At 41.6% G+C, this 57,671-nt stretch carries 43 protein-coding genes and 3 pseudogenes (1 of these 46 only partly in view); 28 read left to right on the top strand and 18 right to left on the bottom strand.

From position 1 onward, the window contains the following. Window positions 1-754 precede the first annotated feature (754 nt). Window positions 755-1,357, top strand: coding sequence for a flavin reductase family protein (locus EO98_RS06460; RefSeq protein WP_048139288.1), 603 nt, complete (start codon window positions 755-757; stop codon window positions 1,355-1,357). Between the two features lie 116 nt (window positions 1,358-1,473). On the opposite strand, the gene uvrB is transcribed toward EO98_RS06460, so the two are convergent. The 3 genes from uvrB to uvrA form a co-directional block, all read right to left on the bottom strand. Next, the gene (uvrB, locus tag EO98_RS06455; RefSeq protein WP_048139290.1) at window positions 1,474-3,486 is read right to left on the bottom strand and encodes an excinuclease ABC subunit UvrB; all 2,013 of its coding nucleotides are present in this window, start codon (window positions 3,484-3,486) and stop codon (window positions 1,474-1,476) included. 46 nt (window positions 3,487-3,532) lie between these two features. After that, window positions 3,533-5,083: an excinuclease ABC subunit UvrC gene (gene uvrC, locus EO98_RS06450; protein WP_048139292.1), complete on the bottom strand. Its 1,551-nt coding sequence runs from the start codon at window positions 5,081-5,083 to the stop codon at window positions 3,533-3,535. Window positions 5,084-5,198: 115 nt separating this feature from the next. After that, window positions 5,199-8,180 carry an excinuclease ABC subunit UvrA gene (uvrA, locus tag EO98_RS06445; protein WP_048139294.1) on the bottom strand — a complete coding sequence of 994 codons (2,982 nt, stop codon included), beginning with the start codon at window positions 8,178-8,180 and terminating at the stop codon, window positions 5,199-5,201. Window positions 8,181-9,217: 1,037 nt separating this feature from the next. Between uvrA and EO98_RS06440 the strand changes: the two genes are divergently transcribed. From EO98_RS06440 to EO98_RS06430, 3 genes are all read left to right on the top strand, one after another. Continuing rightward, window positions 9,218-10,240, top strand: a complete 1,023-nt coding sequence (locus EO98_RS06440; protein WP_156161044.1) for a hypothetical protein — start codon at window positions 9,218-9,220, stop codon at window positions 10,238-10,240. A gap of 778 nt (window positions 10,241-11,018) precedes the next feature. Further along, window positions 11,019-12,254, top strand: a complete 1,236-nt coding sequence (locus tag EO98_RS06435; protein WP_048139297.1) for a ribonuclease III family protein — start codon at window positions 11,019-11,021, stop codon at window positions 12,252-12,254. Window positions 12,255-13,848: 1,594 nt separating this feature from the next. Further along, on the top strand, window positions 13,849-14,259 hold the full coding sequence (locus EO98_RS06430) for a hypothetical protein (protein ID WP_048139299.1): 411 nt from the start codon (window positions 13,849-13,851) through the stop codon (window positions 14,257-14,259). Between the two features lie 664 nt (window positions 14,260-14,923). Here the strand turns inward: EO98_RS06430 and EO98_RS06425 are convergent. Then, window positions 14,924-16,093, bottom strand: a complete 1,170-nt coding sequence (locus EO98_RS06425) for a DEAD/DEAH box helicase (RefSeq protein ID WP_052734482.1) — start codon at window positions 16,091-16,093, stop codon at window positions 14,924-14,926. 172 nt (window positions 16,094-16,265) lie between these two features. On the opposite strand from EO98_RS06425, the gene EO98_RS06420 reads away from it, so the two are divergent. Further along, window positions 16,266-16,541 carry a hypothetical protein gene (locus EO98_RS06420; protein WP_048139302.1) on the top strand — a complete coding sequence of 92 codons (276 nt, stop codon included), beginning with the start codon at window positions 16,266-16,268 and terminating at the stop codon, window positions 16,539-16,541. Between the two features lie 426 nt (window positions 16,542-16,967). Here EO98_RS06420 and EO98_RS17435 read toward each other — a convergent pair. Both EO98_RS17435 and EO98_RS19120 read right to left on the bottom strand, forming a co-directional pair. Further along, a pseudogene (locus tag EO98_RS17435) lies at window positions 16,968-17,941 on the bottom strand (PGF-pre-PGF domain-containing protein); the annotation flags it as partial. A 42-nt stretch (window positions 17,942-17,983) separates the two neighbouring features. Continuing rightward, window positions 17,984-19,021 (bottom strand): annotated as a pseudogene (locus EO98_RS19120) (S-layer protein domain-containing protein); the annotation flags it as partial. 1,212 nt (window positions 19,022-20,233) lie between these two features. Between EO98_RS19120 and EO98_RS06405 the strand changes: the two are divergent. After that, window positions 20,234-21,463, top strand: coding sequence for a YncE family protein (locus EO98_RS06405; protein ID WP_235283539.1), 1,230 nt, complete (start codon window positions 20,234-20,236; stop codon window positions 21,461-21,463). Between the two features lie 102 nt (window positions 21,464-21,565). Here EO98_RS06405 and EO98_RS17425 read toward each other — a convergent pair whose 3' ends face one another. From EO98_RS17425 to EO98_RS17760, 3 genes and pseudogenes are all read right to left on the bottom strand, one after another. Further along, window positions 21,566-22,474 carry a cache domain-containing protein gene (locus tag EO98_RS17425; protein ID WP_052734476.1) on the bottom strand — a complete coding sequence of 303 codons (909 nt, stop codon included), beginning with the start codon at window positions 22,472-22,474 and terminating at the stop codon, window positions 21,566-21,568. A 320-nt stretch (window positions 22,475-22,794) separates the two neighbouring features. Next, on the bottom strand, window positions 22,795-24,060 hold the full coding sequence (locus tag EO98_RS06385; RefSeq protein ID WP_048139309.1) for an ABC transporter substrate-binding protein: 1,266 nt from the start codon (window positions 24,058-24,060) through the stop codon (window positions 22,795-22,797). A gap of 244 nt (window positions 24,061-24,304) precedes the next feature. Beyond that, a pseudogene (locus EO98_RS17760) lies at window positions 24,305-24,459 on the bottom strand (IS21 family transposase); the annotation flags it as partial. Between the two features lie 336 nt (window positions 24,460-24,795). Here EO98_RS17760 and EO98_RS06380 point away from each other — a divergent pair. From EO98_RS06380 to EO98_RS06330, 10 genes are all read left to right on the top strand, one after another. Further along, on the top strand, window positions 24,796-25,227 hold the full coding sequence (locus EO98_RS06380; RefSeq protein WP_048139311.1) for a PKD domain-containing protein: 432 nt from the start codon (window positions 24,796-24,798) through the stop codon (window positions 25,225-25,227). A 515-nt stretch (window positions 25,228-25,742) separates the two neighbouring features. Next, entirely contained in the window at window positions 25,743-27,176 is a 1,434-nt protein-coding gene (locus EO98_RS06375; protein WP_048139313.1) for a carbon starvation protein A, read from the top strand. A gap of 880 nt (window positions 27,177-28,056) precedes the next feature. Continuing rightward, the gene (locus EO98_RS06370; RefSeq protein ID WP_200894970.1) at window positions 28,057-28,278 is read left to right on the top strand and encodes a hypothetical protein; all 222 of its coding nucleotides are present in this window, start codon (window positions 28,057-28,059) and stop codon (window positions 28,276-28,278) included. Between the two features lie 609 nt (window positions 28,279-28,887). Continuing rightward, window positions 28,888-29,673, top strand: a complete 786-nt coding sequence (locus tag EO98_RS06365) for a hypothetical protein (protein WP_048139317.1) — start codon at window positions 28,888-28,890, stop codon at window positions 29,671-29,673. 1 nt (window position 29,674) lies between these two features. Then, window positions 29,675-30,691, top strand: coding sequence for a hypothetical protein (locus EO98_RS06355; RefSeq protein ID WP_156161043.1), 1,017 nt, complete (start codon window positions 29,675-29,677; stop codon window positions 30,689-30,691). Then, window positions 30,672-30,989, top strand: coding sequence for a hypothetical protein (locus EO98_RS06350; protein WP_048139323.1), 318 nt, complete (start codon window positions 30,672-30,674; stop codon window positions 30,987-30,989). The genes EO98_RS06355 and EO98_RS06350 overlap by 20 nt, the downstream gene beginning before the upstream one ends. A 540-nt stretch (window positions 30,990-31,529) precedes the next feature. Next, window positions 31,530-31,736, top strand: coding sequence for a hypothetical protein (locus EO98_RS06345; protein ID WP_048131423.1), 207 nt, complete (start codon window positions 31,530-31,532; stop codon window positions 31,734-31,736). Window positions 31,737-31,934: 198 nt separating this feature from the next. Further along, window positions 31,935-32,810: a DMT family transporter gene (locus tag EO98_RS06340; RefSeq protein WP_048139325.1), complete on the top strand. Its 876-nt coding sequence runs from the start codon at window positions 31,935-31,937 to the stop codon at window positions 32,808-32,810. A 315-nt stretch (window positions 32,811-33,125) separates the two neighbouring features. Then, window positions 33,126-34,646, top strand: coding sequence for an AMP phosphorylase (locus EO98_RS06335; protein WP_048139327.1), 1,521 nt, complete (start codon window positions 33,126-33,128; stop codon window positions 34,644-34,646). A gap of 82 nt (window positions 34,647-34,728) precedes the next feature. Then, window positions 34,729-35,262, top strand: coding sequence for a tRNA (cytidine(56)-2'-O)-methyltransferase (locus EO98_RS06330; protein ID WP_048131426.1), 534 nt, complete (start codon window positions 34,729-34,731; stop codon window positions 35,260-35,262). Window positions 35,263-35,452: 190 nt separating this feature from the next. Here the strand turns inward: EO98_RS06330 and EO98_RS18310 are convergent, their stop codons facing one another. Beyond that, a complete protein-coding gene (locus EO98_RS18310; protein ID WP_156161042.1) occupies window positions 35,453-35,629 on the bottom strand; it encodes a hypothetical protein in 177 nt (58 codons plus the stop codon). A 182-nt stretch (window positions 35,630-35,811) separates the two neighbouring features. Here EO98_RS18310 and EO98_RS06325 point away from each other — a divergent pair, with 182 nt between their 5' ends. The 4 genes from EO98_RS06325 (at window position 35,812) to EO98_RS06310 (ending at window position 39,094) form a co-directional block, all read left to right on the top strand. Continuing rightward, on the top strand, window positions 35,812-36,228 hold the full coding sequence (locus EO98_RS06325) for a hypothetical protein (protein ID WP_235283967.1): 417 nt from the start codon (window positions 35,812-35,814) through the stop codon (window positions 36,226-36,228). 325 nt (window positions 36,229-36,553) lie between these two features. Beyond that, window positions 36,554-37,102 carry a shikimate kinase gene (locus EO98_RS06320; protein ID WP_255350261.1) on the top strand — a complete coding sequence of 183 codons (549 nt, stop codon included), beginning with the start codon at window positions 36,554-36,556 and terminating at the stop codon, window positions 37,100-37,102. 325 nt (window positions 37,103-37,427) lie between these two features. Further along, window positions 37,428-37,706 carry an ACT domain-containing protein gene (locus EO98_RS06315; RefSeq protein WP_048139331.1) on the top strand — a complete coding sequence of 93 codons (279 nt, stop codon included), beginning with the start codon at window positions 37,428-37,430 and terminating at the stop codon, window positions 37,704-37,706. 26 nt (window positions 37,707-37,732) lie between these two features. Beyond that, window positions 37,733-39,094 carry a PFL family protein gene (locus EO98_RS06310; RefSeq protein WP_048139333.1) on the top strand — a complete coding sequence of 454 codons (1,362 nt, stop codon included), beginning with the start codon at window positions 37,733-37,735 and terminating at the stop codon, window positions 39,092-39,094. A 117-nt stretch (window positions 39,095-39,211) separates the two neighbouring features. Here EO98_RS06310 and EO98_RS06305 read toward each other — a convergent pair whose 3' ends face one another. The 3 genes from EO98_RS06305 to EO98_RS06300 form a co-directional block, all read right to left on the bottom strand. Further along, on the bottom strand, window positions 39,212-40,129 hold the full coding sequence (locus EO98_RS06305) for a hypothetical protein (protein WP_235283540.1): 918 nt from the start codon (window positions 40,127-40,129) through the stop codon (window positions 39,212-39,214). A 112-nt stretch (window positions 40,130-40,241) separates the two neighbouring features. Beyond that, window positions 40,242-40,415: a hypothetical protein gene (locus EO98_RS18305; protein WP_156161041.1), complete on the bottom strand. Its 174-nt coding sequence runs from the start codon at window positions 40,413-40,415 to the stop codon at window positions 40,242-40,244. A 494-nt stretch (window positions 40,416-40,909) separates the two neighbouring features. After that, window positions 40,910-41,104, bottom strand: a complete 195-nt coding sequence (locus tag EO98_RS06300) for a hypothetical protein (protein ID WP_048139334.1) — start codon at window positions 41,102-41,104, stop codon at window positions 40,910-40,912. A 460-nt stretch (window positions 41,105-41,564) separates the two neighbouring features. Here EO98_RS06300 and EO98_RS17755 point away from each other — a divergent pair, with 460 nt between their 5' ends. After that, window positions 41,565-42,212, top strand: coding sequence for a phosphoribosyltransferase (locus tag EO98_RS17755; RefSeq protein WP_235284780.1), 648 nt, complete (start codon window positions 41,565-41,567; stop codon window positions 42,210-42,212). Between the two features lie 173 nt (window positions 42,213-42,385). Here EO98_RS17755 and EO98_RS06290 read toward each other — a convergent pair whose 3' ends face one another. Together EO98_RS06290 and EO98_RS06285 are read right to left on the bottom strand one after the other, a co-directional pair. Continuing rightward, window positions 42,386-43,126: a metallophosphoesterase family protein gene (locus EO98_RS06290; RefSeq protein ID WP_082098497.1), complete on the bottom strand. Its 741-nt coding sequence runs from the start codon at window positions 43,124-43,126 to the stop codon at window positions 42,386-42,388. 685 nt (window positions 43,127-43,811) lie between these two features. Beyond that, entirely contained in the window at window positions 43,812-44,222 is a 411-nt protein-coding gene (locus tag EO98_RS06285; RefSeq protein WP_048139339.1) for a cupredoxin family copper-binding protein, read from the bottom strand. A gap of 635 nt (window positions 44,223-44,857) precedes the next feature. Between EO98_RS06285 and EO98_RS06280 the strand changes: the two genes are divergently transcribed. The 5 genes from EO98_RS06280 to EO98_RS06255 all read left to right on the top strand — a co-directional run bounded on the left by EO98_RS06280 (window position 44,858) and on the right by EO98_RS06255 (window position 52,118). Then, window positions 44,858-45,763 carry a hypothetical protein gene (locus EO98_RS06280; protein WP_048139340.1) on the top strand — a complete coding sequence of 302 codons (906 nt, stop codon included), beginning with the start codon at window positions 44,858-44,860 and terminating at the stop codon, window positions 45,761-45,763. 519 nt (window positions 45,764-46,282) lie between these two features. Continuing rightward, a complete protein-coding gene (gene aspS / locus EO98_RS06275; RefSeq protein WP_048131432.1) occupies window positions 46,283-47,617 on the top strand; it encodes an aspartate--tRNA(Asn) ligase in 1,335 nt (444 codons plus the stop codon). Window positions 47,618-47,709: 92 nt separating this feature from the next. Continuing rightward, entirely contained in the window at window positions 47,710-48,414 is a 705-nt protein-coding gene (gene rpiA / locus EO98_RS06270; RefSeq protein ID WP_048139342.1) for a ribose 5-phosphate isomerase A, read from the top strand. 467 nt (window positions 48,415-48,881) lie between these two features. After that, on the top strand, window positions 48,882-50,525 hold the full coding sequence (thsA, locus tag EO98_RS06260; RefSeq protein ID WP_048139346.1) for a thermosome subunit alpha: 1,644 nt from the start codon (window positions 48,882-48,884) through the stop codon (window positions 50,523-50,525). A gap of 858 nt (window positions 50,526-51,383) precedes the next feature. After that, window positions 51,384-52,118: a hypothetical protein gene (locus EO98_RS06255; protein ID WP_156161040.1), complete on the top strand. Its 735-nt coding sequence runs from the start codon at window positions 51,384-51,386 to the stop codon at window positions 52,116-52,118. Window positions 52,119-52,324: 206 nt separating this feature from the next. On the opposite strand, the gene EO98_RS06250 is transcribed toward EO98_RS06255, so the two are convergent. Together EO98_RS06250 and EO98_RS06245 are read right to left on the bottom strand one after the other, a co-directional pair. Beyond that, entirely contained in the window at window positions 52,325-52,978 is a 654-nt protein-coding gene (locus EO98_RS06250; protein WP_048139350.1) for a DUF2119 domain-containing protein, read from the bottom strand. After that, complete coding sequence (locus tag EO98_RS06245; RefSeq protein ID WP_048139352.1) at window positions 52,968-53,669, bottom strand: S4 domain-containing protein; 702 nt, start codon at window positions 53,667-53,669, stop codon at window positions 52,968-52,970. Before EO98_RS06245 ends, EO98_RS06250 begins: the two co-directional genes overlap by 11 nt. A 286-nt stretch (window positions 53,670-53,955) precedes the next feature. Here EO98_RS06245 and EO98_RS06240 point away from each other — a divergent pair, with 286 nt between their 5' ends. Further along, complete coding sequence (locus EO98_RS06240; protein WP_048139354.1) at window positions 53,956-54,912, top strand: bile acid:sodium symporter family protein; 957 nt, start codon at window positions 53,956-53,958, stop codon at window positions 54,910-54,912. A gap of 250 nt (window positions 54,913-55,162) precedes the next feature. Here the strand turns inward: EO98_RS06240 and EO98_RS06235 are convergent, their stop codons facing one another. Beyond that, entirely contained in the window at window positions 55,163-55,624 is a 462-nt protein-coding gene (locus EO98_RS06235; RefSeq protein ID WP_048139357.1) for a hypothetical protein, read from the bottom strand. 266 nt (window positions 55,625-55,890) lie between these two features. Between EO98_RS06235 and EO98_RS06230 the strand changes: the two genes are divergently transcribed. Then, a protein-coding gene (locus EO98_RS06230; protein ID WP_048139359.1) for a CHASE4 domain-containing protein crosses the window boundary here: on the top strand, window positions 55,891-57,671 show its 5' portion. It continues 433 nt past the right edge of the window; the window shows 1,781 of its 2,214 coding nt (coding positions 1-1,781); it begins with the start codon at window positions 55,891-55,893; its stop codon lies off the right edge, out of view.

The raw sequence follows: 57,671 nt of genomic DNA, 5'->3' as shown, positions 1-57,671 counted from the left end.
CTATCGATCAATGATTAGATAAACTTATTTAGTTAAATATACTTAAAACAGTATAGGGCATAAAAACCTAAGCAATCAGTATCAATAGACCTTCTGGTCAAAATTAAATTATAGAAATTTTTGATATTCATTTAATATAAGGAGTTACATATAATTATAAAAAAAGTAAAGATAGAAGCAAACTGTTCATCTTGGTTATAAATTTCCATCAAATTTATGAGAATTTGAGATTCAAGCAGAGCAAACCTCAAAAAAAATAATACTAAGTAAATATAAAAATGAAAAGACTAATATAGAGGGATATTTTAAGGCAAGACAATATAATGAAAAGAACTATTAAAAAATGAAAAACTGAAGAAAAATTTCATTTCCGAAGGCTTTTCTCACCTTCACACCGTTTTTACCTCTTTTTCCAGGCTCTTTCTCAGTTCCCTGAGCTGGATTACACGCTCGAAGTCCAGCCTGCCAGTAGCTTCCCTATTCTCCACATCCATTTCAAAGATATATCTGGGATATGGTTTTCCGAAGAAGACTTTATGTTGTTTTCAGGCCCGCATCTTTTTGTCATGAGATTTAGGAGGATACATGCTCTTGCCACAGGTACTCTGATTCTATAATCCGTCATATCAGGATATGAAGCATTCTTTTCCGATTCACATTTAGATATTCGTAACATGTCAATAAATAATAACATAAAATGTTAAATGGATTCAAAATAATAACATTGTAATTTATGAGGTTTCGAGGTGAACGAATGAAATTAAAACCGAGTAAAAGAGAGCAAATCTTTCCCCTGCCTGTTGCCCTTATTTCCACGGTCTCTAAAGAAAGAACCCGAAATGCTGCCCCCTGGTCTAATATAACTCCAATCCTTCGCCCCCTGGAGGAAGTAGTTCTTGCTTCCTGGCTCAAGCGTGATACACTCACAAATATCCGTGAAACAGGGGAATTTGTCATCAATATTCCTCCCGTCGGGATGGAAGAAGCCGTCATGGTCTGTTCCCGGAATTATCCCCCGGAAGTAGATGAATTCGAAATGGCCGGACTAAGGCCCCACTTCTCTGAGATGGTAAGTGCTCCCGGAATTGAAGGATGCCTTGCCTGGGCCGAATGCACCCTTGTGGAGGAGATCCTGAGAGAAAAGTTTTCCCTGATAATAGGAAAAGTCGTAAACCTGGAAGTTGATGAGAACTTCTTTGATGAGGAAGGCAGAATGGATTTTGAAAAAGCAAAACCCCTGTCCTGTATTCTCGGACCAAAAAGCCTTACTTTCACCTGCCCCAGAGATGCCGGTAGATCGGCAGACTACTCTGAAATGTTTCTTGGAGAAAAAGAGGTTTTAAGCCCGATGCCCTGAGTTCCGGCCTTTCTGGCTTATGAGATGAACGAAAATTATGAGATGAACGAAAATTCATTACCTTGAGAAAAAGGGAAATAGCTGAGTTTAGTTAAAGACTCAGCTATCTCAACTACTTACACCGTTTTTATCTCTTTTTCCAGTCTCTTTATGATTTCTCTGAGCTGGATTGCGCGTTCGAAGTCCAGCCTGTCCGCAGCTTCCCTCATCTCCGTATCCAGTTCAATGATTACGTTGGGGATATCGGTCTTCGGGATGTGTTTGGTGTCGGTAATATCCACTACTTTTTCCCTGATTGGTTTTCGGATGGTTGTCGGGACAATGCCGTGTTCTTCGTTGTAGGCGATCTGCATTGCGCGGCGGCGTTCGGTTTCGTTTACAGCTTTTTTGATGGAATCGGTCATCCTGTCGGCATAGAGGACGACCTTTGAACTGGAGTTCCGGGCTGCGCGGCCTATGATCTGGATTAGGCTCTTTGAGTCCCTGAGGAAGCCTTCCTTATCTGCGTCCAGGATACCGATGAAGCCCACCTCGGGGATGTCAAGCCCCTCCCTGAGCAGGTTGATTCCGACAAGGACATCGAATTTGCCAAGGCGCAGTTCACGGATGATTTCTGTCCTTTCGATGGTCTTGATATCGGAGTGCAGGTAGCGGGCTTTGATCTCGTTTCTGGCAAGGAATTCGGTCAGTTCTTCTGCGAGCTTTTTGGTCAGGGTAGTCACAAGGGCGCGGTCTCCCCTGTCCACTATTTTCCTGACCTCCTGCATAACGTCCCTGACCTGGCCCTCAAGGGGGCGTACCTCAACCTCAGGGTCAACGAGGCCTGTCGGGCGGATAATCTGTTCCACGATCCGGGCGGACTGCTCCCGCTCGTAGTCTGCAGGGGTTGCCGAGACGAAGACCACGTTTTTCATGTATTTTTCAAATTCGTCAAATTTCAGGGGCCTGTTGTCAAATGCACTGGGTAGCCTGAAGCCGTAATCAATAAGGCTCTTTTTCCGCGAGCGGTCTCCGTTATACATTCCGTGCAGCTGGGGGATGGTCTGGTGGCTTTCGTCAATGACCAGGAGGAAATCTTCAGGGAAATAGTCAATCAGGCAGAAAGGCTGTTCTCCGGGCTGCCTGTGGTCAAAGTGCCTTGAGTAGTTCTCAATGCCCTTACAGCTGCCTGTTTCCTCAATCATCTCCATGTCATAGAGCGTGCGCTGCTTCAGCCTGTGGGACTCGAGCAGCCCGAGGTCAGGCAGGCGCTCCTCAAGCTCTTCAAGGATAGCCTGGATTGCGCTTTTCTGCTCCTCTTCAGGGATAACATAATGCCTGGCAGGGTAGACGAAGAAGTAGTCCATCTCTTCTTTTCGCTGCCCTGTCTGCTTGTCCAGTTCGGAAATACGGTCAACCTCGTCCCCGAAGAGCTCAACCCGGATGATGTCATCGAAGTAACCGGGAATGATATCAATAGTGTCTCCTTTTACGCGAAAGCGCCCGGGCATGAGTTCCAGGTCATTTCTTTCAAACTGGATATCGATAAGTTTCTCAAGGATTTCCTTTCTCTGGACCTTATCTCCAACCTTCAGTTCAAACCCCATCTTCTGGAAGTTCTCAGGGTTGCCAAGCCCGTAGATGCAGGACACGGAAGCCACCACAATTACGTCCTGGCGTGACATCAGGGAGGCTGTAGCTGCAAGGCGCATCTGTTCAATCTTCGGGTTTATCTGCGCGTCTTTCTCAATGTACTGGTCTTTGGCAGGAAGATAGGATTCAGGCTGGTAATAGTCATAATATGAGACAAAGTACTCAACGCGGTTTTCAGGGAAGAACTCCCTGAACTCATTATATAGCTGGGCAGCCAGGGTCTTGTTATGGGCAATGACAAGAGTCGGTTTTCTGACCTGGTTTATGACATTCGCGACCGTATAGGTCTTTCCTGACCCTGTGACCCCTAGAAGAGTCTGGCATCTTTCTTTCTTCTCCAGCCCCTCTACAAGCTGCCTGATAGCTTCTGGCTGAGAGCCCCTGGGCTCAAAATCGGAAATCAGTTTAAACTGAGGGCTGTCCCAGTACCGTGCATCGTGTATTGTTTCGAACTTTTTTCCGGATAATGGCTCGGGTGTCTGGCTGGAAACTTTCATGTAATCAAGACCTTCTCTATAGTTATACGAGACCAATGACTTTTATTTACGGGATCAGTGACTTTTGCCTGAGCAGGCGGTTGTAGTTGATTGCAAACCTGTGGGCTTCGTCCCGGATTTCCTGGACAAAGAGAGAGGCTTTTTCATCTTTTTTTATGGGGAGAGGGGACTTAAGCCCTGGTACATAAATTTCCTCTTCCCGCTTGGCAATGGAAATAATCGGGACTCTGAGCTTCAGTTTCCTGAGTTCCTGGAAAGCTGAAGAGAGCTGCCCTTTGCCCCCATCTATGATAATTAAATCAGGCATGTCGTGTTTTTCTTCAAGCAGGCGGGAATAGCGCCTCCGCACAACCTCTGCAATGGAAGCAAAATCATCAATTCCTTCTATACTTTCGATTTTGAAGCGACGGTAATTATGTTTATCAGGCCTGCCTCCCCTGAACTGCACCATCGAACCGACCGTAGCCGTGCCTGAGAGGTGGGAGATATCGAAGCACTCGATAACGTTCGGGAGTTTGGGGAGAGAGAGTTTACTCTGCAGAGCTTCGATTTTTTTTCTGTCCCCGAAAAATCCTATTTCAACATTTTTCAGGACCAGGTCGAGAAGTTCTTTTTTCTCTCCCTGCTTCGGAACTGTTACTTTCACTTTCTTTCCCTTCACATGCGCCAGGAATTCTATAAGGGACTCTTCAAGAGGCTCGGGAACGATCAGTTCCTCAGGCGGGTCATTCTCGGAATAATACTGCACCAGAAATTCTTCCAGAAACTCCTGCCCGAAGGCAAAGACATAGTCCTGCTTGTCTTCCAGAGTCCCTTTGTAAACCTTGAAGAGCATGAGGTAGACGGTATCATTCCTGACAATGTAGTTCAGAATGTCCTCGTCATGCTTCTTCTGCCTCTCCATATTTTGCTTTTCCTGAAGGCTTTCAAGGGCTGCAATCTCATCTCGGAGTTCCAGGGCCTGCTCAAACTGCTGCCTGGAAGCCAGCTCTTTCATCTCTATTCCCATGGACTCGATAAGTTCCCTGATGTTGCCTTTCAGGACAGAAGTGGCCCTTTTTACCTTCTCTCCATACTCCTCCATGGAAATACTGCCTATGCATGGTCCGCTGCATACTCCGATGTGATAGCGGAGGCAGGCACGTACAGGCATTTTTTTACAGGTCCTGAGCTGGAAGGTTTTTCTTACGACCTCGAAGATGTAGTCCCTTTCCTTTGCAGAAACGAAAGGCCCGAAAAACTCTCCTTCTCCGGTATTTTTCCGGGAAATCATGATCCGGGGAAATTTTTCTCCGGTAAGGTGGATGCAGGCATATCGCTTTGAGTCCTTGAGGAGAATATTGTACCTGGGCCAGTGCTTCTTAATCAGGGTATTCTCAAGGAGCAGGGCTTCCACCTCCGTATTTGTGACAATGAAGTCAAGGCCCCTGGCAGCCTGCACAAGGCTCGCTGTTTTAGGGTCGTGGTCCCTTTTCTGGAAATAGCTGTTCACCCTTTTTTTAAGGTCCTTTGCCTTCCCCACGTAGAGCACAACCCCGTCCTCGTCCATGTAAAGGTAGCAGCCGGGCAGGTGCGGAAGAGCATCCAGATCAATCATTTTTGAGCCTCATTGCGTTCAAATTTGGTTTACTCAAATCCGGTTTTCAGGTTTTAATTTTTTTAGAAATCCTTTTTCAGAAATCCTTTTTCAGAAATCTTTTTTCAGAAATCCTTTAAAGCGCCTGTCCTTCAAATACCTCATCCGGTCCTTCATCGAAGTCTTCTGGTTCTCCTTCAAGACTTTCATCCGAGTCCTCTTCGAACTCTTCAAAATCGGCCTCATAATCTTCCCCGTCCTCGAAAACTGCCTCAACGGGCTGCGCTCCCGACTCCAGGTATGAGTTCCTCTCTCCCGAAAGTCTGGGAGCAAGGAAGCGCCCGGTATAGCTTTCCGGGACCAGGGCAATTTCTTCTGGCGTACCTGTGGCAACAATCTCCCCGCCTGCATTCCCGCCTTCGGGACCGAGATCGATTATATGGTCCGCTGACTTGATGACGTCCAGGTTGTGTTCGATAACAACCACAGTGTTTCCTTTTGCAACAAGGCCGTTCAGGACTGAAATCAATTTTTTAACGTCATGGAAATGCAGCCCTGTTGTGGGCTCGTCAAGAAGATAAATGGTCTTTCCTGTGCCCTTTTTAGAAAGTTCGCGGGTCAGCTTTATTCTCTGGGCTTCTCCCCCGGAAAGGGTCGTTGAACTCTGCCCGAGCTTGATGTATCCCAGCCCTACTCGCGTGAGGGTATCGAGCTTGCCTTTGATTGCAGGGATGTTCTCAAACTGCTCGGCAGCCTCTTCCACGGTCATGTCCAGGACTTCGGAAATCGATTTGCCCCTGTATTTTACCTCAAGGGTTTCCCGGTTATAGCGCGTGCCCTTGCATTCTTCACATTCAATGTAAACATCAGGCAGGAAATTCATTTCAATCTTGATCAGCCCGTCTCCCTGGCAGGCTTCACAGCGCCCTCCTTTTACGTTGAAAGAAAAGCGCCCGGTTTTGTACCCACGGATTTTTGCTTCCTTTGTTTCGGCAAAAGCCTGCCTGATCGCATCAAAGACCTTGGTATAGGTCACAGGGTTCGAGCGCGGGGTCCTGCCTATGGGGCTCTGGTCGATAACAATTACCTTATCGAGCTCGGAGTCAAAAACCAGCTCGTCATATTCCCCGGGTGTCACGTTTGATTTGTTAATCTTCTTCATCAGGGCTTTATAAAGAGTATCATAGATAAGGGTAGATTTTCCGGAACCCGAAACCCCGGTAATTACTGTGAAAAGCCCTATGGGGATATTCACATCGATGTCCTTCAGGTTATTTGCCCGGCAGCCTTTCAGTCGGATGAAGGCCTCGCTCTGGCGGCGGAGGGCTGGAGGCTTTATCTGCTTTTCTCCTGAGAGGTACTTGCCTGTCAGAGACTCCGGATTTCTCTCGATTTCTGCGGGTGTCCCTTCGGCTACCACATAACCTCCATGTATCCCTGCACCCGGGCCTATATCGAGCACATAGTCCGCAGCCCTGATAGTATCCTCGTCATGTTCTACCACGATGAGGGTGTTCCCGAGATCCCGCAGGGTCTGCAGGGTCTGGATCAGCCGCTCGTTATCCCTCTGGTGCAGCCCTATGGAAGGTTCGTCAAGCACGTAGAGTACTCCCATGAGGTTTGAACCGATCTGTGTTGCCAGCCTGATCCGCTGGGCTTCTCCCCCGGAAAGAGTGCCTGCACCGCGGGAAAGGGTCAGGTAACCAAGCCCCACGTGCTCAAGGAAACCCAGCCGGGAACGAATTTCTTTCAAGACCTGTTTTGCGATTTCCTGCTCTTTTTCCGAAAGCGTCAGGTTTTCGAAAAACCGGATACACTGGATAATGGAAAGGTCTGTTGTATCCACAATCGACTTTCCGGAGAGCTTGACTGCAAGAACCTTTTCTTTCAGGCGCTTGCCTTCACAATCCGGACAGGGGCGAACCTGCATGAACTTCTCGAGTTCTTTTCTCCGGTACTCGGACTTCGTCTGGTTATAAAGCCTCTCAGACTGCGGAAGAAGCCCTTCCCATGTGCCCTTGTGGGACCACTGGGCGTCCCCGTTCTTCATGCTCATGCTGAACTGGATTCGATCATCTGAGCCGTGCATGAGGGCGTTGTACTGCTCCGCTGAGAGGGCTTCAAGAGGGGTAAATATATCAAAACCGAAATGCTTTGCAACAGCTGTCAGGTGCTGGCTTCGGTAGCCGTCAAGGAAGTTCCTGTAAAGAGCAACGGCTCCGTCGGCAATGCACAGGCTTTTATCAGGAATTATGAGGTCAGGATCGAACTCCATCTTAATCCCGAGCCCGTTACAGGTTTCACATGCCCCGAAGGGACTGTTGAAGGAAAACATCCTGGGCTGGAGTTCCTCAAAAGCCATCCCGCAGACAGGACAGGCCATGTTCGAAGAATAAAGGTGGTCTTTCCCTTCGGAATCGACGGCAATTAAGAGCCCTTCAGCTTTCCGGAGAGCATTTTCGCAGGCTTCGACAAGCCTTGACCGGTCTTCGGCAGGGTCCTGGCGGTCAATTACCACTTCAATATCATGCTTTTTGTAGCGGTCAAGGGAGATCTCGTCGTCGGTCCTGTAGATTTCCCCGTTTACCCTGACCCGGGTAAAGCCTTCGCTGTTCAGGTCCCTGAAAAGCTGCTGATAAGTCCCTTTTTTCTGGCGGACTATGGGAGCGAGGATTGTAACCATTCCCTCGCATTCCCTGCTGAGGCTGTCCGCGATCCTTTCCGGAGACTGGGACTCTATTTTGATATCATGGATAGGACAGTAAGGAGTCCCAACCCTTGCAAAAAGCAGCCTGAGGTAGTCATAGATTTCAGTGACGGTCCCCACCGTACTCCGGGGGTTTTTAGAAGTTGTTTTCTGCTCTATCGAGATTGCCGGAGACAGCCCTTCGATGCTGTCCACATCCGGCTTGTTCATAAGCCCGAGGAACTGCCGCGCATAAGCAGAGAGGGACTCCACATAGCGCCGTTGCCCCTCGGCATAGATAGTGTCAAAGGCCAGGGTGGATTTCCCCGAGCCTGAGACGCCGGTGATAACGATGAATTTGTCCCGCGGAAGTTCTACGGTAATGTCTTTCAGGTTGTGTTCCCGCGCCCCTTTAACGATGATATTTTTCATATTTCTTCTCTCGGGTTTTTCTCATTAATTGGATGGATAAAGTAAGGACTTAAAAACTTTGAGTTAAGATTTTGAGGTTAAGATAAAAATAATCTGAAGCAAGAAGCAAAATCATTTTTGAAGAACTTCTCTTCACATTTTCTCTTCACATTTTCTCTTCACATTTTCTCTTCACATTTTCTCTTCATATTTTCTTTTCACTTTTCGGATAATGTGTTCAGGCAGATAATTCTGCGTATTATTATAAATAGGTAGTTATAAATGACCCGTGCCAGTTGTCCGGAATTCTTCCCTGCGGGACGTGTCCCGATTTTTTCAACACATATAGCAAAACGTCGATTTTTTATTAATAAAGTCATATAGCGGACTGAAAGTATTAATCAATCATTTTTTCAATTCCTTCCTGAGAAGATGAAACGCCCCATTATGAATTAATCGATTTTTTTATTTTTGCCTTTTAAACGGCTCAACCGAATACTTTCACTTTCCTGCTGACCTGCAGGAATTTTTGTGAAGCCAAAATTCTGGTCGTCTCCGGCTACATGGTTGATATTCCGGAATCAGACTTCCGGCACGAATAATGATTTCATTATTATCTACTTACGCGGGCGGGTTCAAGCGGGGCGGGGCGGGTGGAAAGAAAGAATGCGAGATGTGATTTACGGTCATTCAGGAATAATAAAACCTAATTAAACAGGGAGTGCATGGGATAAAACCTAAAGGAAAATTGTCTCCACCGCCGGCTGGAACCTCAAAACCCTATTTTAGAATTCGGCGCGGCTTTGAGTCAATCGAGTTCTAGGGTCCGGTTTTTTGAGATCTTAGGATGACCAGATCAGCCAGCTTAACGAAGTCACACAAAAACAGGCTGTAAATATCCAGAGCTTGATTTAGGAGAATAGTAAATTGAATATGAAGCTCTGCCAGAAGTCATTGATAGGAAAACCTGGTGGAAATTTTGGTAACGTATTTTTATGTATATCTCATCACAAAAATTTCATAAATTATATTTACACCTAATTATCTTATGGCAAAATGTGATAAATATCGAGGAATCTTATGGGGTATTTGGAGTTATTATAACAAGTCTTATAATCCCTCTTTTATGTATTCCAATTCAGGCTTATTTTTCAAGCCACTTTAATAAAAATTATTTACCTGCACTAGGAAAAATCGCATATCAAAATTTTTTAATCATCAATTCCAAACCGATAGGTGATCTATATCATAAAATAGAGAAATATAAACAAGATACGTGGAAGAAAAACGTGTGGTTTGTTGAAGGTGCGCCGATAGGAGCTCTTTTTTCGATGTTTTTATTTATTTCATGTTTTGTGATTTCTCAAATAAGAGGATTTAATAATTTTATTTTACTCTCACCATATTACAGTTATTTGAATTATGGACATAACGATAAAGATCTAATTATGATACTTATAACTCTTAACATTTTTACTTTAGTCGTGAGTATGATTATATCTTTCTATCTAATTGTTTTCTACTCAAAAGGATACCTGGAGCCAAAACTTACAAAGGAATTGTCATTAAAAAGAAGTTCAAAATATTTTTATTACTCAATTTGGTTTTCAATGGGAATAATTATTGGATTTAACGCCATCGTTTTATTTTTTACGATCTATTTTGATGACGTAGTTATAAAATTGATAACGAGCTCATTAACAGGACTTATAAACTATTTTGTATCCCTTTGTTTTATTTGTGTTTATTTAGTCTCTATTGGTTTGAGCTGTGTTTTCATAATTATGTTGTATAATAACGCTAAATTATTCTCAAATCTCTTTAAGCAAAAAATAAATGATTATTATATTGATGATTTTCCTCATTTACGAATAAAAACAAATGCGGTGGAGATATCTGGTAAAATCGACGATATACAAAATGAATCGTTAATAATTTTAAATGATGGCAGCACAGTAAAAGCAATACGTTGGGATCAAATAACAAGTATGGAAATAGAAAAATTTGCGCTAAAAGAAAAAATAACAATGGGACCCTTGCCAGAAAATGCACAAAGTAAAAAATGGTGGCGTTTTTGGTAAATAAGTAAGATTTCATTGGTCATCGGTTAAGGAATTTTCTTACCCTAAAGCTATTGATTTTGCACCAGAAGCCTGCCTTAAGTTTTGGCCTATTAACATGAAATCGATACCCTGTTCCAGCTTACAATATGATCCAATATTTGAGAACTGTTGTGAAGTGGAGGCAATTTATCATGATTCCTTACTTAACCGAAGACGCATGGAAGTGATTTGGCTTATTTTGAAGAAAAAAAGCAAAGGAAAGTAATTTGAATTTTAAGGCCAGGAGTGTGAAGAGATTGATAAGTACTTTAATTTGAAACAAAAGACACATTACTACACATGACTAGTGTCGTGTCAATCCTCAAGTATTGACTGATTCTGAATAGTTGTAATTGATTTTATACGACATTTTACTGCTGATGCGACACTAGATTTATAATTCGATTTTAACAAATAGTTATTTATATTATAAGTTAAATGTTGCTATAGTTAAGCTAATGCGATTAATAGTAGTAAACTAATCTATTAAACTACGCTTTTAGCAAATAAGTTCTCAAGATTTATTTGCTAAAAGGTACTTTAATAGATTATATTTACTATTACTATTATCATTAGTTTAACTTTGAACATAAAGAACATAATCATAACTATAAACAATTAAAATACCCTTCTAACAAATAGAATCTTGAGATCTATTTGCTAAAAGTGTATTTTTATAGCTTATTTTTACAATTATTGTTCCCTATGTTTTTGATTAATTGCTTTATAAACAATAAAATCAAGAATGTGAGGAATTATGAATATTTACTCTGACTTTTCAGATGATTTAGAAGGTTTTCAAAACATAATCGGTATTGAATTTGAAAATATTAGCCTTTTAATAGAGGCGTTAACACATGAATCTCTTTTTTGTGGCCTTCCATCAAATATGAATATTTTCAAGCAAAAATATAGTCTTAGAAATGCTAATTACCAAAAATTAGAATTTCTGGGGGATGCAGTATTAGACCTTATTATTGCGGATCATTTTTATCTTAATGAAGATATCGAGGAATATGCGAAAGCTAATGGCATAAAAAAAATAGAAGGGATCTTAACTAATGTTAAGACAGTACTAGTAAAGAACGAAAGTCTAGTTCCTGTGGCATGTAAACTAAATCTTAAAGAGCATATAATCCATGGAGATTTAAGAAATATTGAAGATGTATATGCAGACGTAATCGAAGCACTTATAGGAGCAATTTACCGAGATCAAGGATTTTCTAAATCAAAAGAATTTGTGAATAAGTTTTTTGATATTAAAAGTGCTTTGGAGAAAATATCAGATTTAGACCCAAAAGGCAAAATTCAAGAACTTTATGGTGAAAATAATATTCATTATTCTTTGCTTGAGGAAACTGGTCCTGATCATTGTAAACAATACACCGTTGGACTCGAAATAAATGGTGAAATTGTGTCTACAGGAGAAGGAACTAGAGTTAAGAAGGCTGAAGCTGAAGCCGCTCAAAAATACCTTTATTTAAGAGATAAAGCGGATAAAGCCATAAATGAAGCCTCATATCCCGCCTTTCTCGCCATTAGTGGTGATAATCCTCAGTATGCAAAGATTAAGCCTGCAAGTAGTATACTACTGTCACAAGAAAAAACGGTATCTCCTACAACATCTATTGATACTGAAGAACTTATTTTCCGTAAACCTAACAGGTCCCAGGTCGAGTCAATGAAAGTGAGTAATAATACAGGTGAATTATTGGTAGCTTGGGTAAAACATAAGGCTCATAAAAATGTTTTTGGCATGCTAATACTGCTCAGTGCCCGGTTAGACACCGTAAGTGGAGCATCCTGGACTTGCGAATTATCGTCGGATATTAAATTGGCTATCATAAATTTGCAACTGGGGGGACAGAACTATTTTGCTGTTGGGTCTGGGCCGTCAAAATCACAAGCCAGAAAAACCGCAGGAAATAACATACTGAGGGAAGTAGACCTTATTAAATGGCTTGATGAACACTATCATAATTATACAATTTGACTATATTAGGACTTACGCACTTGATGTGCAAAATCAAACACATCCAGCATTGTGACCGATTTAGTGTTTTATACAGTTGAAGGTTTAATGCTGTTGATTTCTCAGTTCAACTACGTAAGTCCTACATATTTAAGAGTTATGAAACCAAAGGGGGTGGTATTATCAGGGAATGGCCCTCTGTGAACGTGGTAAATATACAGAAGAAGTGATCTCTTATGCACTTGCATTTTATATTGAACCACCCTTACACTCAATTAGCGGCATTATGAAGACGTTTGACTGAGTATTTTGGTTGGGAGGTGTTGACAACTTACAGACTTCAAGAGTTTTAGTATGGCAGGACGAAAATAACGGACTTACATCTTAATTATGAGACTGTTCTCCATACACGGATGTAAAGGTCACAGGCACTGAAGGCAAATATTTTACAGTTGGTATGAAATTCCCTAATAAATATCAAAAGGACATTATATCCTTGATTTGCTTCTCAGTATTATTAATCTCAGGGTCCAGAATGTTGATATTGTTGATGAGTTGCCAGAGCTAAAATTTAATAAGGTTTTTTGAAGAAATAAACCAAAAAACTAATTTTTCAAATTTTCAGGATCAACATTTTCAAAATATCGACTTTCTGTCGCTGTTAATACGCTTGAACGGTCAGCTTTAATACTTTAAATCAGTTCATTTATACAGTGACAATTATTCATTCTTACTAAAAATATTTATTTATATACAATGGTGTACAGTTATATTATAAATAGAATATTCAGTTGTGCATTGAATCTCCAAAAGCTTACACGTTTTCCCGTTGTATATATCTCCCAGTTTTAGTGCGGTGGGTGGTATTCGAACCTCTATCCTTCACAAGATGCGACACGAGGCACACTCTCTGATAAGTCTCCTGCAACTCACGCAGAGCCTCTACAATGGATTGAAATTAGCTTCCTTATTACTTTTATCCCGAGGCATGAATAATATCACCATATTTTATTCCTGAGAAAAAAGCATTTCTGCGCACCCGGATAATAACTATCAATCTTCACAGACCTTCGGTATCAAAAAGTAAAGTGAATTACATGCGTCATCGGTCAAGTGTTAGATAATCACTCATGGATTCGTTTTTTGTTGACAGTAATTCTTCATAAATGTAGAATCCAGATACCTGGTTGATATTCCGGGATTAGATTTCCCGGCGCGGCTAATTATTTCGTTTTTATCTACTGAACGCAGGCGGGTTCAAGCGGAGCGCGGCGCGTGAAAAGAAAGAACGTGAGATGTAATTAATGGGCATTCAGGAATAATAATAACTAATTAATCGGAGAGCGTCGAACTTTTCCTTAAAATCCGTAGTTCCAGATAAATATAATTTCTTATGTTGAGTGGAAAAAATTGGGGTTTTCTAAGGGGAGTTTGCATTAAGAGCTATCCGAAAAATAGAAAAACTTCGATATAGAGTAATGTGGATTTGTGAGTCTTTCGGGATAGTAGTGGAGTGTCTGAGGTAAATGGAGGGGATAAAAAGAGGGAGGATTTTCAGCGAAATACTATACTTGTTTAGTAGTCTATTTATACATCTTAACTGTACGAGTAGTGTATGAAGCAATACAAAACTTTCAGACTTTCTAACAGTGTATTTTCAGACCTGAAAGCTTTGCAAAAAGATGGTGAATCGATTCCAGATACCATCAGAAGAATGAATAACGATTACTCGGATTGTGTTAAAGAAATTCAATACAGATATTCAAGAGATATATTGAATGATGGGTCATTTACTCAGTATATTTCTATCACTGCAAGTGATAACAGCAGGTACGGTTCACGATATACTGAATATTTCATGAAGATAGGAGAAGACCAGAACGACCTTGTTCGGCTCCCAAAAGACGTTCTCGACGAAATCAGCTGGCTGTCGCAACACCCGGACGAGATATTCAATACTACTATGTTCACGTTGATATCTATTGAGAAGGCTTTAATGGAATGGAATGGAATAGACAAAAAATAAAACTAACATTCTACTTCTCTTTGTTAAAATTCCTCTAACCGTTTTGTTTACTGACTCACAACCCAACCCACTGCATTACTCTGTTTTCTAATTTCAATGTGGTAGCAGGAAATAAAAAATTTCCCTCTGTTTTTATTGCGTTGTGGAACCTTCCGGGATATACCTGGTCCATTTGGCTACGAGCGATAGCACTGGCGCTGAAGTTTGGAACAGGAAGCACTGATTGTGCAGGGATAGAACTTATAAACTGCCCAAAGGCTATAGGTTTATTACATAGGGAGCATGGAGGGTCACGAATACCCCGTCCTTTACAGGTTGTCCGACAATTCTATTTCAGGATAAAAAGATGGTAAAAAAGACATTTAAGGCTTTTAAATTGGAGAAGAAGGAATTCAGTTATTACTGGAGGTAATTGTCGGGCAGCCTGTTCAGGTTGGGGTGCGCCAGCGCAATTTTGATTTTAGCATAAATCTCCCACCCCGCAGTCAACGACCTCTGCCCATAGGTCCGAAGGCATTGGGAGGGTGCATTTCTACATCGTAGTGGCACGAACTGGCCGTCGTTCTTATTCTCGTGCCTGGGTTTTTGCAGGAGCAGTCCATTGCTCCTGCCGATGCCAATCGATCAATGGCTAGTTATAATGCAATGCACAGACGAACGGTGTTTAACAGTTTTTGTGCCTGGGTTTATGACCTTTTCTGGAGGGGTTGTTCATCCTATTTACCGGCTTTGGCAATCTTATTTCCGGTCTTTCAATTACAATCTTCTTCAGAGCAGGTAGTGCCTGTTCCTTAATATCTACATGATTGTCTTTCAGCACACTCATGAAATTAGCATGGTCATTTTTGGAAAGGATATTTATCGCTTTTCCTTCTGTTCCTGCTCGTGCAGTTCTTCCAATCCTGTGAATATACTGTTTACTCTCCCTGGGAATATCATAATTGTAAACATGGGAAACACCCTGTATATCAAGTCCTCTTCCGGCTACATCTGTGCATACAAGGACACCTATGTTCCCGGCATGGAATTTTTCCATTATGCGAGTTCGTTCGTTCTGTGTCAATCCGCCATGAATTGCCACGGCATTGATGCCTGATTTTCTCAGGTTTTTTGCGACTTTTTCAGTGTTTCTTTTTGTGTTGCAGAAAACCATCCCGAGGTTTGACTTTTCATTTTGTAGAAGATACACGAGCAGAGATAATTTCATGTCATCCTGTACTTTATAAACGACCTGATTCAATTTTTGCGGGTCGATATAAGATTCTACTGATACTCGAACCGGGTTTTCCATGTGCTTGCGGGAAAGCTGGACAATATCTTTTGTAATGGTTGCAGAGAACAAAAGGGTCTGCCTGTTTTGAGGACATTCCTTGATAATTTTTTCTACATCCGGTTTGAATCCCATATCAAACATCTGGTCTGCTTCATCAAGGACAAGGGTTTTCACATTATTGAATTTGATAGTATTTCTGCTGATATGATCGAGTAGCCTACCGGGTGTTCCCACAACAACCTCTGCATTCTTTAATTCTTTAATTTGTGGATTGATCCCTACACCACCATAGATATATACGATATTTAATGGGTCGTATTTTGAGAATTTCCTGAACGAATTTGCCACCTGCTCCGCCAGTTCTCTTGTAGGGGTCAGGATCAAAGCCTGAATTCCTTTTCCTTTTTCGGAATTTTGTAATATGCCGGAAGCAAATGCGAGTGTTTTTCCGGAACCTGTTGCGGCTCCGGCTATAACATCTTCCCCAGCAAGTATTAGGGGAATTGATTTTTCCTGTACTGCTGTAGGGTTTTCAAAACCATGTTCATTTATTGATTTCAAAACAGCATTACTGAGACCTAGTTTTTTAAAATTATTCATAGTTAGACTTTCCGTGATTTGTCTGAAAAAGCTACTTAATTGCTTTTTCATATTTATATATTTATGATATATCAAAAACAATTAAGAGCTATAAGCACAACTTCAGAAAAGTTTAGATTAATTTACTGCTTAAATGTTAGTAATCGCTTATAACGGTGAACTCTCCCTTTATACTTTTGCCTATTTTGATGATGTGATTACCCAGCATTCATTGTTCTTCCAAAGGTTCGACCCCAAATGGGTAGACCCGGATGGCATGACTTACGAAGAATATCAGGCTGCAATAGATAAGATGTGGCCCAGAATGGCAGAACCGGACGGGGAAGGCATAGATCTGCATCTATATGACCCCATGCAGCGGTTTATAGCGACCCGCGAAGGTGTAATCTTCAGTCAGGTACCCCCTTAACCGAAGAAGACAGGCTCGAAGCGGACCGGCTTTGGGACAGCATAGCTATGCCAGGAACCACCAGGCAAGAAACAGGAAAATAAAAAGTGATATGCCTTTCACCTGTATGCCTTTCACCCTTAATAGCCATTTTTTGGAGAGGATTAGGGAATGGGAAAACCTGGTTTTTTGGGGATCAGGTTAAGGCTTGAGAGGGTTTGATACTCAGGAAGAATCTAACTTCAGTAGTGTCCGTGAGTTATTGATTAAATCTGGCAAAACGAGCACATATGCCTTCTTTGTCTAAATTTGAAAACCACTCTCAGGTTTGCGGTTTTCAGTAATTGACCCCCACGACCGATTTATTGAATACAAAAATGTAAAAAAAGGTGAAAGGATTTCCCTTTCATCCGTTGTTTTTCACATTTAACCTTGTATTTCTCCTTTTTACTTTCTTATATAATGGAATACGCTAAGCAGGCCAGCTATGCCATAAATAATTTCGAAGCCCGGCATGCCTGTACTTGCTTCCTGTTCGGGTTCCTGATTAGCTTCCGGTCCTGTATCCTCCGTGTTCTCTCCAGAGTTGTCAGACTCATCTCCAGGCTGTATTCCAATTGCAGTTTCTTCCGGAGATATATTTACCTTCCCTGTTATTGCAAAGGGAGAGAATCCCGGGGTTTTGGCTGTGAAATACAGGTACCTGTCATCTTCACTTAACAGGCTGGTTGGCAGCTGTTCCCATGTTTTGTTGCTGAATCTGTTCAGGGTAATCGAAGACCGGTCTATCTTTTTATCCTGTACCCAGGCCTTTTCAACCTTGAAACAGATTACCGGGTTTTCGATGTTCTTCTCAGTTGCATACCCACCGTTTCCAACCCAGATATTCAGGTAGTTATAGACCTCACCTGTGGGTGCTCCGGGGTAAGCGTAGATTTATTTTTCAGCATCTCAACAATGGTTGTTGTCTTGCCAACAGTCTTCTTTGAATCAAAAGTGATATACATGACAGAAGTAACCTTCTTCGTGAAATCAAACTTTACAGCTTTTCCGTTTGTAATGAAGACCTGTGAAAGTTCCTTCACTTCAACATTTCTTGCAGGTTCAGGAGAACCGCCACCACCGCCACCGCTGCTGCTTCCTCCACTGCTTCCCCCACTGCTTCCCCCATTGCTCTTTCTCTCTACAGTTATCAGAGTAGTTTTTGTATCATTGCCGTTTGCATTAATCGCAGTCAGTTTAGTGGTGTAAGTCCCTGTAGAAGTGTACACATAAACAAAGCTTGCCTCGGTTGAGTCCTCAATTCCGTCATTGTTAACATCCCAGCTCCTCGATGTTGCGTTTTGTGAAAGGTCAGTAAAGAGGACGGAAAGGGGAGCATAGCCGCTGGTGACATTTGTGCTGAAGTCTGCTACAGGAAGTACTTTGCTGTTGTTCTCTCCGATGACCTTTTCAACGAATGGGTAGAACCTGAGTTCAGAGGCGGAGGTATCAGCAATCTTGAAGAACATCCCCTGGCCGATTTCCTGATCAGAGTTCCTGGTAAAGGTGAAGATGTCTGCATTGGTGATAAAAAGGGTGTCACCGTTGATTGAAACATCATTGAGCTTGCCGAATTCATCGTCAGCCTCGATGTTCATTGCGTTTGCATAGTCAATGAGCCAGATACCCTGGATCTGGGCAATCATGCCAGCTGCGTCCTGGAAGATCTGGTTGATATGCACTCTGAGGACGACGACACCGTATTCGCCCTGGATGTCATCAAGTTCGAATTCCAAGGTGTTGGTGCCGTTATCAATGACTGAGATTATTTCGTCGTCTATGTATTCTCCGTCCCTGGTGAATTCGAGCCAGACTTTCTTACCGTCACCATCGACCTGTTTAGCTTCGATAGCATAGCCTTCGCCAAGGTCGAGGGTTTCGCCGGTTCTGATGTTGTACTCATCATCGCTGTCAAGGACGAGCTTTGTGAGCTTGTCAGCTTTGTCAGGGTTGAGCGGGATATACTCTTCTGCAAAGAAGCCGATAACAGGATACATGCCCCAATCTTCAAACTTATAATTAGTAGCCTAAATGGTTGTCTGGTAGACAATACCGCCTTCTCCAATAACATTGCCTTGAGTGCCTACAGTATCTCTAATGGAAAGGGTTTCGGTTGCCACGTTCTCGTCAATGTTATAATAGAATGCTGTAAATTGAGTAGCATCGATTGTAAGGGTGGTACCGTCGCCATATGTATCAATTATGTCGTCGATATCAGCGCCGTTATACACTGGACCGCGGACCTCAACGATATCGTTTATGAGAAAAGCGGTAGTATATGGACTTTCTATTATTACGGAGGCAGTGTTGCTTTTTTCGTTCGAAATATACTCACATGGCTCCTTGGCCACAGAATTTTGTACCGAAGCTGCCGATACCGTAGATGACACGAGAATAAAAAATAAAAAAAGTGTTGTTAAAGCTAAAACTATTGAACCTGTTTTCTTCTTAGAATTCATTCATATGTCCTCTGATCTTTAATTATCTAACATTATAAAAATAAACGCCATAAATATAAAAATACTGAGAGAAATTAGTAGTGGTAACAGTATAAAGAATTTTAAACATTTCTATTCAAATTTGGATTATTACATAGATAGCCGATTTTTCGAGATCAAACTACTTGTTTTACTGATATCAGTTATCTTTTTAGAAAACCTGTCCGAGTTATGGATAGAATGATTTCAGAGGCATTTTAAAAACATCTGAGATGATAGTAAAGAAGAGAAAAATCAATCGTGTGGAGGAGATAAACAGAGAAACGTTTGAGATCCGGACCATGCTGGAAGTTTTAGTAATATCTGGCCATTCCTTCTACTCTTAAAAGTTAAGGAGTTCAACCATTACCTTACAGAGAATTCCAAAAAACCGGATTTTGTTAGTCCTGAATTTGGGGTTCAAGTAAAGTGAATTACATGCGTCATCGGTCAAGCGTTAGATAATCACTCATGGATTCGTTTTTTGTTGACAGTAATTCTTCATAAATATGGAATCCGGCTACCTGATTGATATTCCGGGGTCAGACTTCCCGGCGCGGCTAATGATTTCATTTTTATCTACTGTATGCAGGCGGGTTCAAGCGGAGCGCGGTGGGTGGAAAGAAAGAACATGAGATGCAATTTACGGGCATTCAGGAATAATCAAAACTAATTAACAAGGCAGAGCCCTTTTTTAAACGAATACTACTTTCGAACCGGTGTTTTTAGCATACAGGGTTCGGGATTTTTTTTGTCCCGGCTTTTCTGAGGTAAGCTCGGTTATTTTGAAATATGGCAGCTCCTTGATGGCCAGACGGACCATAGAGTCTTCGACGCTCAGGGTGTGTTCCTTGCTTTTCCGAACCTGCTATGGCATTGAGCAGCTCCTCAAGGGTTGGGCTGTTCGACTTCCATGTGCCTGGATAATGTCAGCTTTTTAACTGTAAACTAACCAGTAAAATAAAACTTCACGTTTAATTTTGAAGAGCATATAAGCATACTAATGTTTTTTATACGTTTTATTTATCACTCTTTAAATATTAATTATATATTTATCTTTTAATGTTATTTTTAACTAACATTGATTTAAATTAATGACGGTTTTAGAAAAATATCCTAAGTACGAATTTATTGAGAATCGCACTAGCGTGAAAGATAAACACTGATCAGGAATAAATTATGAAAGGTAAAATTATGTCAACAATACCGATTGCCACTTTTTCGATTCCACTTTCTTCTGTTACAATGTCCAATAAAGCTCACAGAGGATATACTGCCATAAAATCTCTTGGAATAATGGCACTTGCGATTTTGATACTGGCGGGTGTTGCAGGTGCAGCTCCATTTGCATATGTGACGAGTGAGGGAAACGACACAAGCAATGGCACTGTCTCTGTAATTGACACCGCAACTGACAATGTTATAGCTACAATTCCTATGGCAGGTTGTTCCTGGGGTATTGTAGCCACATCAGATGATACAAAATTATATGTGGCAGACTCAGGCTTACTCAGCGCCAATGTCTCAGTAATTGACACCGCGACAAATACAGTTAATGCCACAGTAAATGTAGGAGTTTGTCCCTGGGGAATTACAGTTAATCCGGCAGGAACAAGGGTATATGTGACTATCCACAATAGTACCGATATCTCAGTAATTGACACAGCTACAAATAGTGTAATAGACACGTTAAGTGTTGGAACTGATCCTTGCGGAGTTGCAGTCAATCCGGATGGAACAAAAATTTATGTTACGCACGGAAGCAGCAATAATGTCTCTGTAATTGACACAGCCACAAACAACGTTATAGACACTGTAAACGTAGGAATTAGTCCCTGGGATGTTGCAGTCAATCCGGATGGAACAAAAGTTTATGTGTTGAACGAACGCAGCAATAATGTCTCTGTAATTGACACAGCAACTAATAATGTTATAGCCACTGTAAATGTAGGAAACTATCCGTATTCAATCTCAGTTAACCCGGCTGGAACAAAGGCATATGTGGTTAACCAGGACGATAATACTGTTTCTGTAATTGACACAGCAACTAACAATGCTATAGCTACAGTTCCTGTAGGAGTTAAGCCTGTTGGAGTTGAAGTAACCCCTGATGGAAGAAAAGCATATGTGACAAACTATGACAGCAATAATGTCTCTGTAATTGACACTGCCACAAATACTGTTACAGCCACGGTGAATGTAGGAAACGGTCCCTGTGGAATTGCCGGGCATTTTATAGATTCAGTAACAAAATCCGATTCTACTATGGAATCAAACAGTACTACTTCTTTAAACCCTATAACTCAAACCGAGAATCAGACAAATACAGGAACGAAAGAAAAAAGCTCTCCTTTCATGAGCCCGATCTGGGTACTTGCAGTAGTGTTAGGGACAGTTAAGTATGTAAGAAAGACAAAACCCTAATTACACAAATTAGTTATTCGATTTATAAAGTCTTTCTTTGATAGAAAAACTTCCTAATTTATCAAAACTTGATGGATTTCTTTAAAAAAATGGAGTGAAAAATCACTCCAGAATTATCTCGTTCTCCGGTTTCCATGCAGGCTGGTTTATAACCAGTAACTCAAGGTCAACATCTCCGGTATTCTCGATGTATTGCTTTAAGTTTGCAGGTACGAGGACAAGTTTTCCTTTTTTCAGTTCAAATGGTACATCTTCTATGTAGAGCATGCCTTCACCCTCAAGAACATAATATGTTTCCGGGTTCTTCATAATGAGGGAATCAAGGGGATTACCTGGTTTAACTAGAAAATGTGCAATGCTGTAATTTAGGTCCAGATCCGTTTCAACTCTATTCGGGTTGATCAGATTTCTAACGGTTGCGTCTCCAAAGTAATTGATATCTTCAATGTCTTCAAGGTTTTTGTTATAGATGTAGTCATCCACGTAAAAGCCGGAATGAACAAGGTATGTCTGGTTACTGATAGAAGTTCTCTTGACGAATGTGCACTTCTTTGAAGGTTCTGTCTCGCCTGGTTTTGGCCAGTCATAATTGACCCATCCCTCGCCTTCTTCGCTTAAAGCAGTGTCTATGAGCATCTTGCCTAACAGTTTCCCATTATAATCTTTAAGATCGCTTACATTCTCGCCTTCGCCGCTTGTTTTTGGAGGGAAAACAACACGTATTCCTTCAGTCTTCCAGATGGTGATGTAGGAATCATTATGGAACCACTTGCTATTTTGTTCCCTGAAATCGGGAAATGCAAGCTCTCCTTTTTCCTCTATCAGGTCAATAGCTGCATTTACCTGAGACATTGTATACTCTTTCTGGGCTAACAGGTCGGTCTGGTTTTCTTCAATAATTTGTTCTTTCTGTTCAATAGCAACTGGTTCTTCTGACTGCACACAGCCGGAAACTGCCAGCAAAAGAACAGTAATGAGCAGAACAGTAAGTACATTTTTAAAATTATTCATATTGTAACACCTGTAAAATTAGAAATAATAAATTAAATGCTAAAATGTTAATTTCCATCAGATCCATTTCCATCAGATCCGTTTCCACCAGATACATTTCATCCAGCTTGTTTTCATAAAAAGATCGGACAGCAATAATCGATCCGATATGGACACATATATTTTTGTTAGGAATTGTAATTTTTGTTAGAAATTGTAATTCTTGTTCCGAATTGTAGGTAATGCTCTCTGTTTTGTGTGTATATTCATTGGTGTATATTCCTTGGACCGAATAACACAAAACAAAGAGCACTTATTTTTGCCTGACTGGCAAAGTCAGGTTATTTAAGAAATGTTAGTTCTTCACCCCGCATAATAAACATGTTATTCTTGTATGGCAGGAATACCTTGCCGTAAAGTTCCCACTGGTAACTTCCATTTCCTTCAGTGACTGTCCAGATGTCATAGTTCCAGTATTCTCTATCTCCGTTTTCATTGAGTATTGTCCATCCGCTAATTCCATAATTTTTTTCTGTAATGGTATTCATTGCCATTTTTAGACTTTCATCATTGCCTGGAATGGCATCCAGATCAACAAATGTAGCTATCCAGAGAGCGTCATATGCGGTCAATGCATAAGACTCAGGAATTCTTCCAAGTCGTTCTTCGATTTTTGGTCCAATCACCTGATATAGGTCATTAGCTTTCACGTATCCGTATATCGGCGCCTTGAGATTGGTTGCTGTGGCAAAACCGGCTGCATTATCATCGCTGATTAGTCCCCTGTTCAGCGCCACGCCATCAGTGCCATACCAGTTGATCTCCGACAGGGCAGGATAGTTCCGGGCTAAAGCAAAGATCTCTGTTACTTCTCCATAGGAACAAAGAAGCACAGCTACGGATTCCTCTCCTTGTTCTGAAGTGGCTGCTACTACTTTTTCATTTAGTGCCTCTACTTCTGCGGAAAGGTTTGAGTTTTCGGTTTCATATGTAACTCCCTCAAGCACTGTGCCATTAAGAGCCTCAAAACTCTTCTCGACCTCATCAGCGAGTCCGTTGCCCCACAGGTCATTCCTGTACATGGGGATTACAGTACCGATTCCCTCATCAGTCATCAGCTTAGCCAGTACCATTCCCTGGTTGGTGTCGTCAGGTACAAGCCTGAACAGGTTATCTTCAGGGATCGCTAAAGATGGGGCTGTTGATGCAGTACTCAGAAGGATGATGCCATTCTCGGTTGCGTATTCCATGACAGCTTCTGCCTCATTGCTTGACTGCGGGCCGATAACCATCGTTATCCCCATTTCATCAAGTTCCTTGAGCTGTTCCAGAGCTGTCTCAGGATCACTTTTGGTATCCTTTACAATTATTTCTACGTTCTTTCCGGAACCAAGGCCTGAGAAATAGCTGTTGATATCCTCGGCTGATACTTCAAGTGCTGTCTGGCTTGCTTCTCCTATGGAAGCAAGATTTCCTGTAAGCGGCAAAAGTGCTCCTATGGTTATGTCCTCAGATTCACTGGTAGCCTCTCCGGTCGATTCAATACAACCCGACCAGAGAGTTGCTATAAGTACTATTCCTATTAAAGCACATGCTGTTCTTTTCATTAACATCGAAGTAAATTTATGGCCGATATCTATATTTATATATTTGTATTGTTAGCAGTTTGTATTTCGAGGTCGTTGAATTCAGTACTTCTCCGAATTTTTCTCTCTTTTATGTCTACAGCCATTGATATATCTCATTTAATTCACCACTAACCGAATCCTTACCTTTCTCCGGAGCCATTCCTTTACAAGATTTACTCGTCATATTTTATACTACTGTACTGGACCTCTAACCATATTCCACAGGTTCTGTATTAATCTTTTTTTGGGTGTAAGGTTTGTATGGGTCATGTTTACTCGTTTTTGGCGGACGTTTCTGCAGTTCTGGGGCGGTTTTTTGTTAAGATATTTCCTCACAGTTTCTCTGGCATAACCTGTTATTCTAGAGATTTCACTGATGCTAAAGCCCTATGAATACAAATCTCGTATCAGTAGCCATTCTTCCACTTTCAGCATTATCTACAACCCTCTAACTTTTCTCAAAAATAGATAATTAAATATTTTTAATCCGCCGAAATTGGAAGATTCTTAACCGCCTTTGACAGGAGATCATTATTTAATAAATTTAGAGTGTTGTAATGTTTTATATACAAAAATAAAGCTTTATAAAGTTTTAAATTTGCATCGCTTTTTTTATTAGATATTAAGAATATAAGTATGTTTATATGTTAACTTTTTCTATTATTTTTGAATACGGGTGTTCCCGGATCAAACTGAAAAAAATAGGAGAATAAAATGAAAACTAATAGAAAGTCTATATGGAAAATAACATTATCTGTTTTCACCGTATTAACGGTGTTGACTTTATTGTCTTCAGCAGCCTCTGCATCACTTACTATATACAAAACTCCTCTTGGTGCAGGAACTCCCCCTGCAACACAACGTCTAACCGGCGGAGGTAATTCCATTGATTATACAGCAGTAGCCGCTTCAAGTACTGATCCGCGAATAGTACAATTTAAGGATCTTTCAAGAGGTAAAGAGACCTATATCAGATGGGACTTTGGAGATGGAACTTCTCTCTCAGGAACAAAAATTACTCCACAACTAAAAAATCCGGTACATAAGTTTCCAAAGACTGGTTATTATATTAGTGGTCTGACTATCAGGTGCACTGGTTATAATGGATTGTTGTGGGTTCATAAGACACTTATTATTAAAGCGTAAGACTGTTGTTAAATAAATTTTAAAAAGTAAGTAATTTACTTACCATTCCAATTTTTGTACATCGTGTTTGTATTTAATCTCTGTAATGATTACCCCCAACAAATATCTTCCAAAAAACTCCTCATTTTTAGTAATATCTGGCCATTTCTTTTACTATTAAAAGTTAAGGAGTTCGGCCATTGCCTGATAGGGTAAACTAAAAAAACCGGATTTTAGTCCTGAATTTGGGGGTCAAAGGGTTGATTCCCAAGAAATAAGGCAAAAGATCCTGATTATTTCTTATTTCAGTCGAATACCCCACTAGCTTGCTGCGGGGTGCACCAGCGCAATTTTGATTACTAATTTAAGAAAACTCAAGCTCTGTAGATATCCTACTTCCTATTTTATTTTAACATAATACTTTCAAAAGGATAAATCCTCAGAGTACATAAGAAATGCATTAGATTTATTAAAACTGCTGCTAAATATTTTGAAGGGAAACCAACAAATAATAAAAAGTTTCATTCTTAAATAATATGATCAGTTTCCTGCTTTCTCTAGTCGCTCTTGTGCTAGGTTATTTTTCTTATGGTGTGTTTGTCGAAAATGTATTTGGAGCTGATCCCTCACGAAGGACACCTGCATACACCCAGGAAGATGGGGTTGATTTTGTCCCCCTCGGTTGGTCCCGCATATTCCTCATCCAGTTTCTCAACATCGCTGGCCTGGGCCCCATATATGGCGCTATTCTGGGAGCTTTATACGGTCCTGCTGCTTTCCTGTGGATCGTCCTGGGCAGTATTTTTGCAGGCGGAGTGCATGATTATTTTTCTGGGATGTTAAGTATCCGTCATGAGGGAAAAAGCGTTTCAGAAATTGTGGGGATCTATTTAGGCAGACAGGCGAAGATTGCCATGATTGCGTTCTCTGTCATCTTGCTCATACTTATAGGAACGGTGTTTATGTCCGGGCCGGCAGGACTTCTGACAAATCTGGGGTTCACAGGGCTGCTGGCCCACCCGAATTTCTGGCTGGCCCTTATCCTCCTGTATTACTTCGCAGCCACTGTCTTTCCAATCGATAAGATCATAAGCCGTATCTATCCCTTATTCGGAGCTGTCCTGTTGATTATGGCATTAAGCATCGGCTCCATGCTTCTCATCAAAGGATATGAGATACCTGAAATAGCCTTCAGGAGTTTCCATCCTGACGGCCTTCCTTTGTGGCCTATGCTTTTCATAACCATCGCCTGCGGAGCTGTTAGCGGGTTCCACTCGACCCAGTCCCCAATAATGGCCCGATGCCTGACTAATGAGAAATATGGCAGGCGTATTTTTTACGGGGCCATGATAGCAGAGGGGATTATCGCCCTTATCTGGGCAGCTGCCGCAATGTCTTTCTTTCCGGGAGGGGTAGCCGGCCTGAGTGAAATAACTGCCGCAGGAGGTGCTGCCCTGGTGGTAAAAAATGTGTCATTGGGTTTGCTGGGGCCTGCAGGAGGAATTCTCGCTATCCTGGGAGTTATTGCCTGTCCCATCACATCCGGAGATACAGCCTTCAGGAGTGCACGTCTGACCATAGCTGATGCCATGAACCTGGACCAGAGACCTTTAAAGAACAGGTTAATAATAGCTTTTCCAATATTTGCCATGGGGTTCAGTCTGACCCTGATCGACTTCAGTAAAGTCTGGCGTTACTTCGCGTTCTCAAATCAGGTATTGGCTACCATAGTTCTCTGGACATCTGCGGTATATTTGTCAAATAACGACAAATTTCACTGGATCGCTACCACCCCGGCTACATTTATGACAGCAGTGGTAACAACATACATCTTACAAGCTCCTGAGGGGTTCGGCTTACCAGGCAGTATCTCATATCCGGCAGGAATGATCTGTGCAGCCGCCTTTTGTGTCCTATTTGCCACATTTTTAAGGAAAAGATCTCTATCATTAGCTTTACTCAGTGAGTGAGCGCTGAATGAGGATATGATAACAGTATATTACTGTGATAGTTAGACCGTCAGAAAGTCCATATATAGTATTTATATAGAGTATTTTCCCCACTTTTGCATAGAGATATCTGGAAAATTGCCTTCAAAGTCCTTAACCGATGACCAGTGAATGGGAATACAACCTTCAGGAAATAAAACTTATAAAAATATGAAACTTAGGTAAAATATGGAGTACAGATAAGTATAAATGAGTGCAGATAAGTAGAAATTAGCACTTAAGTATAGTTGAATACGTATGTCCCACACACGGAAAGACATCTGTTAAATTAGTAATTATTTCTCTGGTTCTCCACTTTTCATCGTTTAATTCAAAATAATTTTAATATGTAAAAAATTAGTGAAGCTCTTAAAATTATTGCTGGCGTTAAACATTTCAATGTGAGCCAATATGTTACCTATATTGAAATTTCAATGCCGGTAATTATATATCTTTTTTGAAGAATTATTACTTACTTCGTCAGCATAGCGAACAAAAAACCTTGTGCAGGAATTCTCATCAACTGATCATTGCATGGGAATTCTCCTTTCCTATTTTTATACTCTACGACCTGATAACACTTTTTTACGGATCACTGTATAAAGGGGATTCCCTTTTATATTCTTTTCAGGGATCGATTTTTGATTACCCTGACCTTTTCTTTAGAAAAGTCCTTATTTTTTTAGATTTACCCGGAATTCTTAAGGTTCACTATCCGTATACGTTGAAAAGTCCTAAAATTGTCCTTTCCATCGAAATCTACAATTGCAGTCTCTGAAAATCTCTTGAAAATCTTCTGGATATCGCTGCTTCCGACACCGGATACAAATATTTATATTCTTTGGTAGATAATTTTACTTTAATGGATGATAGCAAAGAATACCAGCTTTATCTTGAAGCTCTTGACAACGAGAGATCTGCATGGGGGAGAAGGACGGCTTTAAAGAGGCTAAGTGAATGCAAAACTGAAGAGTCCCTCTACTACCTGAATGAGCTTATTGTTGACAGGTACTGCATTGTTCCAGACTGGCTTAAAAGAATTGCAAGAGAATATTACGTATGCCTATGCCTTGAGTTTCTCTAAAAACTTAATTTTTTATCGGCTGATTTCTTCAGGCCGTATCCTCTCTCGCCACGAATGCTGTAGTCGACATGTCGTGAAAACTTGAGTAAAAACAGTGCTGTTAATGCGTGCTTAATTCTCTTTTGTTTGTACTCGTACCGATTTTTCGATCTTATTTAGTACTTACTCTTTTCATGTCATTTTTATTACTACGGAAGTGCGGAGAATCACGAATACCTTGTCCTTCACAGGTTGTCCGAAAATTTATTTTCAGGGCAAAAATATGTGAAAATAAGGAGTTTAAAGCCTTTTAATCATAAAAGAAGGAATTATCTTGTTATTTGTTGTAATTGCAGGACAGCCTGTTCAGGTTGGGGTGGCCGGACACCATTTTATTCAGCTATTTTTATAGCCGCTATTTATATTTATGTCCGACTATATGTAGTAACCATTATATGTCCATATGCAGATTTTATAGATAGTGAAAATCTGTTAAAAACTAAAGCTCCGGCTTACTGGGTATGTTCATGCTTATTTTTAATCAACGGGTTAGGGGTCTAAGGAGTCATATTTACTCATCGCTATTTAACTCCAGAAATACTGGACTTTGAAATTTGAGGAGGTACTTACATGAAGAAGTTTCTGGCTTTGATATTACTCGTTTCAGTAATCTTTGTATCTGGCTGCGAATCAACGACTTCTCCGGTTGATTCTGAAGATCTGGATGTGAGCGCAGAACCCCTGGTTATCAAAGAGTTTAATGAGCAGGATGTTTCCGTGTCCGTATTCAACAACAACAGCGCCCAGGCGATTGATGCGGTGTCTGTAAGTTCATTTGATCCTTTTACGATTGTCGGGTCAAGCTCACAGGTGAATATTCCTGCAGGTAAGCGGGCTTCTGTCAGTTTCAGGGTTATGGCTCCTTCTTTTGGCGGGGTTGAAAATACCTCTATCTTGATCCTGTCGTATGCTTCGGGTATTGATGAAGAGGGAAAACCAGTAATCAGGACAAAGGCCGTGCCTGTTCAGACCGTTGTCCTTCCTGATGCGAAGCTACAGTTCGTAGGCTTTGCCGAAAGCATCGACAAGTTGCGTGCAGCACCTCCTGTTTCTACCTGGGAAACTGAGAAAGGCGAAAACGTCACTGTGAAATTCTCTGCTAAAAATCATGGACAGACAACCATAACAGGCGGGTCCATGTACGTGCTTGTTGATATTGAAAATAAGCTAATTGGGAGCAATGAGAGCATTAACATCACCGAGGCGATGGCAAAGGGTGGGACCTCCTATACCTGGGGTGTGAAGCTTCCGGTTTTGAACGACGCTCCCAACGGGGAAACCGATGTGTATGTAAATCTGATGCAGGGGGATTATCTTATTGATTCCCAGACCCTTGTACTTAAAGTGAAACTATAATATGGGTTTGGTCTCCATGGGATTCAGGGCTCCGATAAAATCTAAAAAATCTCCCCTATTATTTTTTATTGGATTTTTAATCAGCATTTCCCTGGTTTTGTCCTCTTCCGGCTGTTTTGAGAACCCCGGAGGCGTTTTCAGGGAGTATGAGGAGATCTTCATCCAGGATGTGGATGTGATGTCCACTCCGCAGGGTGAGGGTGCTCTTCTGACGGTCACCCCTTATATCCGGAATGACCAGAACACTGACAGTTCGATGCTTTCCGTAAAAGTCAAGATCATTGATCAGGAAACCCGGTTGATTGTGGCAGAAAAAGATCTCGACATGGGTTATATCAAAGCCCGGTCCCTGGCCTACAATAGTGTTTCTCTGGGAGTTGCGGACCCAGGGGATTATGAGGTTGAGGTACAGCTTTTCAAGGAAGGCCAGCTTCTTGATTCAGGGGGCAGCTTTGTTACCATAAAAGCGGAAACCTTCGCGGACCAGCCGGCCGATATCCTGCTTACCGACATGAACCTTGTAATTACCCAGTTCACTGATAGGGACGCAAAGGCTGTGGTGGATATCTCTCCGGGGGTTTATAATCAGGGAGGAGATTCCAAAGCTCTGACCATGGTGATCACTGCAAGGACCGATCCCTACACCGCATATACTGAAAGTGACGAACTCGGGATTGTCAAAGGTTCAAGCCGGCTTAGAGGGCATGTGCGCTTTGTGCTCCTTAGAAGGGACGAATATACATTTTCGGTTACTGTGGAAGAAAATGGTCGAGAAATTGTCACTTCCGAAGTTCTTGAACCAATAAAAATGGATCAGATAGAGCGGCAAGTTACCAAAAATTACCCGCTTATGGAAGAAGACATGCCTGTTGAAGCCCCGGAAAAAGAAGATACTCCCGGGTTTGGGGGTGCGATAGTATTTGCAGCCCTCTTGCTGACAGCATGTATTATGCACAGGAAAGGCTTGAAGAGTAAGAGATCTGGGAATGAGGGGTTATATGACTGGAGAAGAAGGTAATTCCTGCGTTGAGGAAAAGGATACGGATCATCAGGCTATGGGGGTCCGAAAGCCTGGGAAAGGGGATGCACAGGACAATAATGATGCATCGTTTAAAAAACTCGTAAATGCAGCAGTGCTGGTCGCCCTTGTAACGCTGATTTTCATCGCCCTTTTCTCTTTTTTCTTCAATATGCAAGAAGCGATAATTGCCCTTTTCCATCCAAGGTACCAGGCACTTATGCAGGCGATCTTCAGTTTGATAGTCCTGGTTATAGGAATTTATATGATCCGGCTCCTTCTTCCGAATAAACGTTGACCACAGCTTTTGGAGAAGGGAAATCCCTTTTCCAAAAGCAACTCATTTTTTTGACGAACTTTTATACAGGCTCACTCTTTTACTGCTAATGGAGTGCGGAGGGTCACGAATACCCCGTCCTTCACAGGCTGTTTTGCAAGACCGCTCTCCTGATAAATTTGTTATTTCAAAAAACAGGTTCTTCTGTAGATGTATCATTTGATTTTCAATATCAAAAACTATAAATTTATTTAATACTTAGAAGGCTGTAAATACCTGAAGCATATATATCAATAATCCTGATTCTTTTATAAAATATTAAGAATCGGTACGCTTAAAGCTATAGAGATCCCCTTTAATAATGCATTCTCATCTCTGGTTGCTTTAATGAATTAAAATCAATTCTTTCCGTTAGAAAATGTAGTTACCGCTTAATTTTGTTACATTCAGGTTTCTTGAAGTATTAAAGATCCTTAAAATGGATAACTTGAAAATAATAATTTGAAACGACAATTTGGAAATATAATTTGCTGGTGAATTATCTCAGGAGGGACTGTCTTTATGCGTAAGGATACTGAAAAGATTTTGGGAGGACCTGCAGCAATCTTGCTGCTTGTTGGATTAGCGTTAAGTGCTATTCTCTTCTATTTTATGTTCAAATTTGCTGATGAAGAGAATCTTACCATGGTTCTCTTAACTACGTTCTTGATATCTATTATTGCAATAGCTATTGCCAGGGGTCTTGTTTCTATATCTAAGTACAAATAAATAAACTCCAATGCGTACTTATTTTTATTCCTTTTTCTTTTCTCTTTCTTCTCTCTTTCTTTTTTGATTTAATGAGTGATTATTCAAATCATGCTCTATTTTTTCAGCTGGATCCTTCGGTCACAAATTCCACTAAACGAAGATTTCAAATGGGAACAGGTACACTAAACTGAAGATCTGGCAAAAGAAGGTTACGGAATGCAAAAACGGGCATATTTACTGATTGCTGCAGGTGCGGTCCTGTGGGGTACGATAGGGATTTTTGTCCGAGGCTTTTATGGTTTAGGATTTTCCCCGCTTCAGGTTGTAACCCTGAGGGTTCTCTCAGCGGCTGTAATCATGCTGATTTATCTTCTTTTTACAAGGCCGGAACTGCTGAAAATAAGGGTTCGGGATTCTCTTTATTTTGTGGGAACAGGCATCTTCAGCCTTGCTTTATTTAACCTCTGCTATTTTACCACAATCAGGGAAACCTCGATTGCAATTGCCGTTACTTTGCTCTACACAGCTCCTGCATTTGTTGCAGTCCTTTCCAGAGTTTTTTTCAGGGAAAGCCTGGAAACAAAAAAATTTGTTTCTCTGGGGCTAACCCTTGTGGGATGCGCTTTTGTAACCGGTTATCTTCCGGGGCTCGGGGATTCTGTTTCTATTTCCGGGTCAGGGCTTCTTACGGGGTTAGGGGCAGGTTTCGGATATGCCCTTTACAGCATTTTCGGAAAAGCTGCCCTCAAAAAGTACCATACAATGACAATTGCAGCTTATACCTTCATTTTTGCAAGCCTGGCTCTTCTGCCTTTTAACAATTTTGATAATTTTACAGGAGCTTTTTTTACGAGTAATTTCTGGATCTACCTTGCAGGCCTGGGCTTTTTTCCCACCGTACTTGCCTACCTGCTGTACACGAAAGGGCTTGAGGAAGTCGAATCCAGCAGGGCATCCATAGTAGCAACGGTGGAGCCAGTTGTGGGCACCCTTGTAGGTTTTTTCTTTTTCAGGGAAATGCTATCAGGCTGGCAATTAGCAGGGGTTCTGCTTGTACTTGCGGCAGTTATACTGATACAGGACCGAAAATGAACCCTTTTTTCTTTTATTTTTTCTTCCTGCAGTCTTTCTTCCTGAGGTCTCTTTTGCTTCCAAAAAGGTTTTACGGAACTACTTAAAATAATATGACGGTTAATATGTTAGCTCAGTTTAATATTATAGTCTAAGATCTTATATGGTCTGAGATCTTACCTGATATCTATTATCTCTGCTCTTAATTTCCATCTTTTTCAGACTTTCTGTCGGTTTACGGGGTTTAGAAACCAGCAGAGTGTCTGATTCGGACGAAATAAATTACAATTACAAATTCACAATAATATTGAGAATGAAAAGGATGGTGTTTAATTAATGCAATTGAAACTGGAACATTTTGACATAAAAATAGGGCAGCACAAAGCGTTATTTAATATTGCCGATGCGAAAGAACTGGGAATTAATCCCGGAGATAGGGTCCGCATCCGTGGACATAAAAGCCTTTCTGCTATTGTGGACACAACCGAGGACATGGTTCCTCCGGGCACGCTTGGAGTTTTTTCTGAAGTTTATGCGCACTTCCAGGATTGGGATAAACCGGTAGAAGTTGTCCCGGCATTCCGTTCCAAATCTGCAAGCATTATCAAGAAGATGATGGACAAAAAACCTGTTGTTCAGGACGAGATTAAATTGCTTGTAAATGACATCGTGGAGGAAAACCTCAGTGATGTCGAACTTTCGGCTTTTATAACATCTTCTTATATTCATGGGATGACTGATGATGAAGTCGAATGGCTGACAAGGGCTATGATCGACAGCGGAGACCGGATCGAATTTGACACTCATCCTATCATGGACAAGCACTCGATAGGAGGAGTACCCGGAAACAAGATCTCTCTCCTCGTTGTCCCTATTGTCGCTGCAAACGGGCTGCTTATCCCAAAGACAAGTTCCAGAGCAATCACAGGTGCCGGAGGCACTGCAGACCTCATGGAAGTGCTCTGCCCTGTTGAGTTCAGTTCTCAGGAAGTCAAGGAGATAACCGAGAAAGTGGGAGGTGCTCTTGTCTGGGGTGGAGCCACCAATATCGCACCTGCGGATGACAAGCTCATCAGAGTTGAGTACCCTCTATCCATTGATCCGTACTGTCAGATGCTTGCTTCAATCATGGCAAAAAAGGGAGCTATAGGAGCCGATAATGTGGTAATGGACATCCCCGTCGGGCCAAGCACAAAGGTCCCCACTGTCCAGGAAGGGCAGAAACTGGCAAGAGACCTGATCAACCTGGGGCACAGGCTCGGAATGAACGTCGAGTGTGCTATCACATACGGTTCGTCCCCTATAGGAAGAAGGGTGGGTCCGGCACTGGAGGTCATAGAAGCCCTGAAAGTGCTGGAAAGCATGGAAGGTCCAAACAGCCTTATTGAAAAGAGCGCTGCCCTTGCTGGCATTCTTCTTGAGATGGGAGGGGCGGCTCCAAGGGACCGCGGAAAAGAAATTGCACTGGAAACACTCAGGAGCGGAAAAGCCCTTGAAAAAATGAGACAGATCATTGAAGCCCAGGGCGGAGACCCGAATATTAAATCCGATGATATACAGGTAGGCAAGTATACTGCTGATATCTTTGCTTCTACAGATGGATATGTTATCGAGTTTGACAATAAATGGATAATTGAGATTGCCAGGCTTGCAGGAGCTCCGAGTGACAAAGGAGCCGGGGTCGCTATCCACAAGAAAATGGGAGAACAGGTCAAAAAAGGAGACTCTATTCTCACAATCTATGCTGAAAAAGAATTCAAGCTCGATATCGCATTGACAACGGCCCAGAGAACAAACCCGATAATAGTCGAAGGCATGCTTCTGAAGAGAATCCCTGGAATTTATGGGTTCCAGTAATACCCATATTTTTTCCTTTTTTCCCTGTTTCAGTGAAACTTCAGTGAAACCCTTTAATACCTTGTCAGGGTTTTAGCCGAGCATGAAGAGGATTGTATTGCTGCGCCTGGGGCATCGCCCTGAGAGGGATAAGAGAATTACCACCCATGTTGGCTTAACTGCCAGGATGCTGGGAGCTGAAGGCATGCTTCTTGCTTCTGATGACCCGGGGATTGTGCAGAGCCTCGAAGATGTGGTCAATCGCTGGGGTGGGCATTTCTATATTAAAAATAATGTTAACTTCAAGCAGGAAATCAGGAACTGGAAAGAAGAAGGCGGAAAAGTCTGTCACCTTTCCATGTACGGGGTTAACCTGCCAGATGTTACTGGCGAACTCAAAAAGTGCGAAAAGCTCATGATCGTTGTCGGCGCAGAAAAGGTTCCGCCTGAAATTTACCAGCTCGCTGACTGGAACGTAGCTGTGGGCGGCCAGCCCCACTCCGAAGTTGCGGCAGTTGCAATCACAATGGACAGGATCGCAGAGGGCGAGCCGCTTGAGAAAGAGTTTCCAGGTGCCGAACTGACAATTATCCCGGCTGAAAGGGGCAAACACGTAATCGAAAACGTCAGGGAATAAGCCAGACTATAAATTATCCGGGCTATAAATTATCCCGGCTATAAATTATCCCGGCTATAAATTATCCCGGCTATTAATTTTCATTTTTATATTTTTTTGAATACAGATAGATCCCTGAGATTTAAAGTCTTTAATTAGACACGATCTCACCTCTTATTACGAATTTGTAGATAAGTGTTAAATATAAGTTTTACATAAGAGGGGTGTCCATAGGCAGACCATTCCTCATGCTAACGGCAATATCCGGATTTTCCGTTTTCTTTCCCATAAGAAGGGGCTGATAGGTGTGATTTTTTAACGGCTCCGGAAAATTGAGGTAAGGTCCGGTTACAGGGGTGCAGGTAGACAAATTTTTCTGGTCAGACACTTTATTTGTCGGGCATCCCTTCCGGTTTTCTTTACTCTTTTTCTGAATAAACTTCCCTGGATTGAGCTTTAAATGGGAAAGTATAAACTTAAACCTGCTTTCAGCAAATGCCTGACTGATCTAAATTGAAAACCGGACCTTAAAAAAGAATAAATTCAAATAATAGCGAGAAATAAGGGTTAATGAACCATATGGACTTAACAGCGCAGGAAATTAATTTATTAGCTGTATCTGCGTTTCTCTTTACAGTCCTGGCTCTTTTTTTGCACTTTTATAATATCAGGCTGCTCTCGCACTCTCTCAAGCTCTGCAACTGGATCTGCGGGCTGGCTATCAGTTCTGACAGCCCCTGGGTCAAAATGCTTGTGCTCCATCTTGTATTTTTTATCCGGCTTCTTATGTACCTTTCAATTGTTTCCCTGGAACATGTGGATAAGCTGACGACACGAAGCTTTTTCAGGCATTATATCTCCGGCAGCAGGGTTGTCCTTCTGGAGTATATTTCTGCTTTCATGCACTCCTCTAAAGAGGTTGAAAAATGTATTTGCAGCCTGAGTTCTCAGCAAGTAAACAGAAAAGAGCAGCAGGTTAGGAAATAGCCTCTCAATGTCTTATATTATTTTGAAATATATTATTTTGAAAATCTTTTTCATGGCATTACAGAATAAGCCTTATCTCTTCCTGCTTATGCGGTGAAGCAGAGGGCAATATTCTAAACTTTATGAACTTTTTGCATAAAATTATCTCAATAATAGTAAAACCTGTCCGGGTAGTTCCGGGTCAGACGTAAGAAATTCAAGACGCATCTCATAATTTTGCTTTTTTTTAAAAATACTAGCGTTGTATATTTTATATAGCAGAAGATTATATTTTGTCCTGATAACTTATGGACTGCAGGCCTTTCACCTATGGGAATTTCAGTCAGTGAATTCCTTGATTTTTGCAGGCAGGAAGCGTGTGGCAATGAACATAACATTAATTGGCATGGCAGGAGCGGGGAAAAGTACTATCGGAAGGGCACTTGCAAAGCACCTGGATTATACTTTTATTGATGTCGATGGCCTGATTACGCAGAGGACTGGATTGCCTCTTCAAGCCCTGATTGATAAACAGGGCGATTACGCTCTTATCAGGTTTGAAGAAGAAGCTATTCTGGGGCTTGGACAGATGGATAACTGTATCATCTCTCCTGGCGGAAGTGTGGTTTATTCCGAAAAAGCCATGGGACACTTAAAAGAAATCTCAAAGATAGTCTTTCTGGACGCTCCTTTCAGAAGCATCGTAAAAAGGATCCCTAACGCAAGAAAGAGGGGCATAGTAGGGCTCAGGGACAGAAGCCTTAAAGAACTTTTTGAAGAAAGGCTGGTTCTGTATTCTAAGTATGCTGATTTTTCAATAAAACTTAAAGGAAGGGAAAATATTAAGGGGATTATGGGGAAGATAATCCAGCTCTGTTTTGAGACGGAGGCCTGATCTAAGGATCAGCTTTTCATAGATGGCGGGTTAACCCGACTTCGATATTGTTTTATTTCCAAACCCGGTTTCTTTTACATACTCTCTCAAGATTTTTAGTTATAGCGGGATCAGAGCATCTACTTCAGTATTAGAGGTTTTACTTCAGGGCTGGAGCAGTTTACTTAGGGGCTGAAGCAGTTTACTTAGGGACTGGAGCAGTTTACTTAGGGGCTGAGCAGTTTACTTTATTATCTATCAGGTCTTCAATCTGAACAAAATTTCTTTGTTTATAGTTTTCATGTATTAACCTGTAGAATAAAGCAGGATCAACAGGAGATATTTCATGACATCAAGTCGTTTCATTATCACGGTTATTGGCAGTGACAGGGTAGGTATTGTTGCGAGGGTCACCACGGTGATGGCCAGTTACAATGTAAATATTGTCGATATCAGCCAGACTATCATGCAGGGCATCTTTACCATGATCATGCTTGCAGAAGCCCCGAAGGAAAACTTTGACCTTGCGGCTTTCCAGCAGGCTATGGGTGCCGAAGGAAAGAGCCTTGGAGTTGAGATCAAGGTGCAGCATGAAGATGCTTTCCGTTTCATGCACAGGATCTGATCTGTGAGAACGCAGGAGGATTTTTCATGCTTATAAACCCGAAAGAAATTCTGGAAACAATTCAGATGGTCAGGATGGAACACCTGGACATAAGGACCGTCACTATGGGAATCAGCCTCCGGGACTGCAGCCACCCTGATATTGAGGTTTTCAACGAGAACATCTATGAAAAAATAACTTCCCGGGCAAAGGAGCTTGTCCGGACAACGAATGAAATCCAGAGCCTTTATGGAATTCCTATTATCAACAGGCGGATTTCCGTAACTCCCATAGCGATAGTGGCTGAAAGCTGCAAATCTCCGGACTTCGTTTCCGTTGCAAAGACAATGGATGAAGCTGCAAAGGCCGCAGGTGTGGACTTTATAGGAGGATTCAGCGCCCTTGTGCATAAAGGGGAAACCCGGGGAGACCTCAAACTGATAAATTCCATTCCTGAAGCTCTTGCCTCTACTGAAAAGGTCTGCTCGTCCGTAAACGTTGCAACCACAAAAGCAGGCATTAACATGGATGCAGTCGGCTTGATGGGAAATATAATCAAAAAGACTGCGGAATTAACTGCTGACAGAGACGGGATAGGCTGTGCCAAACTGGTGGTTTTTGCAAATGCCCCTGAAGACAACCCCTTTATGGCAGGAGCTTTTCACGGAATAGGTGAACCAGAGTGTGTTATCAATGTGGGTGTAAGTGGGCCGGGCGTGGTTAACGCAGCCGTTCGCGAACTTGAAAACCCTAACCTTACAGAAATTTCCGAGACGATCAAAAAGACAGCCTTCAAAATCACACGCATGGGAGAGATGGTCGGAAGGGAAGTCTCTAGAAGGCTTGGTGTGGAATTCGGGATTCTCGACCTCTCGCTTGCTCCAACTCCGGAAATCGGGGATAGTGTTGCCGCGATTCTGGAAGCCATGGGGCTTGAGCGCTGTGGAACCCACGGAACAACTGCTGCCCTTGCACTTCTTAACGATGCCGTAAAAAAGGGCGGAGCAATGGCTTCTTCTTCAGTAGGAGGCCTCAGCGGGGCTTTCATTCCGGTCAGTGAGGACGCAGGCATGATCGAAGCAGTTAGAGCCGGGGCTCTTTCTCTCGAAAAACTCGAAGCCATGACCTGCGTCTGTTCCGTTGGTCTTGACATGATAGCAGTCCCCGGTGATACCCCTGCGACTACTCTCTCGGCAATCATTGCTGATGAGATGGCAATTGGGGTAATAAACAAAAAGACAACTGCAGTCAGGTTGATTCCCGCACCCGGAAAAAGAGTGGGAGACTCCGTGGAATTCGGCGGGCTGCTCGGAAGTGCACCTATTATGGCAGTAAGCAATTTCAGTTCGGAGACTTTCGTAAAGCGGGGAGGAAGAATTCCGGCTCCTATCCAGTCTCTTACAAATTAAAGATACTTCCGGAACCTTTTTCCGGAATTATTTTTTGGGATTATTTTTTGGGATTATTTTTTGTTTTTACCGTTTTTTACTTTCATTGTTTTTTACTTTCATTGTTTTTACCGTTTTTTACTTCGTATTCATCCACAGTGCTCTCATCATTTCCCTGATTTCTTCTATTTTCCTTATACTGGCTTCGTCGTTTATTATATCAAATTCGTTAAAAGATTCAAGGGCAACCTTTGCTGCAATCGAGGCATCATTCAGGTATCTGTTCCCAGCACTGCTTATAATTGTCTGGAGTGCGGATGCAGCCTGGAAAACGGCATTTTCCATCTCTTCTTCTTCAGCGCTTTTTCCTATCTCCTCAATAGAAGTTGCGATACTTCCTGCCGCACTTTGAAGGTTTTCTTCCATGGCTGCTGCAGCCATCTCTTCTAACATAAGTTCTGCTCCTATTGCAGCTTCTTCAAGGGTTTTCTGAGCAGCCAGTTTCCCGGTTTCTCCAAGGCAGGTGATACATATAGCGGCATTTTCTGAATAATCAGGGAATTTCATCCTGGCAACCGCTTTTCCAATTTCCCCAAGGCTGATTGTAACAGCAATGGTTTCTCTTTCCCTGTTGAGGAGAGCCGCCGTGTTCCCGCTTTCCCCCAGCACCGATGCTGCAAGTTTGGCTACCATCTCAAGTTGCTGTTCGGCGGCGATTTTCCCTATAGCCCCAAAAGAGAGCAGGACCCTGACAGTTGTGCCTTCCATGTTCTGTTTCATTGAGATCTGGAGCATCTTCTCCAGGGATCTTATAGCATTGACTGCTGCGTTTTCCATACCCTGAAGGGCAGCAGCCTGTCCTATTTCTTTTATGGAAGATACCGTCTTCTCAGCTTCCAGTTCCTTTCTTTCGCTAAGGTAACCTTTACCTATCTCTGTCAGGGAGGTAAGAGCCTGGCTGACTCCTTCATCAAACTCCTCATCGATGGAATCCAGCCCTTTATGCATTGCTTGATCATTTTCTCCTGAAAGCACAGCTTTGAAGCTCCTTTTCATCAGTTATGCCTTTATTAGTATAATACCCCTGTTTCTCTTTTTATGAGTACTTCTAAGACGTCCGTTACTGCTTTAATATGTATTTCTTTTGATCTTTCTATTTTATTTGTTTTTAATCTATAGCTCCGCCAGAAAAATGGTATATATAATAAAGTGTCAGAAAAACGAGAATTGCAAGAAAAGCTTTTAAGTCTATTCTTTTTAAAAAATCCCTTATTTTATCAATCCCCCCTATCCTCTGTTTCTCCCCCGAATTTACATTATATTTATGTTTTCCCTGGTTCAAATATTTTCAGGTAATAAGATGAATTTTCAAGTCTATGATGCAATCCTCTACAGCATTTATAGAACAAAGCGTAAAATCCCTGAGTCTTTTAGCTCAGAGGTAACAGAAAATTAAGCGTAAGAAAAAAATATGCCAAAAAATGAGTAAGGGTGCGATTAAAATCGAATTAAATATATACATAAAATATCCCTGAAAAATACACTTTCTCCATTCTTGTTTCCACAGATCTTAGAATTTTAGGTAGAACCAGGTAATTTTAATACTAAATTAAAATATTTTATAAGTCCGGATACAGCACTCATACATAATGCAATCATATCCATTGGATCTTATAATGTAGTTTTATGGAGTCTCTCGCATTACTCTTCTTTTTTTCTTTTCAGGCTATGGCTCCGTTGGAATAATGGTATATATAGTAAAGGACGGCAAAGACTAATAATGCAAGAATTGCTTTAAAATCCATAGCTTTACACTCCTTTTTCTACAATTTTTTCTCAGACTATGGCGCCGGATGAATAGTGGTAGATGTAGTAAAGAGTGCAGAATGCAAGTATTGCAAGAATTGCTTTAAAATCCATAACTGTTATCCTCCTTTTAAAAACTATCAAGAAAAATCCTTTTTGTCTGTAAAAATAGTACTGGAATGCAGGTATATAAAAATGCCGTTTTTTACCGCTTTTGAAGCCCATTTCTGTTTTTTCAGTCGAGTTAGGTTTTTATTTTTTATCCGGCTGTCTATTTTGGTTTTTAAGGTTTCAGAACCTTGGAATAGTCAATCTAAAGGTTGTTTAGAATTAATAAACAGGAGAAGATCCTTTATTCTTTTGCAGAAGTAACCTTATATATTTTCCAGTAAAATTATAATTGGGGGATCAAAATCGGGAGATGTTTTTCAAATATACTTTTTACTTCTGTTTTCTCCCGGAGTCCGATAAAAGGATGCATTTTTTATCCGGGCTTATGTCAACTACTGGAAGGATAAGTTTCTCATTTACTTTACGGTTTTACTGATGAATCTAATACAGGCAGAAAGAATATCAGCAGAAGACATACAGGCAGAAGGCGATTAATCTGAACACCGAAAATGAAAAAGCAGCTCTGCAGTCCAGGTGCTCTCCTGCAAAAAAAGTATCTTTCAGGTGCGAGCTCATAAGCTTTGGAGAGGTTTTTCGTCTTTCCAGGCTTCTTGTCCGGAAAATCAAAGCTTCAGGTTACCAGCCCGACCTGATCGTTGCCATAGGGAGGGGAGGCTATGTGCCTGGAAGGCTGGTTTGCGATTTTTTGCTTTTCAATGACCTGACTTCTATGAAGGTTGAGCACTACATGAGGGGTGCGGATATGCAGGCAGAAGCGAGGATAAAGTTTCCCATCTCCGTGGACATCAGTGGGAAAAAAGTGCTCATCATTGACGACGTCACTGATACCGGAGAGACCCTGGACCTTTCGGTTGACTACGTGCAGAGCCTGAGACCTGCTGAAATCAAAACTGCAGTCCTCCAGCACAAGACCTGTTCTTCCTTCACTCCGGATTTCTATGGCCAGAAGGTTATCAGGTGGCGCTGGATAATCTACCCCTGGGCTCGCTATGAGGATCTGGCAGGGTTTGCGGAAAAGATTCTCGGGGACAGGACTCTTGATATCTCCCGGCTCACTGCTGAGTTTAAAGACAGGTACGAGATTGAAATTGAGGAAAAAGAGCTTCTTGAAATTCTGGATGACCTGGCTGAGAGAAAAGAGGTTGAGAGGGTTGAAACGGATAATCTGGTCGGATGGCGGATCCGGAGGAAGTATATGTAATTAATTTCGTCTAACTGTAATTAATTTCATCCGATTTTCTGGTTTATTGACACTGATTTTGCAGCCTTTTTGCAGCCGTTTCGCAGACTTTTCGCAGCCCGATCAGAGTAATTAAAAATAAAAAAGGAAGGAAAATACGGCGACAAAGAAATGTCAAAATTTCTTATGCACCCTCACATTACTGTTTTTGTGATCAGTTCCATTTTCCCCTGCGGGAAAACCCTGGAAACCCTGACCTTCCAGTTGTTATTATCTGAATTTTCGTTTTCAGCCTGGATCAGATTAAAGCACTGCGTGGTTTTGCCTCTGGTCTTGGATGAACAGAAGGTACCTGCGTTTACAACGAGCATGTTGTTCAGGTTCCAGACATGAGGAATGTGGCAGTGCCCGCAAAGTACAAGGTTTACTTTGCAGCGGTTCAGGAGATCAAGGACATCGCCTGCATCGACAAGGACGCTGTTTTCTCTGCCCGAAAGAGGGATCGGGACAAGGTGGTGGTGCAGGGCAAAGATCTTAAAATTCTGCCCGGAAAAGGCTTCTTTGATCCAGCCGTAGTTTTCTCTTCCCAGGTGCCCTTCGTCAATGTCCGGCTGGGAGGAGTCAACCCCTACAACGGTTACACCCCCGAGATTCCGGTTTGAGAACCTATTTTCAAAAAGGTCTTCAAAGTGAATATATCCTGCATTTTTGGAGTCGTGGTTTCCAGGAACAAGGACCTTGTCTTTACACGCAATCCTGTCAATAAACTTCTTTACTCCATCGTATTCGGCTGAAAACCCATTTTCTGTCAGGTCGCCGGTAATTACCACAATGTCCGGGTTCAGCTGATTTATGCTCTGCAGCATGGATTCTGCAATTTCCGGGACAAAATACGCTTCTGAAAAATGAAGATCTGATAGATGTACAATCTGTATAATTTTTTACTCCTTCTTTTCTCTGAAATTTTATAATATTATAATACTAGTTGTATTCAGAACCCTGGAGTTCAGTAACATTATATATAGGTATCTGTGAAAAACACATATTTTTGTAAATCTAATTATAATTCGTTATAATTAAGAGGCTTTATAATTCAACCCCATTTAAACTGTATTAATATGTAGTTAATTTTCATTCATGAACAATAAGCACAAAAATAAATATCTAAATAAAATAATCTCTCCAGTTATTTCAGCCTCTCTTTTCTATGCAATCCGGGCGCGCGCCAGATCTGGACTCGCAGAAAAGGTTTTTATTATCAGTCGAATACCCCGCTAGCTTGCTGCGGGGTACGCCAGCGCAACTTTGATTTTTTTAAAAAAGATCCCTGTTTTTGGGTTTTGAACTTATAATGAAATTGAATTCCGTTTTTCAAGTTTTGGAGTTTATAAAAAAATATTCTACAAAATATTCTACAAAATATTTACTACAAATATTTACTACAAATATTTACTACAAATATTTACTACAAAAAATGCGTGTTCAATCGATCTTCCAGCGTACCTTTCCAACAGTTCAGAATCTCATTTCCAGAGTGCCGATATGTGATGATTTATTAACCTCCACTCCTTATCAGCCTTTGATTCTTGCTAAGCTCGTTTAAGGAACTCTCTTCTCTATTCAGACCTCTGCAATTACCTCTCCTGCCATCCAGGGGTGTATTTTGCATACATACTCATATGTTCCTTCCTCTTCAAATGTGTAAGTAAATGCCTCTCCCTTTTGAAGGTACTCGGATTTAATACCCGAACCTACCACATCATGGAGAACAGTATCGTTGTTAGTCCACCTGACAGTCTGTCCAACTTTCACAGTAAGGTTTTGGGGTATGTATTTGTAGCCCCGGATCTCGATATCAACAATATCATCCTCTGCTCCTGTCACATTCTCTTCGTTTCCTGCTGCTCCTCTATTATCCGCTTCCTCTACAGGTGTGGTAGGCGCAGTTTCTCCCGAATCTTTATTCTCAACACAGCCCACAGCAAAAAACACACCAAGAATTATCAGAAAAATTATTAGTTTCTTTCTCACGCTATTTTGTCTCCTCTAAACCTCACTTTTTACGCCTATATTCCAGTTTTATCCCTTATTTATCTATTTTCTGGTTTCCATTTTCCTATTAAAGAGTCTAAAACTCGAAAACGGTATTAAAATTCAAGGGTAGCTTGTCAATTTTTCTGTAAAATTCCAAATTTTAAGAGGTTTTTGAGTCAAGAATTGGGATAAGTAGATTAGTTTCACATACAGTCTCCAAAAAAGTTGATTTTAAATTTACAGCAAATTAGCGACACTGCCTCAGCTTACACCCTGATGAGGTGGTATCTTAGAAAAAGGGATTCCGACTTGTGGAATGTCAAACTTAGACGCTCTGGTATTCTGTGTAGTTCGCGTCTACATACCCCCCAGCGTACATTTTCTCGCGTATAATGGTTGGGAGGCTTTCTTGGAAATGAAGATGGCTAGGGAGTTTATGGGGTCCTCGCTGTGTCTTCCTTCTTGCATAAATGATGAAATATTGAATTTATGTGAGTTGCCAAGAAATGGCGTTGTTATCGAAAGAGATCGGAACCGAATGTACTATTATAACTTTTGTATATCTGTCGAATATGTAACATTTTTATAGCGTGTCAAGATAGAAAATAACTCTAAATTTAGAGGGTTTTACGATGAATGCTCGATGCGTAAGAGATTTCATTTATATAGATATTGATAGAGTCAAGTCGATCATTTCGCAGTTAGAAGAGGGATTAATTGATCAAACACAAATCTTTAGCGGAAGTTCCGAAGGATCAACTTTATGTGGAGAAGGTGGATTATTTGGATTTTTTAAAGCAGAAGCCGATTTAAACTTAAATTTTCATCGGCAATTATCTGAAACAAAATATCTTCACGATTACATATACAATAAAGTCGAAAAACTACTTTTAAATGAAAGTCAATTGCTTAGAATACCAAATGAAGAAATTTGTGTGTGTTCTGAAGATTTAAGAAATTCACTTACTGACAATTCTTTCATTTTGATCAAAGGAAAAATTGCCATTAATGATTTTAGTCAGCTTAGAAAACTTGTAGAAAATTTTGATGAATTATCGAAATTTGTTGCAAGGTGCGACATAGCTAATAGAACAGAGTTGTCTAAAGCACAAGCTAAATTGGCTTATGATGACTTAGTAAATAAATCTCTTAGTAATTTTGATAAAGATACAAGAAAGGGTTTGACTCTTGTTATTGATATGTTTTACCAAGATAGGATAGTAATCAAGATTTTTCCATTTAGAGAATATCCAGATTTTCGTTTTGTGGGCAACTTAAATAAAATATATTTACGTGATGATATTGAAAGCATAATATACAAATATGGTACTGCACCAGTATCGGATTGGACTATTTTTGGTCAGATTGCCTCAATACCACCTGAAAATAGATCTAATGACATGTTAAATATGACGGGTAATCAAATAGAAAACGCACTTCAAAGACTTTTTGATGCAAATAGAAATCTCGAAAAGATGGCGCAGTCTGTCACGTATCCAGAGATAGCTATAACACCAATTGCAATATACAGAGAGTAAGGATTTTTTAAAGCTTGTCCTACACATTTTATTATATCCAATTTAGAAGCTTATTGTTGGTTGTTCACCTTCACATAGCTAATATTTTTTCAAATAACATGGCAGACTTAGACTCCTGAATCTTTAATTCAAAAAGAGAAAAAAGAGAACCGAAATTTCACTTTAACTTTTTCTTTTTCTGTAGGATTATTATTTATTAAGCATACACAAACAAAACCGCAAGAGAATGTAAAATCGCCTCTTTAAAGGCATGTTAGATGTGAATGGTTATCAATCAGACTGGCTATTCCTAAGGTCAAAAATAAGGAAAATATTCAGTATCAATTAGTGTGTGCTGTTAAACTTAGTTTATAAATTAGTCCTCTTGAGCGAGCAAAGCGAGCGAAAAGGACTTCGTGCTCCCGAAGCGAAATTCGGGCGGTGCAACAAATACATTAATAATGAGTTATGACTATTCACCTACGTTTCAGCTTCATTCTTATATTTACGTTTAATTTATTCCCTAATCAAGGTGAATTTATGTCTTTAGCAAATCTCAGAACACATTATACAGCCGATGTCAAGCCAGAAAATGTTGATAACGGTCAGAAAATAACCCTCGCAGGCTGGGTCCATGAAGTCAGAGACCTCGGAGGGATCTGTTTCGTTGTTCTCAGGGACAGGGAAGGAAAGGCTCAGGTCACACTCGTAAAGAAAAAAATTGACAAAGAACTCTTCGATGCAGCAAGAAGGCTCGTTCGCGAGTCCGTAATTTCCGTAACCGGCTCTGTCAAATTTGAAGAAAAAGCTCCGAACGGTTATGAAATGCTTCCTGACGAGATCAATGTCCTGAACGGTGCAGCTTCCCCTCTTCCTATGGACACAACCGGAAAGGTGGAAGCCGAACTTGACACGAGGCTTGACTCCCGTTTTATAGATCTTAGAAGAGCCGAGACAACTGCGGTTTTTAAGATAAGGCATGAGTCTCTCCAGGCAATCAGGGAATATTTCGTAAAGAATAACTTTATTGAAACAGCAACCCCCAAGGTCGTTGCTACAGCTACCGAAGGTGGAACTGCACTTTTCCCGATCACCTATTTTGATAGGGAAGCCTTCCTCAACCAGAGCCCCCAGCTCTTCAAGCAGATCCTCATGAGCGGCGGGTTTGACAGGGTCTTTGAAATCGGCCCCATCTTCAGGGCAGAAGAGCATGATACGCGCAGGCACTTAAACGAAGCCACTTCCATCGATGTCGAAGTCAGCTTTGCCGACCACTTCGATGTAATGGAAATTCTGGAAAACCTGGTTGCTTACGTCTATGCCCGTGTAATTGAGAACTGCAAAGTCTCCCTTGAAGCACTCGGGGTTGAGCTTAAGGTCCCGAAGACTCCTTTCCTGAAGCTTACATATGACGAGGTAATCGAGATCATAAACAGCCGTTCTGAAGAGAAAATGCACTGGGGAGATGATCTTGGAACTCTCGGGGAACACACAGTCGGAGATTATGTCTACGAAACTACAGGCGAATCCCACTACTTCATTATCGACTGGCCCACGGAGATCAAACCTTTCTATGCCATGCCTTATGAGGACAGGCCTGAATTCAGCAAGTCCTTTGACATGATGCACCGTACAATGGAGCTTTCCTCAGGAGCTCAGCGGATTCACATTCCTGACCTGCTCAAGAGCCGGATCGAATCACAGGGCTTAAACCCTGACGGTTTTGAGTTTTACCTTAAAGCTTTCGAATACGGAATGCCTCCGCATGCCGGATGGGGAATGGGCTGTGAACGTTTTGTCATGACCATGCTTGGAACTGGCAATATCAGGGATACAGTACTCTTCCCGAGGGACAGGAGAAGACTTTCTCCCTGAAACCCTCCAATTTTTTCATTTAAGCTTGAAAGGATTTCCTGTTTTTGAAAAATAGTTGTTAACTTTTTTAAATCTTAAAGGCGGAACATAAAATGACGGAAAGAAATACTTCTACTGATTCTCCCGAAAAACGGGCAGCTGGGATTGCTGCAGCCAGGCTTGTCAGCCCCGGAATGATTGTTGGACTGGGCACAGGCTCAACAGTTGCATACACCATAAAGGAACTTGGACGCCTTGTGCGGGAGGAAGGGCTCGATATTCTGGGGGTTGTCACCTCTTACCAATCCGAGATGCTCGCGATAGATGCCGGAATCAGGCTGACCACCCTTTCCCAGCACCCTGAACTGGACCTTGCCATTGATGGAGCTGACCAGATCGACTCCGAACTCCGTGCCATTAAAGGAGGAGGGGCAGCTCATACAAGGGAAAAGATCGTTTCTGTTTCTGCAAAACGGTTTGTGGTTGTAGCTGATGAGTCGAAAACGAGCACGCAGCTTGATAAAACCGTGCCTGTGGAAGTCCTGCCTTTTGCAAAAGAACTTGCCGTAAAGAAAATTCTGGAACTGGGTGGAAAACCACAACTCAGGTCTGCTGTAAAAAAAGACGGGCCTGTAATAACGGATAACGGGAACTTTGTCCTTGATGCAGAATTTGGTGTTATAAAAGATCCGGAAGCTCTTGCTCTTCAACTATCTGCAATTCCAGGAGTGGTTGAGCATGGGATTTTTTGCAATGTGGATGAGCTTTACATAGGAAATAAAGACGGGTCTGTGAAGATTATAACACAGCAAAAATAAGCCGGATAACCAGGTAAAAATAAGCCGGATAACTCGGTAGAAATAAACAGAATCACAAATAAATTCCCTGGAAAAGAGCATAAAAACCGATATTTCACTTAAAAGAATGAATCTATTAAAATATTCTTTTAAGTAATAGAAATTAAAGGCAGAAGTGCTTCCTGCAAACATTTTCCTTCAGGTCCCTGTGGCAAGCAGGACAGGGTACTGCCTTTTTCATCACAGCATAACAGGAAGCGGAAACAGCGTTTATTTTGAAAAATCACAGGTATTACCGGAATATTTTTATAGAAGTATTATCAGTAATTTCCTGATAAATTACTATCTGCAAGTTAAACAAATTGCGCAAAACAGGGTTCTTGGGTTTGATACCTGAGATAAAGCAACCGCAAGCCAGAAAACAACTTCAAATTATCAATTATTTATCCTTCAATTCATACTATGTATTTTCAGGAGGTTTTGTTCATATGGACAAAGGTGGCCAGCAAATCTTCATAATAGATCCGAGAAAAGAACAAACAAAGGGAAAAGATGTACTCAGCATGAATATTGCAGCTGCAAAAGCAGTAGCAACCATAGTTAAGAGTACGCTTGGACCCCGAGGCATGGATAAGATGCTTGTGAACCCTCTGGGGGACATCACCATCACAAATGACGGTGCTACTATTTTACACGATATGTCCATTGAGCATCCGACAGCTAAGATGCTTGTGGAAGTTGCTCAGTCACTGGAAAGTTCTGCAGGTGACGGGACCACAAGCGCTGTTGTGTTCACAGGTGCTCTGCTGGAAAAAGCAGAAGGCATCATTGAAAAGGGAATCCACCCGTCAGTTGTTGTCAAAGGATACAAACTTGCAGCAGAGAAAGCTGTTGAGATTTTAGAGAACCTGGCAGTTACTGCAGGCGAGGAAGACAAAGAGTTGCTTATAAAAACTGCCAGAACCTCCATCACTGGCAAAGCTTCCGAAAAATACAACCGTTTGATTGCAGAACTCTGCGTGGATGCAGTTCTTGCCATTCATGAGGAAGGAAAAGCCGACCTTAAAAACATTATACTTACAAAAGATATCGGTGGGCTTGTTGAGAATACGGAATTTGTGGAGGGAGTTGTGATCGACAAGGTTGCACTCGATAAAAACTTCTCGCTCAGGGTTGTAAATCCCAATATCGCGCTCATTGATACTCCTATGGAGACCGAAAAGACCGCAAACAAGGCAAAGCTTCAGATCAGCAACGTAATTGATATCGAAAATTTCGTAAAGCAAGAGGATGCGGCCCTTTTTGAGATGGCGGATTACATAATCAGGGCAGGCGCAAATGCTGTCTTCTGCTCCAAGGGCATGGATGACAAGATCGCAGCCTACCTCCAGAGCATGGGGATATACGCAACCCGCAGGGTGAAAAACGACGATATGCAGCACCTCGCTGACGCTACAGGAGGCAGACCTGTAAGGAACATAAAGGAACTTACAGAAAAAGAACTCGGGCACGCAGGGCTCCTTGAGCAGGACAGAGACGGCGACCAGGGTAAAACCTACCTCAGGGACTGCAAGGGTGCAAAATCAGTATCAATCGTTCTTCGCGGCGGGACCGAGCATGTGGTGGACAACCTGGAACGTGCAATTGATGATGCCCTTAAAGTTGTGAAATGTGTGGTTGAAGACGGCAAGGTCGTTGCCGGAGGTGGGGCTTCGGAAATGGAAGTTGCACTCCTACTCCGTTCTTACGCTTCCAGCATAGGTGGACGTGAACAGACGGCAATCACAGCTTTTGCTGAAGCTCTTGAAGAGATTCCAAGGACAATTGCAAGAAACGCAGGCCTGGATACCATCGACACCATCCTGAACCTCCGCGCAAAGCATGCAGAAAACAAAAACGCCGGTTTAAATATCCTGACCGGTGCTGCTGAAGATATGCTTGAAAAAGGTGTTGTTGACCCTCTCAGGGTAAAGGTTAACTCCATCAAAGCAGGCTCCGAAACTGCGGCAATGGTGCTTCGTGTGGACAGTATGCTCCGCGCCCAGAGTTCCTCAATGCAGGAAGTCAGACCCGAGCATATGGCAAGTACCTACGACGGCATGTCAGCACCTGCACTTAATATGCGCAGGTAAAACCTGACCCTTTCAGTTTAACAATTGAAAAGGAAGTAACTTAGTTTATTACAGGAAAAGTTGCAGATTCTTTTCTGCAACTCCCTTTTTCGGAAGAAGTGTCACCACTTCAGGTTTATTTTCTTCTTTTTGGATTTTTAGATTATCTGTTTTACTTTCCTCTTTTAAGATTATCTGTTTTTATCTTCGATCTTATGATTTCTCTATTATTTTCTACCATTAAACTATCATTAAACTACCTCAATTATATATGTAAGTAAATTTTATATTTGAATTGAAAATAATTTAGAGGATTTAAAGTCCAGCTTTTGGCTAACCAGAAAACTCAATTTACAGGATACTTTTCAAGCTGCATGTTTCTGGTCTCCGGGAAATGGAGGGCAAATCACTGGACTCTCAAACTGACCCTTAGTTACCTGACCCTTAGTCACCTGAGTCCAAAAAATTGGCTCCTGAACGGACTTTTGGGAAAAATAGTTTGAGCTGGCTGGTCAAGCTTCATTTTTCACTTAACAGGTTCTGAGACCTTAAGCTCCTTTAAAATTATAAAATAACCCCTGAAGAGTATAAGATAACCCCCCTAAGAGGTAGTGGAAGGTGTACTGCAATAACTGCGGATTAAAAGTAGATCCGGAAGACTTTTTTTGTTCAGGTTGCGGAAAGAGAATTAAAAACAAACCTGATATAGAGAGTTCTGAACCTGAGATGAAGGATTTCGAGTCCGAAACCTCTACTTCTCGAGAACTCGATTTTACTCAAACAGTATTCTTCTCTTTTAATAACCATAAAATACCCATCCACAGGTGTATTTTTAAAGGGATCTGGATTGTGGCTTTAATTTGTATTTTAGGAACCTTATTGACTGCATATTCAACTTTTGCCCTTGGCTCTAATGAATATCCCGGTGCAAACAGTCCTATATCACAGGACCGGATACAGACTGATAAAAATATCCGGTTATGCGAACAAATAGCAACCGAGTATTCCAGTAGCCACACATATTCAAAAGATGATGTTTATGACTGTGATAACATGGCCCAGGATGTCTGGAACATGTTAAAGGCAAAAGGCATTAACTCAAGAATAGCAGTCGGAAATTTTGAATCTGCAGGCGACAGTAGAATTGCAAATGGGAAAACTGTCCATAAAAGCCCTGATTCCGGGAAACTTGGGGAGATTGAAGTTCCTGGCCGTACATATAATGTGTCGAACTCGAGCACCATTGACGGCTTCAATCATGCATGGGTTCTGGCTGAAGTTTCTCCGGGTTCATGGTTAGCCGTAGAATGTACTGGTGGGTATATTGTATATAGTGATGAAAACGAGATGTACTACCAGGGACTGACCTTCAGTAACCCGGGGAACTATAGAGATTTCCTTTCCCTATACAGGGACTGGAAAATAAAGGCTCTTGACTATGAGGCCGAAAGATCCTATTATAACGAACTTATAAATACGTACAATAACGCAAGCCAGTCCGAACAGATCGCCATGAAAAGCGGGATTGACGTCGCTCAACGCACATTTCATGAAAAAGAGCAGGCGTTCCTTAAAACAGACTCGGAACTGAATGCCTTACTGCGGTATGGGTAAATACTCATTTTTTATATAATCACTCTTTTCAATATCTTACTATTTCAATATCTTACTATTTCAATATCTTACTATTTCAATATCTTACTATTTCAATATCTTACTATTTCAATATCTTACTATTTCAATATGCACTTCCCATGCTTTAAGACTCCCTTTTCAGGAGGGAAGTCTCCTTTTTTATCTATATCTCAGCAGGCAAGCTCTCAGATTTCCCCATAAAAGCGCCGGTAATCTTCGATAGCTTTTCTTGCCTGTTCAGGAAATTCTTTTCTCAGGTATTCAACGAACTCATCCCTTGACTCAGTTTCTTTGAGGACTTCAAGCATGCTGGCAACAAACTCCCTTGACCCGGGGTTTCCTTTCTGGACCTCAAAAGAGAGGCATAGGGCTTCTTTTGGAAAATACTTTCTTCGAATCCAGGGAGAAACCGAACCCAATAATACCCCAGCTTTCAGGACGCTGTAGGCAGGTACTCCGGTCCTTTCCAGCCTGTCCCTGCCTGCAAGTTTTTCAAGGTTTTCTCTGGAATAGGAATGGAGCTCAATGTAAATTTCAGGGTTCAGGTCTTCAATGGCTTCGAGTATACTTAGCCCCATTACCTGATAGTAAGCCGGGTCCAGAGTTGAAGTATATTCTCCCCTTTTGACAAGAGGGATCAACGCAAGGGTGCCTTTTTCAGGAGGCTCTATTTTCATCAGGATTTCCGTTGTGTCCCTCCATTCATCTCCATGCAGCCCTGCAGCAAAGAGGCGAACAGGTTTTCCATGCCCATAGACCCTTAGTCCGGTCTCGTTAGCGTACTTGTCCGTACAGTTGTGCTTATTCGGAGAGAAGCCTGCTTTTTCATCAGCTTTCATCCGTTTGAATTCCTCTGGACTCTTTTTCTTCAGGCAGAAGTTTTCTTGCAACCACGTAAACCTCCTGCTTTTCGGAATTGATGACCTGCTGGATTTCAAGCCCTAGGTTCTCAATCTTGCTCAGGACTGGCCTCGGATTTTTCTTCTTTCCGGTTTTTATTACCTGGAGCAGCCTTCCCCCTTCTTTCAGGAGAGGGAGCACTCTGGCAAGAGCTTTGATTGAGTTTTCAGGCTCAAGAGTCATGTCTGAGAGAATAACATCCACAGGCTCCTCAGAGAGCTCTTTAAGAGGTATGGTGAAAACATCCCCGAATATTACCTCAACGTTTTCCCGCTCATATGCAATTTTTCCAAGCTCGCTTCTGAAATCCCGGCTGAACTCTATGCCTTTTATATGGTCTACAATCTCTGACGCAAAAAGGAGAAAACCGCCTGCACTCGATCCCAGGTCAAGAACTCTGTCCTCGGGTTTAAGGACTCCGCTTTCTTCCTGAATAAACCGGAGTTTGAAGTAGCCCTGTGGCTGGTCCAGGCCTTCGGCAACTTCTATTACATCATCAATTGAGACATCCCTGGAAACTTTTGTTACCACAGTGCCGTTAACTTTAACGTTTCCTTCATGAATGGCAGTCTTGGCTCGTCCCCTTGATTTGAAATGTCCCATATCTACAAGGTATGAATCCAGTCTCATGGGGGATTGTATCGGCAGAGCCTGTATATATAAGTAGCAAGTGGGCATTCGAGAAATTCTTGGTACCCTGAGCTTTTAACAGGATGAAAGTTAACTGGTGGCAGTTGAAATGAGTGAAGCTTCTATTTTCAGGTCTGCCAAAAATATACATTGTGTATCGTTGTTACTATTTCAAAATTAATTACAGCTTTATTATTTATTGGGAATAAATAGACATATATTTAAATGACAATCTCAGTTTATTTAATGACTAAAGTGTCAATTTGAAGAGCTGGTGTACTAAAAAATGTTTAAAAAGTTCACATCCTTATTTCCTATCTGGGCGGTTCTTTTATCCGCAGTAGCCTATGTATACCCGGAATATTTTGTCCCCTATAAAGGCTTCATTGTACCCCTTTTGAGCCTTATCATGCTCGGAATGGGAGTCACACTGTCAGTGGACAGTTTCCTTGCAGTCCTGAAAAGGCCTTATGTGGTCTTGCTGGGTACCCTGATGCAGTACACCCTTATGCCTCTGGCAGCGTGGATAGTCTGCCTGGCTTTAAAGCTTCCTGCCGATCTTATGGCGGGTGTAATCCTGCTTGGCTGCTGTCCCGGCGGTACGGCTTCAAATGTGATCTGCTACCTTGCAAAAGGGGATGTTGCACTCTCTATAGTACTCACATCTGTCTCTACAATGGTTGCCTTTCTCGCAACTCCCTTCCTTACCTGGCTCTTTATCGGGCAGTCTGTGGATGTGGATGTCATGGGCATGCTTGTAAGCGTTGTAAATATTGTTATTGTGCCTGTAGTGCTCGGACTTTCAATCAATTATTTCTTTGAAAAAAGGATAACAGCAGTCAGGGATGTCTTTCCGGCAGTTTCAGCTCTCGCAATCGTTGTTATCATTGCCATAATCATAGGGACAAACAGCGAAAACCTTGAACAAAGCGGCCTTCTGGTCCTTGTTGCAGTGGTCCTGCATAATGGGCTGGGCCTTGCAGGCGGCTACGGGGTCGCAAAGGCTTTCAAGCTCAGCGAAAAAGAAGCAAGGACCCTGGCAATTGAGGTCGGAATGCAGAACTCGGGCCTAAGTGTTGCTCTTGCGATAAAACATTTCACTGCTGCGGCAGCGCTTCCGGGTGCAATATTCAGCATCTGGCACAACCTGTCCGGAGCTTTCCTTGCAGGACACTGGTCAAAAACCAGTGTGCCTGATGCCGATAAAAGTGAGATGCCCAGAATTAGCGGGCATATACATTAAGAAATTGGGGTAAAACCTAAATGGGTTTTGCAAAAGTAGAAACGAACAAAGGTTGGAAATCAAAGAAAAGATTCCAGGGTCCACAAAATAATTTCCTGGAATCTTATCCTACTTCACTTTTCCTTTTTTACTTCACTTTTCCTTTTTTACTTCACTTTTCCTTTTTTACTTCACTTTTCCTTTTTACTTCACTTTTCCTTTTTTTTACTTCACTTTCTTTTCGAAAACCACGGCCTTCTGGAAACTGTTGTTACATATCATGCACGACAGATGGCACGAAAGCGGGGTAAGTGTGCACATTTCGGATATTTGCCTGGACATTTCCGTTTTCAAGCGTCTGGGTGTAAGATATTCCCTGTGTTATCCCTTCACCCCATGGAGCTATCGTCGTGCAGCGGAAGGTTATTCCGTTATTTATCGTGTCCGGAATTATGGGCTCAGCGGACTGGTAGTGTATTATTAATGGGCTTGTCTTTTTGTCGCAGTAATTTTTGCATTCGTCGCAGTAATTTTTGTATTCATCGCAGTAATTTTTGCATTCATAAGATAATGTTGTTTCTATGTTGTAGTCCCCGTAGACTATGAAAGAACCCGCGGGCACATTTTTCCCTTCACTTCTTCCCCAGTTCCCGTACAGTTTTGTCTTTTTCGGGAAACTGAAATTCCATTTATATTCGATTAAGGAGTTTGGTTGCCCGAAATGGATACTCAAAACAATAATGCAGATCGATTTTCCATATTTAGGCTTTCATAAATTTCATGAATATAACACATTCCTGGCATTTTGTGTCTTAACCGATGACCAATGAAGTTCTTTCTAATTTTTCCGTGGCATTATACTTATAAATATAAATATCAGTAATATATTTCTTATTAAAATTATTTAATAACTTTGCTCAATTTTATATACTTTCTTCTCTTTTTAATATTTATAATATCTTTAATTTTAAGCTACTTTTTAATCTCAAGTCTCTAGAGGTGTCAACAATAGATATCAGTAAAAAGGTTCTCATAATAACCCTCTTGATTTTTGCTGTCCTTACGGCTGCGTTTACGTTCACCCATAATATGCAGCTGTCAAACTTTTTAGAGCTTGAGCAGGCTGATACCTTGGAGAATGTAGAGCGTGTGCAAAATGCAGTCTCCACCCGACAGGGGTATATTGATTACATCGTCCAGGACTGGGCTTGCTGGGATGATACCTATCAGTTTATCGAAGACGGGAACCAGCAGTACATCGATGTGGACCTTCAGAATGAGACACTAGCGGGGATTAGAGTTAATGTAATGCTTTTTATCAATGAGTCCGGGAGCGTGGTCTATACAAAATCGGTGGATATTGATTCTATGGAAGAAAGACCGGTTCCAGCAGGGCTTCTGAAAATGATCGAAAACGGAACTCTTCTGACAACAGGAGAAAACGATACCATAAGCGGTATTGTTTTGCTAGATGAAGGTCCCATGTTTATTGCGTGCCATCCTATTCTTACGACAAAATACGAAGGGCCTTCGAAGGGTACTCTCATTTTCGGGAGGTTTTTTGACAATTACCTCCTTGAATCATTCAAAGACACTACCCGTTCTTCCCTGTCTATGTACAGGACCGATCAGGAAATGCCTTCCGATTTTCAGGAGGAATTTCAAAAGTTTTCGGAAACTCCTGACACGATCCTTGTGGAACCTCTCAGTGAAGAGAGGGTAGCAGGTTATTTTGAGTTGAGGGACATCTCAGGCCAGCCTGCCCTTATCATCAGAGCCGATTTTCCAAGAGAACTCTATTTGCATGGTGAGAGAACCCTCAACTATATGTATTTATTTTTGCTATTCACCGGACTCTTAACCGGCATCTGGGTCAAGTTTGCTCTTGACAGGCTGTTTATCTCAAGGTTGGTAGAAATCGATGATTTCGTTACAAAAGTCCGGTCGGAAAAAGACCTATCCAAACGTTTGTCTCTCAAAGACAACGATGAACTCTACCGCCTGTCAAGGGAAATAAACGGGATGTTAAACGAAATCGGTCTGGCGGAGCAGGGGGTAAAGGCCCAGGAACGTGAAAAGAAAGTCCTGCTTGATTCACTCAACGAACTTGTCGTTTTTGTGAACCCTGAAATGAAAATCATCTGGGCAAACAAGGCTGCCCTCAAATATATGCAAATGGACCTGGAAAAGGCAGTCGGAAGTTTTCTAAAAGCTGCTCCGGACATAAGCGGCCAGTTAGTTGAGTATCCTCAACTTGAACAGGTCTTCGTGACAGGTGAGAAAAAGTCAGGAGAGTTTACTTCAAAAGACGGAAGGATCTGGTTTTTCCAGGCAATTCCCGTTGAGGATGAAAATGGAAATATTATAGGGGTTATGGAAACCCGCAGAGACGTTACGGAAAGCAAGAAAGCCGAGCAGCTCCTCCGGGATAAACAGATCGCAGAGGTCGCAAACCGTACGAAGAGCGAATTTCTGGCAAACATGAGTCATGAACTGAGGACCCCGCTTAACTCAATCATAGGATTCTCCGACCTTCTGTACGAAAAGGTTTACGGGGAACTTAATGTAAAACAGATCAAGGCCGTAGGGAATATTTCAAGGAGCGGAAAACATCTTTTGAATCTTATTAACGATATCCTTGATCTTTCTAAAGTGGAAGCCGGAAAGCTTGAACTCGATTATAAAGAGTTTGAACTTGCCAGTAAACTTAATTCAATAAAAAATCTGCTATCTCCTATTGCAGACAAAAAAATGATTGAGGTTGAAATCCAGGTGGATGA

The sequence above is a fragment of the Methanosarcina sp. 2.H.T.1A.6 genome, from assembly GCF_000979455.1.
In the GTDB taxonomy this organism is placed as follows: Archaea; Halobacteriota; Methanosarcinia; order Methanosarcinales; family Methanosarcinaceae; genus Methanosarcina.
This window is presented reverse-complemented; position numbering and strand designations above follow the sequence as displayed.

Coding starts and splice junctions, on each gene's coding strand:
- EO98_RS06375 (WP_048139313.1), top strand. CDS start 25,743: ATGATCAGTTTCCTGCTTTCTCTAGTCGCTCTTGTGCTAGGTTATTTT.
- thsA (WP_048139346.1), top strand. CDS start 48,882: ATGGACAAAGGTGGCCAGCAAATCTTCATAATAGATCCGAGAAAAGAA.
- EO98_RS06420 (WP_048139302.1), top strand. CDS start 16,266: ATGTTAGTAATCGCTTATAACGGTGAACTCTCCCTTTATACTTTTGCC.
- EO98_RS06380 (WP_048139311.1), top strand. CDS start 24,796: ATGAAAACTAATAGAAAGTCTATATGGAAAATAACATTATCTGTTTTC.
- EO98_RS06350 (WP_048139323.1), top strand. CDS start 30,672: ATGACTGGAGAAGAAGGTAATTCCTGCGTTGAGGAAAAGGATACGGAT.
- EO98_RS06330 (WP_048131426.1), top strand. CDS start 34,729: ATGAAGAGGATTGTATTGCTGCGCCTGGGGCATCGCCCTGAGAGGGAT.
- uvrB (WP_048139290.1), bottom strand. CDS start 3,486: ATGAAAGTTTCCAGCCAGACACCCGAGCCATTATCCGGAAAAAAGTTC.
- EO98_RS06370 (WP_200894970.1), top strand. CDS start 28,057: ATGGATGATAGCAAAGAATACCAGCTTTATCTTGAAGCTCTTGACAAC.
- EO98_RS06315 (WP_048139331.1), top strand. CDS start 37,428: ATGACATCAAGTCGTTTCATTATCACGGTTATTGGCAGTGACAGGGTA.
- rpiA (WP_048139342.1), top strand. CDS start 47,710: ATGACGGAAAGAAATACTTCTACTGATTCTCCCGAAAAACGGGCAGCT.
- EO98_RS06405 (WP_235283539.1), top strand. CDS start 20,234: ATGTCAACAATACCGATTGCCACTTTTTCGATTCCACTTTCTTCTGTT.
- EO98_RS06435 (WP_048139297.1), top strand. CDS start 11,019: ATGAATATTTACTCTGACTTTTCAGATGATTTAGAAGGTTTTCAAAAC.
- EO98_RS06305 (WP_235283540.1), bottom strand. CDS start 40,129: ATGAAAAGGAGCTTCAAAGCTGTGCTTTCAGGAGAAAATGATCAAGCA.
- EO98_RS06280 (WP_048139340.1), top strand. CDS start 44,858: ATGAATGCTCGATGCGTAAGAGATTTCATTTATATAGATATTGATAGA.
- EO98_RS17425 (WP_052734476.1), bottom strand. CDS start 22,474: ATGAATAATTTTAAAAATGTACTTACTGTTCTGCTCATTACTGTTCTT.
- EO98_RS06385 (WP_048139309.1), bottom strand. CDS start 24,060: ATGAAAAGAACAGCATGTGCTTTAATAGGAATAGTACTTATAGCAACT.
- EO98_RS06335 (WP_048139327.1), top strand. CDS start 33,126: ATGCAATTGAAACTGGAACATTTTGACATAAAAATAGGGCAGCACAAA.
- EO98_RS06250 (WP_048139350.1), bottom strand. CDS start 52,978: ATGAAAGCTGATGAAAAAGCAGGCTTCTCTCCGAATAAGCACAACTGT.
- EO98_RS06310 (WP_048139333.1), top strand. CDS start 37,733: ATGCTTATAAACCCGAAAGAAATTCTGGAAACAATTCAGATGGTCAGG.
- uvrC (WP_048139292.1), bottom strand. CDS start 5,083: ATGATTGATCTGGATGCTCTTCCGCACCTGCCCGGCTGCTACCTTTAC.
- EO98_RS06240 (WP_048139354.1), top strand. CDS start 53,956: ATGTTTAAAAAGTTCACATCCTTATTTCCTATCTGGGCGGTTCTTTTA.
- EO98_RS06345 (WP_048131423.1), top strand. CDS start 31,530: ATGCGTAAGGATACTGAAAAGATTTTGGGAGGACCTGCAGCAATCTTG.
- aspS (WP_048131432.1), top strand. CDS start 46,283: ATGTCTTTAGCAAATCTCAGAACACATTATACAGCCGATGTCAAGCCA.
- EO98_RS06300 (WP_048139334.1), bottom strand. CDS start 41,104: ATGGGCTTCAAAAGCGGTAAAAAACGGCATTTTTATATACCTGCATTC.
- EO98_RS06460 (WP_048139288.1), top strand. CDS start 755: ATGAAATTAAAACCGAGTAAAAGAGAGCAAATCTTTCCCCTGCCTGTT.
- EO98_RS06365 (WP_048139317.1), top strand. CDS start 28,888: ATGAAGAAGTTTCTGGCTTTGATATTACTCGTTTCAGTAATCTTTGTA.
- EO98_RS06430 (WP_048139299.1), top strand. CDS start 13,849: ATGAAGCAATACAAAACTTTCAGACTTTCTAACAGTGTATTTTCAGAC.
- EO98_RS06340 (WP_048139325.1), top strand. CDS start 31,935: ATGCAAAAACGGGCATATTTACTGATTGCTGCAGGTGCGGTCCTGTGG.
- EO98_RS06355 (WP_156161043.1), top strand. CDS start 29,675: ATGGGTTTGGTCTCCATGGGATTCAGGGCTCCGATAAAATCTAAAAAA.
- EO98_RS06325 (WP_235283967.1), top strand. CDS start 35,812: ATGAACCATATGGACTTAACAGCGCAGGAAATTAATTTATTAGCTGTA.
- EO98_RS06245 (WP_048139352.1), bottom strand. CDS start 53,669: ATGAGACTGGATTCATACCTTGTAGATATGGGACATTTCAAATCAAGG.
- uvrA (WP_048139294.1), bottom strand. CDS start 8,180: ATGAAAAATATCATCGTTAAAGGGGCGCGGGAACACAACCTGAAAGAC.